We start from the raw sequence: 57,671 nt of genomic DNA on the forward strand, positions 1-57,671 counted from the left end.
CCGCACTCGACCTCGCCGCCAGCCTCTACCTACCTGACACCACCGATCACCGACGAACTAACGGCGACGACCACTAGCACCAGCCCGGCCCTCGGCTGGCGCGCCACTCGGTAGTGCAGGTAGACGAACCGGGAGCTGAAGGTGCGGGGCTCGACGAGTTCGAAAAACCTCCGCGGCGCGGTCTAGAAGAGGGTGGGTGGTGCGGGCGCGAGGGCACCTTCGATCACGAGCATGCGGCGTTTTGTTTCGATACCGCCGGGAGCCGAGAATCCGTGCATCGCGCCGCCGCTGGCCAGCACCCGATGGCACGGCACGACGATCGGCACCGGATTACGCCCAAGTGCCCGACCGACCGCCTGGGCGGCACCGGGCGCCCCGAGCCGCGCCGCGACCTCACCATAGGTAAGCGTCGCCCCCGGTGAAATCTCGCGGGTGACCTCGTACACCCGCCGATGGAACGCGGGCACTCCGCTCAGGTCGACGCGCACATCGGCCAGGTCGTCCCGCGCACCGTCCAACAACCTGGCCATCCGGGACGTCGCCCGCGCCACCTCCGCCGACAGGACCGCACCGGGCGCACTCGCACCGGCCACAAGCGCCTCACCGGGCGCGCGCCGGGCACGGTCACGGCGGGCATCCGGCGGGCGGGGATCGTCCCGGCGGTCGTGGAGGTGATGGTCGAGCAGGGCGAGAGTCGCCGCGTCGGTCCCGGCCGGCAGCGTGACGGCGATCAGACCCGCCTCGCCCCAGGCGACCCCGCAACGGCCAATGGCCGTGTCGAACAGCGCCACCCCGCGGACAGACTCACGGCTGCTCCCCAACCCGGCACCGCCATCAGGGCCGCCATCAGTACCGCCATCAGTACCGCGATCGGCATCCTTCGTCCCAGCGCGCATGGACTCATCGTGTCGCACCCGTCCGACAGAACTCAGCCGCCTGCACCGGGGCGGGCGGACGTCGTCCGGGTACGGTGCGACATCCAGGACTGCGAGACTCGGCAGCGAGACGGCACACCGACACGAAAACGAGGTGGGTGGCGTGGCCCGCACGATCGCGACGAACACCGAGGTCGATCTGTCCGCGGCGGTGGAGTTCGCACGCACGCGGCACCGGATGCTGCTCATCACCTACCGCGGCGACGGTTCGGCGCAGGCCTCGCCGGTCACCGGTGGGGTGGACGACGCGGGGCGCATCGTGATCTCGAGCTATCCCGAGCGAGCCAAGATCCTCAATGCCCGCCGCCGCGCGGACGTGAGCGTCGTCGTCCTGTCCGACGAGTGGAACGGACCATGGCTGCAGATCGACGGCCACGCCGAGGTGCTCGACACCCCGGACGCCGTCGAGGCGCTCGTCGACTACTACCGGGCGATCGCCGGCGAGCATCCCGACTGGGACGAGTACCGCCAGGCCATGATCGATCAGGGGAAGTCGCTGCTGCGGATCACGGTCACCCGCAGCGGCCCGATCGCGACCGGTGGCTTCCCCGCCCGGCTGGCATGATGTGGCGGTCGTCACCATAGCGCCCGAGAGGCGAGGGGCGTCCGGATAACGTTCGGTTCGACGGGAGGAGTCGCCTGTGGACGTGAGCGAGTTCCGGACGGGCCTGCGCGCCTGGCTGGAAGACAACGACCTGACCCCCGGCCCCGATGGGTCGCTGGCCGGGCAGGTCGAGCAGCTCGGGCGGGTGCGCCGGGCCCTGTTCGACGCCGGGTGGATGCGCTACGGCTGGCCGGAGCACGTCGGCGGCCTGGGTGGTCCGGCGGTGCTGCGGGCGGTGCTCGGGGAGGAGATCGCGTCCCGCGAACTCGCCCCGCCGAACTTCTACGCGCTCATCGAGGTGCTCGTCCCGACGATGATCGATTATGCTCGGCCCGAGCTCGCGGCCGAGATGGTGCCCCGGCTGCTCAACGGTGACGAGCAGTGGTGCCAGGGCTTCTCCGAGCCGGGTTCGGGTAGCGACCTCGCGTCACTGAGCACCCGGGCCGAGCAGCGCGGCGACACCTGGGTGGTCAACGGGCAGAAGGTGTGGACCAGCCTCGCGCAGTTCGCCCAGCGCTGCGTGCTGCTGGCCCGCACCGGCCCCGGGCACGGCGGCATCACCGCGTTCTTCCTCGACATGGACACCCCGGGCATCACGGTGCGCCCGATCCTCGCGATGCACGGCGAGGAGGAGTTCTGCGAGGTCTTCTTCGACGACGTCGTGATCCCGGCCGACCGGCTGCTCGGCAAGGTGGGGGACGGCTGGGCGGTGGCGGGCTCGGTGCTCCCGTTCGAGCGGTCCACGTCCTTCTGGCACCGGATCAACCACCTGTACGCCCGGTTCGACCACCTGCTCGCCGAGGCCGTCGACCCGGACGAAGGCGCCCTCGGCGCGACCTACCTGGGCCTGCACACCGCCCGCTGCCGCTCGCACGGCACCCAGCGGCGGCTGGCCGACGGCCTCCCGCTCGGCCCGGAGACCTCCGTCGACAAGGTGCTGCTGGGCACGTCCGAGCAGCACCTGTACGACACGGTCCGCGAGCTGCTGCCCGGCGCGGTCGAGCTGACCGACTCGCAGTGGCGCCCCGAATACCTGTACTCGCGGGCGGCCACCATCTACGGCGGCAGCAGCGAGATCCAGCGCAACATCATCGCCCGCCGGCTGCTCGGCCTCGGGAAGGAATAGCACATGGACGCCGCTGAGCGGGACCTGCTCGGGCAGAGCCTGCGCAAGATCATGACTTCTACCGCCGCGGGCCCCGCGCTGGACGGCGAGCTGACCGACCTGGGCTGGCCCGAGCTGCTCGCCGAGCTGCCCGAGGTGGCCGTTCCGCTGGTGTTCGGGTTGCTCGGGGAGACGGGCACCGTTGCCTCGGTGCTCAACGACGTGATCCTGGCCGCCGCCGGCCAGGACATCGGCGGCACCACGACGCTGCCCTATGCCGGTGGCAGCTGGCTGGTCTGGGACCGTGACGTCGAGCCGCCCGCCGAGGCCGGCGCCGAAAGCTCCGGCCCCACCGGCGCGTTCGCGGTGCTCGACCCCGCCCTGCCGCTGCGGCGGGTCGAGGCCGGCGAGCCGTTGGTGGAATCGGCCCTCGCCGCCGGCCGGCGGGCGCTGGGCTGGTGGCTGGTCGGTTCGGGACGCGCGATGCTCGCCCTGGCCCGGGAACACGCACTGGCCCGAGCCCAGTTCGGCCGGCCGATCGCCTCGTTCCAGGCCGTGCGGCACAAGCTCGCCGAGACCCTGGTCGCCCTTGAGGGCGCCGAGGCCACGCTGCTGCTCGCCAGCGACGACTTCAGCTCCCTGCTGGCCAAGGCTGCGGCCGGCCAGGCCGCGCTCACCGCGGCCAAGCACTGCCAGCAGGTCCTCGCCGGCATCGGCTACACCACCGAGCACGCCCTGCACCATCACATCGAGCGGGTCCTCGTCCTCGATGGTCTGCTCGGCTCGTCGAAGCAGCTCACCAAGCAGATCGGCGCCACCCTGCGCCGCGACCAGGTCGCCCCCCGCTACGCCCACCTCTGACCTGCGCGAACGACCATCCCACCCCTGGCACCGCCCCGCCCACCGCACATCCACGACGCGTGCTGGTGGGACGGGGTGCCGTCCCCCCGGACGGTTACCCAGGTGGACGGGTGGACGGGACCGGGGAGGACGCCCGGCGCGGCGTGGCGGCTGGACGACCGGGGTTAGACGGCGGTCGGGTGGACGGTCGGGGCACCAGCCGGCGCCGTAGGAGCAAGCGAGGCGCACGCGCTGCGGGCAGCCGCCCAGGTGGCGGCGTCCACCCCGGCTGGCGCCGCAGTCGACAGCGCACCGCGACCGCCAGGACCGCCACCTCGACCAATGCCACCACCTGCACCACCGCCACCACCTGCACCGTTCGGGGCGCCGCTGGGCGGAGCGCCGGTCGGGCGGGCACCCTGGCCTTGCGGAGCCGTCCCGTCATGCTGTGGCATGGTCGGCGGGGTGGGCAGCGTCACGCCGTTCTGCGCCAGGCAGTTCCGGTAGGCGGTCATCGCGGAGCGCGCGGCCGACCCGGGACCGGCGGACGCCGACGCGTCCGGGGCCGTGGTGGCCGTCGCGGCAGCGGTGCCCGCGGCTTGGGCACTGGTATCGCCGCTGCTCCCGCCGCAGGCCGCAAGCACCACGAACAGAACGGGGACGGCCAGCAGACGGCTTGCTCGCAGCCTCCCGCCGCGCTGGCGCCACCAGCGGACGGCGGTCCTCTGGACGGTCATGGTCCTCCTTGCCGAAACTCACTGGACGGGTTCGACGGATCACCAGACGTGTCCGTGTCGACCCACCCTGCCCATATCGGCTGTGTGCACGCTGTGCCGCGGCTGGGAATCGACCCTGACTCCGGATCGGAACGCGATCCGGGCGCGGTGGCCGTCGGGCCACCCGACCGGTACAGGTTCTGGGGGCGCCCCGCCGGGACGTTCTACACTGCGTAGACAAAAGGTCCGATGGCCGTATGGTCCCGGCCGGCACGTGCTGCTGGTCGGCGTGAACATCGATGCGCGTGAGGTGCTGGTAGCGATGAGGCTGGGCGGGGCCGTCGCACCGCGGCTGCCGCGTAGCCTCACCTTCTCGCTTGCCTGCACCGGGCTCGCCGCGGTGGCTCACACGCTTGCGCACGGCGGGGCGCCGTCCGGGCCCGTGCTGGCGGGGACGGCCGGGGGCGTCGCGCTGCTGGCCGCACCGTTCGCCGCCCAGGTGCGTCCACGTCCGCTGGTCATTGCGGCGATGGTGGCGCTGCAGGCCGGGCTGCACACCCTGTTCGCCCTGACGGCGAACTCCACCGGACGGATGTACTCGGCGATCGAGGCCGGGTTGTGCATCGCCGACCGCGGCGCACTGTCGGACACGACCGTCCGGCACATGGTGCGGGTGCAGGCCAGCCTGTTGCCCGCGCCGCATCAGATGCCGCTTGCGCCCTGGCAGGGTGCGCCGACGATGCTCGGCGCCCATCTCGCCGCCGCCGCCGCGACCGCGTTGCTGTTGCAGCGCTGCGACGAGGCGGCCAGCACCGCCGCCCGGCTGCTGGCCGCGCTCGCCACCGTGGTCGCCGCCGCCACCCAGCTACTCGGTCGGGCCGTCCAGCTCGGCCGGTGGCTGCGAACGGCAGCCGCTCTGACCGGCGGGCGACGACCGGCACGCCCGCCCCTGCCCGCTGCCGGCGGACGGCGTCCCGCCATCCGGCTGTTGCGCCACACGTGTGTCCGGCGCGGCCCGCCGCTCGCACGTCCCGTCATCGGCGCGCTCGCCGGCCGCAGCTGACCGGGCTCGGATCCCCCACCGACTTCGGGTGGCCACAAGGCGGAACGCTCGGCCGTGCCGCCGCGCCGATACCAGTCACCGACCTGTGCCCGTGCCGGCCCGACACCATGCCGGCCCGACACCATGCCGGCCCGACACCATGCCGGCCCGACACCATGCCGGCCCGAGCCTGCGTCGACGCCGAACCACGCCGACGGTCGCCGGCCTGCCGGCCGGGCAGCTGCCCACGGCCCCGCGATGCGGCGACCGGCGGACCCGTGTGCTCCACACCGTGCCCGCGGCACCGTCGACGCCCGAGCTCCCGGCCCTCCAGACTTTCTCGACGTGCGAAGGACATCCCCAGCGTGGACGCGACCCCGTCAGCCGAACACCTACCAGCCGAACGCCAAGGAGCCGCACACCAGGTAACCGGACCACGGGCAACCGATTCCCAGCCGGTTGGCCCCCAGCCGACCAGGCACCATCCGTCCGCAGGCCCTCGATCCACCGGCGGTCAGCGGTCCAGCCGTCCTGCGCGCGGCGGCGGCCGGCCGGCCGGGCACCGCGGCGGGCGTCGGCACCGAGCCCTCCCCCGGGCCGGGGCGGGCGTGCTGGCCCTCGGACTGGCTGTGGCCATGGCCCTGGCGGGATGCGGCAGCGGCGCGGCGACCTCGGCGGATGCCAACGGGGCGATCGTCCATCTTGATGACGCCACCGCCGCGCCCGGCCTGCGCGGGACGTCGCTGGCCACGCCGATGCCCAAGCCGGACGTGCGCCTGACCGACACGAGCGGTCACCCGTACGACCTGCGCGCCGCCACGACCGGGAAACTCACTCTGGTCTACTTCGGCTACTCGCACTGCCCGGACGTCTGCCCGACCACGATGGCCGACATCGCCGCCGGCCTGAACGAGACCAGCGCCGCCGTCCGGCAGAAGATCTCGGTGGTGTTCATCACGACCGACCCGGAGCGCGACACCCCGACCGTGCTCCATGACTGGCTGGCCCAGTTCGACCCGACGTTCGTCGGCCTCACCGGCACCTGGGAACAGATCTCCGGCTACGCCGACCAGTTCGGCATCCCGGTGGAGAAGCCGCGCCAGCAGGCCGACGGGAGCTGGGTGGTCGACCACGGCTCGCAGGTCACCGCGTTCGGCCCGGACGGGGTCGCCCGGGTCATCTACCTGGCCGGCATCACGCCCGCCGACTACGCCCACGACCTTCCCATGCTGGTCAAGGGCGCCTGATGGCGGCGGACTCCACCGCTGCCGGCCCGCTTGGCCCGCCCGGCCCATCCGCACCGATCACGGCTGCCCCGGCCAGCCCATCCGCCTCGGCCACGACGGCCGCTCCGTCCGACCCGGCCGTCGGGAAGCCGGACGGACGAGAGCAGTCGACGCGAGGGCGGGGGCTGGGCCGGCGGGCGTTCCTGGGACGGGTCGGGCTCGTCGGCGCGGGTGGGATCGCGGGCGGTGTCACCGGCGCGCTGGTCGAGCACGCCACGGGGTCGAACGGGCCGAGCCCGCGGGAGCGGGAGCGGGCCCGGGCGGTCGCCGCGGTCCGGCCCACGGGTCCTCACCAGCCAGGAATCGCCGATCCTCCCGCCGCGCATCTCGTGTTCACCGCCTACGACCTGACCGGTGACGCCGCCGCCTCCGCGGCCCAGGCCCACAGCGCACTACGGGAGCTGCTGACCGCGTGGACGCGTGCCGCCGCCACCCTGATGGCCGGCGAGCAGCCCGCGAGCGGCGGCCAGCGCACCCTCGGCCTCGCGCCGTCCGCGCTGACGGTCACCTTCGGGCTGGGCGCGTCGGCGCTGACCCGGGCCGGCCTGGCCACCCGGATTCCCCCGCAGCTCGCCCCGATCCCGGCGTTCCCGCATGACCAGCTCGACCCGGCCCGCCGTGACGGTGACCTGGCCGTGCAGATCTGCGCCGAGGATCCGATGGTGGCCGCCTCGGCGGCCCGCACCCTGGACGTGCTTGCCCGCCGGCACGCGTCCCCGCGTTGGCGGCAGCACGGTTTCCGGCGTAGCGCGGCGGCCTCGGACGACCCGACCGGCACCCCCCGCAATCTGATGGGCCAGCTCGACGGCACCAACAACCCGGCCGCCGGCACCGCCGTGTTCGACCTGGCGGTGTGGGCCGACGCAGGCGCACCGGCCTGGATGACCGGTGGCAGCTACCTGGTCGCCCGGCGGATCCGGATGGTGCTGGACCGCTGGGACCTGCTCACCGTCGACGCCCAGGCGAAGGTCATCGGCCGGCGCAAGGACAGCGGTGCCCCGCTCAGTGGCGGCAGCGAGCACACCGACCCCGACTTCCTCGCCCGTACCGCGGACGGCAGCCCGATCATCCCGGCGAACTCGCACGTACGGCTGTCCCATCCGCAGTTCAACAACGGCGTGCGGATGCTGCGCCGCGGCTACTCCTACCAGGACGGCCTGGATGCCGACGGCGACCCGGACGCCGGCCTTTTCTTCCTCGCCTACCAGGCCGACCCGCGGACCGCGTTCACCGCCGTCCAGCGCAAGCTCGACCGTCTCGACGCCCTGTCGGCCTTCGTCCGCCACACCGGCAGCGCTCTGTTCGCCATCCCGCCGGCCGCTCCCCCCGGGGGCCACGTCGGCCAGCAGCTTCTGGAGAGCTGACACCGTGACCAGGCGTTTCCCCCTCACCCGCCGTTTTCCTGAACCCGCGTCCCGGTGGCCGTCCGGTCATCCGTCCCGGCGCCGGTCCGGACGGCTGCTCGCCGCGACCGCGGCGGCCGCGGCGACGCTGCTCACCACCGTGGCCTGCGGCCCGGCCGGCTCGGCCAGCTCGGCCAGCTCGGCCGCCGGCTCGAGCACGTCGGCCGGTGCCGTTCCGACGGCGGCACCCGGCACCGCCAGCGCCGACCTCGGCGATCTGCACATCCGCGGCGCCTACATCCCGCAGCAGTCGTCCGACACGGAGGCCGCCGCGTATCTGACCGTCACCAACACCGGTGGCACGCCCGACGCCCTCACCTCGATCGCCACCCCGGCGGCGCCGAAGGTCGGCCTGCACACCACGGTGAGCCGCGGCGGCTCGGCGTCGATGCAGCAGATCACCGAGCTCGCCGTGCCCGCCCACGGCACGGCCGCGCTCGCCGTCGGACACAACCACGCCATGCTGGAGAACCCCGTCCACCGGCTGGTCAAGGGCGAGCACGTGCAGCTCACTCTCACCTTCGCCCACGCCGGCACGGTCACCCTCACGGTGCCCGTCGTCGGCTACACCGGCCCCAACAGCCACGACGTACCCGACACGGACATGTCCGGCATGGATATGTCCGGCATGGACATGTCCGGGACCTCAACGTCCGGCCGACGATGACAGCGACAGCGACCAACCGGCGACGGCCCCAGGCGGTTTTTCGTGGGTCAAGAGGCTGCCGCGGTCAGGCCGCGAAGCGCGGTCGCTGGGCACGGTGGTTTTCGGGCTGAGCGACCGCGGTTCGCGGAGTGGCCCGGGCGGCTGACAACGGCCAGGGCGGCGACGTCAACGTTGGCGCCCGTCAGCGTCGGTTCCTAGGGTGGGAGGTATGGGGTATCTGGACGACAAGGTGGTGCTTGTCACCGGTGCTGCAGCCGGATTCGGTGAGCTGATCGCAACCCAGGTGGCTGCGCGGGGGGCGATCGCCGTTGCGCTCGACGTCGACGCCGCCGGCGCCACCAGGGTGGCCGCCGCGATCGAGGCCGCCGGCGGTCGGGCGCTCGGCCTCGGCCTCGACGTGCGGGACCGGCCGGCCTTCGCCGCTGCTGCCGCCCAGGTGATCTCGACGTACGGTCGGCTCGACGTCCTGGTCAACAACGCCGGGGTGATGCCACTGGCGTTCCTCGCCGACCACGCCCGCGCCGCCGATGCCTGGGACCGGGCCATCGACGTCAACCTCAAGGGTGTCCTGCACGGCGTCTACGCGGTGTACGACCACATGGCCGCCCGCGGCGGGCACATCGTCAACATCTCCTCGGTGTACGGCAACGCCGGAGTGGCCGGAGCAGCGGTCTACAGCGCCACGAAGGCCGCGGTCGCGACCCTGTCGAACGCGCTGCGGGTCGAAAGCCAGGGAAAGATCAAGGTGACCGTGGTGCGGCCCAGCGGAGTGCTCGGCACGAACCTGGGCACCACGGTCGTCGATGCCACCGCGGCCGCGCCCCTGGCCGCCCACCGGATTCCGTCCTGGCGGGAGCACATCACCGCGCTCAGCGAGGGTCGGCTCACGGCAGAGCAGCGCGACCTCGACCATGCGCAGTACTGGACGCTCTCGCCCGGCGAGGTGGCCGACGCCGTCGTCCACGTCATTGATCAGCCACTCGGCGTGGCCATCACCGAACTGACCCTGCGCGCGACCGGCGAAGACTATGTCTTCTGAGGCTCCACCACCCAGGCCGACCGAGGCTCCACCAGTCAGGGCCGCCGAGGCGCCGCCGCCCAGGGCCGCCGCCGGCGGATCATCCGAGGCGGCGCCGGTGGCCGTGGCGGGGGCGCAGGCGCTGGGCCGGTCGGTCGCGGAGGCGGTCGAGGTGTTCGCCACCCTGCGCGACGACGAGTGGACGATCCCATCCGCGTGCCCCGGCTGGACCCTGCACACGGTGCTCGCCCATCTGACCTTGGGCATCGCGGGCATCAGCGGGCTACTGACCCCCGAACCGCCGCCGCCGGGCCTCGAGTTCGAAGCGGCAACCGACGTCCAAGCCCGTGCCCTGGCCGCCCGCCCGCCCGCCGAGCTACTCGGGCTGCTACGCAAGGCCGGCCCCGCCGCGGCCGCCCTGTTCGGCGCGCTGCCCCCCGCCCTGGCGGCTCGGCAGATCACCATGGGTACCGCCGGCACCTATCCCTTCGCGCACTTCGCCGATGCCCTCACCTTCGACGCCACCTGCCACCTGCGTTGGGACATCCTGGCCCCGCGCGGCCCCCTCCAGCGGTCCCTGCCGGACGTCGACGCCGGACGGCTGTCCGCCGCCGTGCGCTGGCTCGCCGGCGGCATCCCACAGATGACCACCCAGGCCTTCCGGGACCTGCTCACCGATCCACTCACCATCGTCATCACCGGCCCCGAGCCCATGACGATCCGGATCTCGCCGCACGCCCGGCTGGCCGAGGTGACCCCCGGTGCTGCCGAGCGCGGCCAGACACCGGTCGTCGACGATCTGGCCGCCGACGACCGGAGCCCGACGGCCGGCGACAGGAACCCGGCACGGGCAACGGTGCGCAGCTCGGCGGAGGCGTTCATCCTGTGGGCAACCGGCCGCGAACCACACCGGGACCGGACCGAACTTCTCGGTGATGCCACCTATGCGACCTGGGCGCTGGCGGAGTTCCGCGTCTACTAGAACCGCGCCCAGCGACCACGCATCGCACCCCGCCCATGGCAGCCACCGTGACGGAAGTTCTGTCCGTGTTCCAGCGTGCTTCCGGCCGTGTACGTCGACCGTGCACGTCGACCGTGCACGTCGGCCGTGGCGACGCCACGATCCGCGGGTCCGGCCTGACCCCCGACGGGTGGTCCTGGCCCGTCGAGACGCAGGCCTGCCATCACGTTCCGCGCAGACATGCCGGAGAGTGACCGTCCCAGGGGCCGGTGGACGTTCCACCAGCACACCCCCGCCCCCATCCACCCCCGACACCCACCAACCGGCACCCTCCGTGCCACCCACACCACTTCCTGCAACGAAACCGGCTCGGTCACGGATGACCGAAAGCCATGATCCGTTCCTGCCGAGGCTTGGTGAAGGATCTGCGGGCCGGAACCTTCACTCCGCCTCGGCAGGAATCCGTGACTTGGCGTACTGGTCGCCGGCCACGGCGGACACGGGCGCACGGGCGCGCGCTGTCGGATGACGAGCCGGGGCCGGCTGTCGGCGCGCGGCGATGATCGGCTGTAGTGCAAGAGGTGTCTCATGACGGGATGAATCGCGGCTCGGCGTCCTAACGTGGGGAAATGTGACCGCTGTCGACCCGCAGCCCACGCACCAACCGTGTTCGTCGGCACCTGAGGAACGGTTACTGCCGGGCACACCGACGTCCGGCGAGCGGTTGCCCCCGGGCTCGGCGACGTCCGAGGGGATGTTGTTGCCGGGCTCACCGGCGCTGCGCCGGCTGCAGACGGCGGTGGTGGCTGCGGGGCTCGCCGCGTTCGCGATGCTCTATTCGACGCAGGCCTCCCTGCCGCAGATCGCGGACACCTTCGGGGTGGATGCGACCTGGTCCAGCCTGACCGTGTCGGTAACGACCGGGGCGCTGGCGATCTCGGTGCTGCCGATGTCGGCGCTGGCCGATCGGTTCGGCCCGACCCGGGTCATGATCGTCGGGCTGATGGCGGGCTGTGTGTGTGTCGGGCTGGGTGCGACCGCGCCGAACCTACCGCTGTTCCTGCTCTCCCGGGGGGCGGCGGGGCTGTCGTTGTCGTCCGTGGTCGCGGTGGCGATGGGGCACATCGGTGATCGGGTGCATCCGCGGGCGGCCGCGGCGGCGGTCGGGATGTACGTGTCGGCGACCTCGCTGGGTGGTCTGCTCGGCCGTCTCGTACCGGCGGGGCTCGACAGCCACGGCGGCTGGCGGGTCGCGGTCGCCGCGGTGGCGGGAGTCGGAGCCGTGTGCACGGCAATCTTCGCGCTGACCGTCCCGGGTGGAGTCACCGCTCGCCGTCGCGGCGCCGGACGGCAGGCGGCCGGAACCGGCGGAATCGGCGGAGATGAGCGGACGGTCGGCGCTGTCGGCGCTGGCCGGACGGGCGGGACCGGCAGAGCTGGGGAGACCGGTGCGGTGATCCGTCGGCATCTGCGAGATCCCGGGATCCTGCGGCTGTGCGGGGTCGGGATGGTGCTGATGGGCGGCTTCGTGGCCACCTACAACTATCTGACCTACCGGCTCACCGAGGCGCCGTTCCGGCTCTCGAGCGCGACGATCGGCCTGGTGTTCTGCGCGTATCTCGCCGGCACGGTGACCTCGACGGCGGCCGGACGGCTCACGGTCCGGCTCGGGCGACGGCCCGTGCTGCTCGGGGCGATCGCGATCGCCCTGGCCGGGCTGGCACTCACCGTGCCGGACACTCTTGGCTGCGTGCTGGTCGGGCTGGTCGTCTACACCGCCGGGTTCTTCGCGGCGCATTCCGTGGCCAGCGGCTGGGTCGGCGCGCGGGCGGTGACCGGCCGCGCCGAGGCGTCCGCCCTCTACCTGCTCGGCTACTACCTGGGTTCGAGCGTCGGCGGCACCCTGATCGGCCTGGCCTGGACGGCCGCCGGCTGGCCGGCGACGGTCTGCTGTGTCGCCGCGACCCAACTCGCCGCCGCCCTGCTCGCGCCACGGGTCGAACCGATCCCGCCGGCGTCCTGAACGACGATTCCGGCACCGCGACGATTCCAGTGCCACGGCGATCTCGACACCACGATGATCTCCACACCACGATGATCTCGGTGCCACGACGATCTCGGTGCCGGATGCCGGGCCACGGGCCGCACCGGTGATTTCAGCCGGCAGCCACCCAGGATTCGATCATGTTGCGGGCGATGGAGACCCGGCCCGGCAGCAGCAGTGGTGGCGCGGCGTCGACATCGGCGTCCGCGCGCACGTCGGCGGCCATAGTGGCCCGGGTGAGGCTGCGGATACGCGGGGCGGCGCGCCACTCCCCACGGGCCAGCGCCTCGCGCAGCTCGTCGCGGTGCATCCAGCGGGCCTCACTGATCTCGGTCTCGTCCAGGCGCAGCGGCTGGCCCGGATCGGCCAGAGCGTGGAATCCGATCATCAGGGATCGCGGGAACGGCCAGGCCTGGCTGCCCAGGTAGCGGACGTCGGTGACGCCGACCCCGACCTCCTCGGCGATCTCCCGCACGACGCACGCCTCCAGTGACTCGCCGGCCTCGACGAACCCGGCAAGCACCGAGAACCGGCCGGGTGGCCAGGCCCGGTGCCGTCCGAGCAGCGCCCGGTCACCGCCATCGTGCACCAGGACGATCACCGCCGGGTCCGTCCGTGGGTACTCCTCGTGCCCCGCGGCTTCGCACGCCCGGGCCCAGCCGGCGTTGACCGGCATGGTCGGCGAGCCGTCCCGGGTGCAGAATCGGGCCCGATCATGCCAGTTGACCAGGCCGACGGCCGTGGCCAACAGAGCGCCGTCGAGGGAGCCCACCTCGCCGCCCACCACATGTCCGTTCAACCACTCGACCTCGGACCCGGCGCCGGCCAGCGACTGCGCACCACGAAGCACCCAGTAGGCGGTCCCGTCGGCCTCGCCGAGCAGCATCGCCTCCGGCGGCGGCGAGCCGGCGAACTCCGCACCCGCGCGGGTCCACAGCCGCGACTCGGACCGGGTCACCGGGAGCAGGCCGTCCTGATCGACGACGAGTACCCGCGCGCTGCCCCAGCCCTCCTTCTGCCGATCGGAATCGCGGCGCAGGTGCTCGTCCCGTTCGAGGGCTGTTCCGGCGAAGGTCGGCGTGCGCACCAGCTCGAAGTGGGTCGGCCGGCCATGCGCCGACTCGACGCGCGCGGACGGCTCGCCGTGGACTGACGGCTCGCCGTGGACTGACGCTGGGTGGGTGGGCTCAGGATGGGACACGGCACCATTCTCCCGCTCGGACCACACACAGGGCACAGTCGCGGGGCGCATCCGGGGTCACGTGACAACGCACGATCAGAATCAGCCTTCGACGAACCGGGAAGCCTGTCATACTGCTGCTGCGCGCGACTGTCTCGCTACTGGTCTGCCTCTGCGCGCCTGCACCCTGGAGGTTCCAGCGTGAGCAGCGACGGTCCCGGTAGCGGAATCAGCCTGGTCCTGCTTGCGGACCAGGCGAAGCCGGTAGCGGCGATCCCGCCGCACGATCTGCTGGTGTTTCTGCTCGGAGTGGCTTCGCTTTTGGCCGGGGCGCTGGTGCTGGGCCGGCTGGCCGAGCGGGTGGGACTGCCGGTGATCGTCGGTGAACTGACCACCGGTGTCCTGCTCGGGCCGTCGGTATTCGCCAGAGCCGCACCGGACACGGCGCACTGGTTGTTCCCCACCGATCCCAGCCGGTTCCATCTGCTCGAGGCGGTCGGGCAGATCGGTGTCATCCTGTTCGTCGGCATGACCGGCACCGAGATGGACGTCTCCGCCGTGCTGCGCCGAGGTCGTACCGCCGTGCAGGTCAGCCTCGGCGGCCTGCTCATCCCACTCGGCCTCGGCGTGGTGACGGGCCTGCTCCTGCCGTCCGGCCTGCTGTCCGGGAAGGTCCACACCGGGGTGTTCGCGCTGTTCCTCGGGGTGGCGATGGCGGTCAGCGCCATCCCGGTGATCGCCCGGATCCTCGTCGATCTGAACCTGCTGCATCATCGCATCGGCCAGCTCACCCTTGCCGCCGGCACCGTGGACGACGCCGTCGGCTGGCTGTTGCTGTCCGTGGTGTCGGCGCTTGCGACGACCGGGGTGCGCACCGGGGACGTGCTCACCTCGGTGGGCTGTGTGCTGGCGACCGTGGCCGTGGCGGTCGTGGTGGGGCGGCCCGTCGCCGAGGCCGCACTGTCGTGGAGTGTGCGTCGCCGCACGACGAGCGAGTCCCCGGCGGCAACGGCCAGCCTGGCCTGCACGGTGATGATCCTCGGTGCTGCGGCCGCGACCCAGGCGCTGAAACTCGAGGCGATCTTCGGGGCGTTCGTCATTGGCATGGTGATCGGGTCACGCCGGTCGTTCGATCCGCGGCTCGTGGCGCCGCTGCGCCTGGTCGTGACCGGGGTGCTCGCCCCGCTCTTCTTCGCCATGGCGGGGCTGCGGGTGGACCTGGGCGCCCTGGGCCGGCCGAAGGTCCTGGCCGCAGCCGCCGTCGTGCTCGCGGTGGCGGTGGCGGGCAAGTTCCTGGGCGCCTATCTCGGGGCGCGGCTGAGTCGTCTCAGTCACTGGGAGGCGCTGTCCCTCGGCGCCGGGATGAACGCCCGCGGGGTCGTGGAGATCGTGGTCGCCGGCACGGGTATGCGGCTCGGGGTGATCAGCCCCGCCGGCTACACGGTGGTGGTGCTGGTCGCGGTCGCCACCTCGGTGATGGCACCGCCGCTGCTGCGCTGGGCGGTCGCGCGGGGAGCACTCGCCCCCGCCGTCCCCGGCCCCGTTCCTGCGGTAGCCGATCTGGCGGGCGCGCCCCCCGCGCCCCGTGACGAGCTCCCGGTTCCGGCTCCCGGGCCGATCGGCTGAGCCCACCCGCCCCGGCCGGTCAGACGAACTTCGGCGCCCGCTTCTCGACGAACGCGGCCGCGCCCTCCCGGCCGTCACCGCCGGCACAGGCGGAGATGCCACGAGCCTCGAGCTCCAGCTGGCTCTCCAGGCCGTTGTCGTAGGTGGCGGCGAGCAGCCGACGGATCGTGCGGTGCGCATCCGCCGACCCGGACGCGATCCGTCGCGCGAGCGCCGTTGCTTCCGACTCAAGTTCTTCGGCCGGCACGACCCGGGTGACCAGCCCCCACTCCTGTGCCTCGGCTGCTGACAGCCGACGGTTGGTGAACATCAGTTCCTGGGCGCGGCGCAGGCCGATCAGCCGCGGCAGCGCATAGGAGGTGGCGCCGTCCGGGCTGAGCCCGACGTTCGAGTAGGCCAGGGTGAACGTCGCCGACTCCGCGGCAAGCACCAGATCGCCGAGGACGGCAAGCCCGATGCCGGCACCCGCCGTGACCCCGTTCACCGCCACGACCAGCGGCACGTCCATGCGGGCGAAGGTGGTGACGGCCCGGTGCAGGAGATCGGCGAGTTTCTTCATCTCCGCCTCGCTCCGATCGCCGTAGCCGACCATCTCCTTCACGTCGCCGCCGGCGCAGAAGAAGCGCCCGGCGCCGGTCAGCAGCACCGCCCGTACGGACGGGTCGCCTGCCACGTCATAGGCGGCCTGGGCCAGCTCCGCGGCCAGTTCCTGGGTGATGCCGTTCGCCGCGTCCGGACGGTTCAGCGTGATCCGCGCCACGGCGTTGTCGTGCTCGACCGTCAGAGTGCGGAACTGCGAGCTCATCGGGGGACTCCGTTCGGGGATCTCGGGCCGGCTGACTTCCGGTTCACCACCCACATCTACCAGTACTGGCGCCGTGCCGCACAGACAAGGCACAGCAACACCCAGGCCATCCACAGGTAATCAAGCGATATCGCGACTAACGTGGCGTCACTCCGGTAACACCGCCGGATATCGAGAAAGGGCGTCGATAATGCCGCTGAAGAAGATTCTTCCGCCACCGCCGAAGCCGAAGCCGAAGCCGAAGAAAGCCAAGAAGCCACTGCCCCATTCCTTCCCCGAAAAGCGCTCCTGGTAGGAGACCGGAAAACCCGGGGCCGGTCCGGAGCGCACCAGCGACGCAGTCCCCACTCCGGGCCGGCCAGCCGGCGATGACGCGGAACTTCGGGGTGGCAGAAAAGCCGGGCAGCGGCTGGAGGGTCGGGGTATGGGTGGACGACGCGCGGAGCGCTCCAGAACGCACCGCTCGGGGACGACCGCCCGGGTGCTGCGGCGGCTGTGGCCGTTCGCCCGTCCGCACCGGGGCGTGTTCGCCGCCGCCGCGCTGCTGCTGCTGGTCAGCACCGCGGCGCAGACCACCACCGGGTGGCTGTTCGGCCGGCTCACCGACAGGGCACTGGTGCACGGCACGACCCGCGGCTTCCTCGGGCCGGCGGCGGCCTGGCTGGTCGTCGCCGTCGTCGGCGGCGCGGCCAGCTATGCGGGTCATCTGCTGCAGGCCCGGGCGTCCGGACGGCTGTTGGCCGGCCTGCGGGAGGCCATGATGCAGCGCCTGCACGTCCTGTCCCCGGCGTTCTTCGCCGACAAGCCCACCGGGGACCTGCTGACCAGGTTCGATTCGGACCTCGACGCCGTCGACGAACTCGTGGGCAGCGGCCTGGTGGAGGCCTCCACCGCCGTGGCCGGCGTGGCCTGCTTCACCGGGGCGGCGTTCCTGCTGCGATGGGATCTCGCACTGGTGGCCTGCGCCGCCGCGCCGCTGTACTGGCTGCTGACCCGCCAGCTCTCCCGCCGGGTGCAGTCCGCCGCCGAACAACAGCGAGTCGCCGAGGGGCGTATCGCCGCCGTCATCGAGGAGAACATCACCGCATCCGCTCTGGTGCAGACGCATGGGATGGCCGCCTGTGAGCGCCGCCGGCTGGGCCGCCACGGCGCGGCCTGGTTCGACGCGCGGCTGGTTGCCTACCGGGTGGCCACGGCGAACGCGGTGCTGGCCACGTTGCTCGAGACGGTGTTCGTGCTGGCCGTCTTCGGCCTCGGTAGCTGGGAGATCTCCACCGGACGACTCACCCTCGGCGGCCTGCTGTCGTTCGCCGCCTTCCTCGGCTATCTGTACGGTCCGATCCAGGAACTCGGTGCTCTGGTCGTGTCACTCGGCGCCGCGGTGGCCTCCGGGGAACGGATCGGTGAACTGCTCGACCATCCGGTGGAGGTCCGCGAGGCCCCCGACGCGGGCGAACCGCGCCACGTCCACGGACACATCCGGTTCGACCGGGTCAGCGTCCGCTTTCCCGGGACGTCCACCCCGGTGCTCGACGAAATCTCGTTCACCCTGTGCCCCGGCCGGCTGGCGGTGCTCACCGGTGGCAGCGGCGCGGGCAAGTCGACGATCACGACCCTGCTGGTCCGCCTGCGTGACCCGAGCGGCGGGCACGTCCTGCTCGACGGCTACGATCTTCGCTCGCTCACCCTGGCGTCGCTGCGCCGTGCGGTCACCGTCGTGGCCCAGGACAGCCCGCTGCTCGACGGATCCCTGTGGGAGAACCTCACCTGGGGTGTCCCGTCGGCCCAGCCCTCCCAGGTGTTCGCGGTCGCCCGGGCCGCCGGCGTCGACGCGTTCGCGGGGGACCTGCCGGACGGCTACGACAGCCCCGTCGGCCAGGCCGGACGGCGCCTGTCCGGGGGCCAGCGCCGCCGCGTCGCGATCGCCCGCGCCCTGCTGCGGGACTCCCCCGTCCTTGTCCTGGACGAGCCCACCGCCGGTCTCGACGACCTCACCGCCGAGCGGCTGGTCCACACCATCCGCCGGCTCGCCGTCGACCGGACCGTTCTCGTCGTCACCCACGACCTGCGCCTGGCCGCCAGCGCCGACACCCTGCTCGTGCTGGGCGGCGGACGGATCACCCAGCCCCGCCCGTTCCCGCCAGCCCGCCCGTTCCCGCCAGCCCGCCCGTTCCCGCCAGCCCAGCACGTCGAGTCGACCCAGCCGCTCCGATCGGCCCAGCACCTCCAGTCGGCCCAGCACCTCCAGTCGGCCCAGCACCTCCAGTCGGCCCAGCACCTCCGGCACGGTCCGCCCGACAACGACGAGTGGGGACGGCTGAGCTCGGCCGGCTCCCGCCTCGGTAACGCATAACCTCAGTCCCCGTGACCACCGACGCACCACGGAGCGGACCTCGGCCCGAACGTCGGGATGGCCCGGTCGACCTGCGCAGCGACACCGTGACCCGACCGACGGCGGCGATGCGCCAGGCCATGGTGACCGCCCCGGTCGGTGACGACCACTACGGCGAGGATCCATCGGTGCGTGCGCTGGAGGAGTACGCCGCGGATCTGCTCGGCCATGAGGCGGCCGTGTTCGTCCCGAGCGGGACCATGGGCAACTTCGTCGCGCTGCGCGCCAGCGCCACCGTGGGAACCGAGATCATCGCGGACGCCGAGGCGCACGTCGTCACCTACGAGATGGGCGGGCTCGCCGCGCTCGGCGGGGTGCAGACCCGCACCCTGCCCGGCCTTGCCGACACCGCCGACCTCGCGGAGATCGCCCGCGCGATCCGGGCCCCCGCACGCGGCGCCTCGGCCAGCGCGAGCCGCACCTACGGGATGGTGCGCACCGCCGCGCTGGCGGTGGAGAACACCCATGCCCGCGGCGGTGGACGGGTCGTGCCGCCGGCCCGGCTGGACCAGCTCGGTGAGCTCGCCGCCCGCACCGGAATCGCGCTGCACTGCGACGGCGCACGGTTGTGGAACGCGGCGGTGGCCGGCTCGGTCGAACCACGCCGGCTCGCCGCGCCGTTCACGACGCTGTCGGTGTGCCTGTCCAAGGGGCTTGGCGCACCGGTCGGCTCGCTGGTGATCTGCCCGGCGGGCCTCGCCGACGACGTCCGCGAGTGGCGTCGTCGGCTCGGCGGCGCGATGCGCCAGGCCGGGGTGCTGGCCGCCGCCGGCCTGTACGCGCTGCGCCACCATGTGCCCCGTCTCGCCGACGACCATCGGCGCGCGGCGGAACTCGCCGCTGTACTTGCCGACGCCGCACCCGGCCGGGTCGATCCCGCCCGGGTCGAGACGAACATGGTCCTGGTCGAGGTCGGCGATACCGCCCGGACCATCGGTCAGGCCGCCGAGGCCGGGGTGCTGATCGGCGCGACCGGCCCGACCACCCTGCGCCTCGTCACCCACCTCGACCTCGACGACACGGCCGTCCACCGCGCCGGCTCTGTGCTCGCCACCCTCCTGCGCGCCGAGCCCCCCGTCTCCTGACACCATCCCCACCGGCGAGCAACGCTGACCCCGGCCGGCACAGAACGTCCATCCGCAGCCACGGCGCAGCTGGCCGATGGGGCCGGGTCAGCCGGCCTGCGGCGCCTCTGCCTTGTTCGGGCCGACCAGCTTGAACACGGCGCCGGTGAGATCCGCGGCGATGCCGATGCGGCCGTAGGGGGTATCCTCCCCCGGCTGGAGCACGGTGCCACCGAGCTCAGCGGCCCGGGCGAGCGTCGCGTCGGTGTCGGCGGCACCGAAGTACACCGACCAGTGCGCCGGGACACCCTCGGGCAGAAAGGCCGAGGCATCCATGATGCCGGCGCGAACGGACTCGCCCTCGCCATAGGTCGCATAGCGGAACTCGGGGGTGTCGCTCACGATGTGAACGTCCCAGTCGAACACCTCCCGGTAGAAGTCGACCGCCGCGGTGAAGTCGCGGGTGAACAGTTCGAACCAGCCGGGCGCGCCGGGCTCGGCGAGCACACCGAAGCCCGCGTGGGTGCCGGGCTGCCACATGCCGATCGCGGCGCCGGTCGGGTCGGTCACCACGGCCATCACGCCGAGCTCGTCGACTGCCATCGGCGGCACGATGACTCCGCCGCCGTGCTCGGCCGCCGCGGCCACGGTCTTGTCCGCATCGGCCGTGGCCAGATAGATCGACCAGCCATCCGGCACCGGCCCCGACTCCGGCTGCTTCGGCATCAGCCCGCCGACCAGGGCACCGCCGAGCTCGAGGTTGGTGTAGCCGCCGAACTTCTCCACAGCGCCCTGTGCGGACCAGCCGAACAGATCACGGTAGAACGCCTTGGCGCCCTCGGCACCGGACGTCATGAGATCGGCCCAGCAGGGGGCACCGGACGGGATGTTCTCGGCCTTGACCATGGTGGCTCCTTCATAGCGCGGTGGGTTCGAGCCCCGGGGTCTCGAACAGCTGGGTCTCGAACAGCTGGGTCTCGAACAGCTGGCTGGGTCTCGAACTGCGGAGGCTGTCACTACCTTGGACCCCGCCACCGACAAAAATTCATCGCTCCCGTGGCACCGACGTTTCCAACCCACCCGGACCACGTACCCGCCCCCGCGCCGACCAGCGCGAACGCACCTCCCGAAGCACGGCCGCGTGCGGACACGAGCGGATCCGGAGCACCCGAAGCCTCCCCATCCGACGCGGAACGCGAGAGGATGGCGACCATGGTCACCGACCAGCAGCGCACCGGCGCCGACCAGCACGACACCGACCAGCACGACACCGACCAGCACGACACCGACCGGCGGAACACCGGTCAGCGCGGTGCCTACCGGCAGGAGTGGGAGCGGGCCGCGAGCCGTCCGGCGCAGTTCTGGGCGGACGCGGCGCGGGCGGTCACCTGGACCAGACCGCCGCAGCGCATCCTCGACGACGACCGTCCGCCGTTCTACCGCTGGTTTCCCGACGCCGAGCTCAACACCTGCGCGAACGCGCTGGACCGACAGGTCGAGGCCGGCCGGGGCGGCGACGTCGCGCTGGTGTACGACTCACCGGTCACCGGGACCATCCGCCGGTACACCTTCGCCGAGCTGACCGACGAGGTGGCCCGGGCCGCGGGCGCACTCGCGGCGCTCGGCGTCGGCCGAGGCGACCGAGTGATCATCTACCTGCCGATGATCCCGGCCGCGGTGATCAGCATGCTCGCGTGCGCCCGGCTCGGCGCTGTGCACTCGGTGGTGTTCGGTGGATTCGCCGCCACCGAACTCGCCGCCCGGATGGACGACGCCCGCGCCACGGTCGTCGTCAGTGCCTCATGCGGCATCGAACCGTCCCGGATCGTGGCGTACAAGCCGATGCTCGACGAGGCGATCGCGCTCGCCGCCCATCCGCCCAGGCACACCCTGATCGTCCAGCGTGACCAGCAGCCCGCGACGCTGACTCCCGGCCGCGACCACGACTGGGACGCGGCCCTCGCCGCCGCCACCCCACATCCACCGGTACCGGTCGCCGCCACCGATCCGCTGTACATCCTGTACACGTCCGGCACGACCGGACGGCCCAAGGGCATCGTCCGCGACAACGGTGGCCATGCCGTCGCGATGACCTGGTCGATGGGCAACGTCTACGGCATCCGCGCCGGGGACGTCATGTGGGCGGCCTCCGACGTCGGCTGGGCCGTCGGCCACTCCTACACCGTCTACGCTCCGCTGCTCGCCGGGGCGGCGACGGTGCTGTACGAGGGCAAGCCGGTGGGCACGCCGGACGCCGGCGCGTTCTGGCGGGTCGTGGCCGATCACGGGGTGAACGTGCTGTTCACCGCGCCGACCGCGATCCGCGCCATCCGCCGCGAGGACCCCGCCGGTGATCTACCGGGCCGGTACGACCTGTCGTCGCTGCGCGCCCTGTTCCTCGCCGGCGAACGCCTCGACCCGGCCACCTACGACTGGGCGTCCACCACCCTCGGCATCCCGGTCATCGACAACTACTGGCAGACCGAGACCGGCTGGCCCATCGCCTCGTCACCGCTCGGCCTGGAGCCGCTGCCCGTGCGGGCGGGCTCGCCGTCGGTGCCGATGCCCGGCTATGACGTGCAGGTGCTCGACGCCGCCGGCCAGCCCGTCCCCGCCGGTGTGGAGGGGGCCCTCTGCCTGCGCCTGCCGCTACCACCCGGCACCCTGCCGACCCTCTGGGGCGACGACGAGCGGTATGTCGCGTCCTACCTGAGCGCCCATGACGGCTTCTACCTCACCGGCGACGGGGGCTACCGCGACGACGACGGCTACCTGTTCGTCCTCGGTCGCACCGATGACGTGATCAACGTGGCCGGGCATCGACTCTCCACCGGTTCGATGGAGGCGGTGCTCGCCGAGCATCCCGCCGTGGCCGAATGCGCCGTCGTCGGCGTCGCCGACCCGCTCAAGGGCCAGGTGCCGCGCGGACTGGTCGTCGTCAAGTCCGGCGTGGAGATCACTCCCGACGTTCTTGCCGCCGAGCTCGTGGCCCGGGTGCGCGAGAGGATCGGCCCGGTCGCCGTGTTCCGGCGGGTCGACGTGGTCGCGGCGCTGCCCAAGACCCGTTCCGGCAAGATCCTGCGCCGCACGATGCGCGAGATCGCCGATGGCCGCACCCCCGCCGTCCCACCGACCATCGAGGACCCTACCGTCCTGGATGCCCTTCGCCCCGTTCTCCGCTGCGACTGACACCCGTTCCTGCGCTACTGGTGGCTGGTGCTGGTGGGTCGCACCAGGTAGACGACCCGGTGTTCGGCATCGGCCGGTGGTCCGTCCAGCGTCAGGGCATAACGGTCGGCCAGGGTCAGGAAGAACGCGCCGGTCGGGTCCGGATCGATCCGTTCCACCACCCCACGGACCTCGAGATACCGGTAGGGCTGGTCCGGGTCGTTGATCGAGACGGCGACCTGGGGATTCGTCGTGACGTTGCGGTACTTGTGCCGGACGGTGGTGTTCGTGAAGTACAGGAACTCGCCGTCCCAGGAGAACCACATGGGGTTCACCTGGGGCAGCCCGTCCGGCCGGATCGTCGCCAGATGCGCGAACAAGGGCCGTTCCAGCAGATCACGGTGACTTTCGGGAACCACACTCATGCGCCACGTCAACACCACCGGCCGCGATCGTCTTCCCCGCCCCCGTCCCGGCATGCCGCGCCATGGCTGCGGGGCCGGCGGGCACGCGGCGGCGAGGGCCGGACCCTGGATCAGTGACGGGCCGGACCAGTGGCGGAGCCGGCCAGTTGCCGGCCGGATCAGTGGTGGAACGAGGCGGCGTCCGCGGGTGTGGCGGGGGGAAGGCGGCGGCCACCGGCGCCGGCGGAGCCGAGCCGGTCGATGGTTCGGCGAAGGTCGGTGAGGAGCAGTTCGGCGAGGTCATGGCTGAATTCGTGGCGCACGACGATGCGCAGCACGGCGAGGTCGGTCAGCTCCGGCGGGAAGTGGTAGGCGGGTACCAGCCAGCCGCGGGTGCGCAGCAGCTCGGAGACGTCGAAGACGGTGTAGTCGGTGATGTCGTCACGCAGCCGGAAGGCGAAGGCCGGGATGCCGCTGCCGTCGGAGACCAGTTCGAACGGACCGAGTTCGGCGATCTGGTCGGCGAGCCAGCGGGCGGTGTCCCGGCAGCCCTGCGCCACCCGCCGGTACCCGGCGAAGCCAAGTTGGAGCAGCGTGTAGTACTGCGCGATGACCTGCGCGCCGGGCCGGGAGAAGTTGAGCGCGAACGTCGGCATCGACCCGCCGAGGTAGTCGACCTCGAAGACGAGCTCGTCCGGCAGGTGCGCCCGGTCGCGCCACAGCACCCAGCCGACGCCGGGGTAGACCAGCCCGTACTTGTGTCCCGAGGTGTTGATCGACACCACCCGGTCGAGGCGGAAGTCCCAGCGCAGGTCGGGGTCGCAGAACGGGGCGATGAACCCGCCGGATGCGGCATCCACGTGCACGGGGATGTCCGGGCCGCCGTCGGCCGCGGCCAGCCGGTCGAGTGCGGCGGCGATCTCGGCGACCGGCTCGTAGCTGCCGTCGAACGTCGACCCGAGGATCGCGACCACGCCGATCGTGTTCTCGTCGCAGCGCTTCACCGCCTCGTCGGCGGTCAGATGGGTGCGGCCCGGGCCCACCGGCACCAGCCGCGGCTCGACGTCCCAGTACCGGGCGAACTTCTCCCAGCACACCTGGACGTTCGCCCCCATCACGATGTTCGGCCGGTCAGCCGCGGCGCCGGCGCCGTTGCGGGCCGCCCGCCAGCGGCGCAGCATCGCCAGGCCGGCGAGCATGCACGCCTCGGACGACCCGGTCGTCGAGCAGCCGACGGCGTGTGCGGCATCCGGGGCATGCCACAGATCGGCGAGGATGTTCACGCAGCGCCCCTCGAGCTCGGCGGTCTGCGGATACTCGTCCTTGTCGATCATGTTCTTCGGCGCGCACTCGGCCATCAGCCGGTCGGCCAGCGGATCCATCCAGGTGGTGACGAACGTGGCCATGTTCAGGCGCGCGTTGCCATCGAGCATCAGCTCGTCGTGCACCAGCTGGTAGGCCGTCTCCGGCGCCATCGACTCGGCCGGCAGCCGAAACCGCGGCACACTCGTGTCACCCCCCGGCCGGACCAGCCGCGGTCGCACCTCGACCGACTCTTTCGCCCGCTCCCCGTCCGCCTGCCGATGTAGCGCCATGTCCGGTTACCCCTTTGCACTCGTTACTGAAGGTCAAGGTCAGACGGCAGACGATCGGTGCTTCAGGCCATGGCTCCCGGACGTCGCAGCGTCTGCTCAACCCGCTCCTGCTGATGTGGCAGCAGAGCGGGTTCCCGGGCGTCGAGCGAGCGCCGTAGCAGCGCGTCGGCCTGCGAATCCCGGCCGTGGGCCCGCTCCACCCCACTCGCGCGCCAGAGCACCTCCCCGCTGTTCGGCTCCGCGTCCAGCGCAGCGGCTGCCTCCCGGCCGGCTTCCTCCAAGCGGCCCAGTCGAGCCAGGACGAGAGCACGGGCCGCCCGCAGCAGCGCGGTACGGGCCAGGTCTGGAGACAGCCGGGCCAATCGTTCGAGATCCTCCAAAGCGGCGGCGTCGTCACCGAGCTCCGCGCGCAGCCGGCCCCGTCCGGCCAGCGCCGCGACCGCCCCGGGCGCTATTCCGAGAGCGGTCGAGTAGATCGCGGTGGCCGCCCACGGTTGTCCGCTGTACCACAGGGCCCGAGCGAGATCGGCCTGGACGTTCACGTCGCCGGGGAGCCGCAGGGAAGCGGCCTGGAGATCCTCGATCGCCCGTCCATACCAGCCGGCCTGCAGCAGCAGCCGCCCGACGGCAGCCAGCGTCCGACCCGAGGCCTCGGCATCGGGCAGGGCTTCGTAGAGACCGGCCGCTTCACGATAGCCCCCGCGGGCCGCCTCCAGCTGTTCATGAGCCTCGTCGATCTGCGCCCGCAGTTCGACCGTCCGGGCGAGCGTACGGACCCGTCGAAACGCCTCAGCGAACTCTGACGTGCCAACAGCACCGGTCTGAATGACGACCGGATCGCCGAGACCGGGATCCGCCGACCCCTGGCGCAACGCCTCCGCGGCAAGCTCACCTGCTGCGGTCAGGTCGCCGTCGGCGAAATGGAGCAGCGCCGCGTTCAGCAGGTCATCGGCATCGGTCTCGGGGGCCGAGCCGCCCGCGCGAAGGCACTGCGGGAACGCCGCCTGAAGTGCCGGGACAAGGCGATCGTCAAACAGTTCGAAGCGGCGGGCACCGGAACGCTGTTCGCTGGCCAGGACGTACCGACCGGTGAGATCGTCGAGCACCGCGTTCGGCATACCGGCGGTGGACGCGATGCCCTCGTCGACGCTGCCCCGCCGGCCCCGCTCGGTGATGAAGGTACGAGTCAGCCAGGTGCGCACGAATGCGTCGTCGAGATTGTGCGCCTGGGCGACCGCCAGCAGCGCCGAGGTCAGGTAGCCACCCAGAGCTGCGTCCACGCCACCCGACGAGCCCAGGTCCGCAAGCGTGACCGAACCGTCCTCCACATCTGCGGGCACAGGTACGTCCCTCGACGCATCCGCGGACGCAAGACCGCGAATCGCCGCGGCCAACAGGACCAGAAAGACCGGCTGTACCCGGTCGGCCACCAGAATCGATTCGGCCCCGGTGGCATCGATGACCCGACTGGTGCGTAGATCCTCGACACACGCCTCGACGACGCCCGGGCCCAGCCGGCGACCGCGGGCCCGCAGTGACTCGGCCAGAGCCATGCCCGCCGTTGGCAGGTCGAACGGCTCCACGGGCACCCGGGTTACCGGCAAACCGTTCGTGATGCGGCGCTCGAACCGGGCGAGCGCACCCAGCGCGTCGCTGCGCACCACCAGAAGCAGATTGAGCTGGGGTAGACCGGCCATGACCGCCGCTAGTACCTGTATGCATTGTTCGCGGTTCGCCTCCAGCCGCGGCGTGTCCGCCCGGAACAGATCGTCGAAATCGTCGATCGCGGCCAGAATCGGTCGACTCGCCCTGCGATGGTCCCCAGCTGTGCCGATCGTGGCGCCTCGCCCGCCACCGGTTTCCGACTCGGTGACACGGCGTAGCACGTCCAGCAGTGGGGACGATGGCTCGTCCGCCGACCAGGAGCGCAGCAGTGCGACCAGGAAGGGATTCGCGACATCAATCGAACCGTGCGCCGCGGCGGGGCTCGTGCCATCCGGTCCGGAATCAGCGGGCGGGGCCGTGCTTCCCGCGGATTCGCCCGGCTGGTCGAAATATCCGACGGGAAGAACGTTGGCTTCGACGGAGGCGAGGTTCGGCAGGATACCGGCCCGTAGCAGGGAGGACTTGCCAACCCCGGCCGATCCGTGCAGGACCACAAGCCGGCAGCGCAGCCAGAGTGCCAGCACCTCATGGGTGGCCGCATCCCGACCGAAGAACACGCCGGCATCCCGTTCGAGGAGCGGGCCCAGTCCCGTACCGGGACCGGTATCCGCGCGGACCGACCGCAGGGAAACCATCACGCGCACACCTGATCACCACGTTCGCGTGGCCGGTATCCAGCAGGGAAGGGCGCATCCGCACCCAACTGGAAGGCTCTGTTCACGATGATCGACATCAACCCGAATTTCGCCATGACAGCCACCCAAAATTCTCCGGAAATGGCCAGCGTGCGACCGCCCAGGCGGGACGAGCTACACACCAGTAAACAACGTGACGCAAATCCCCCTTGATATTTCTCGACCAACGCCCCACGCAGGATATCGGACGTGCACCGCAACAGGCCAGGAGCAGCCGAAGGAGCAGGAGCAGCCGATGCACCGACGGGCGGCCAGCGGCAGCGACGACAAGGATGGGACAACCTCGTTGCCCTGCACGCGACCGGGGAAGCTTGTACGGTTTTCGGTACACCCGGACGGACATCGTCCACACACGCGGACGATGTCCACAAGATGTCGGCGAGGACGGATGAGGCCCTGGTCCGAGGCACAGCCAGAGCAGCTGTACCCGATGCCCGCTTGACCTACAGGAGCGGAGTCGGTGAGGTAGCTCAAAAGCAAACAGCCGGGACGACGTCCTGGCAGGTTGAGGACACGAGGGAAGCAGCGAAGCTTCCCTCCACCCACAATGGGGTGTAGTATAATGCACACCCCGCAGGCGGCAACGTTGATGACCGACGGCGCACCGCGAGGCAGCACGCTGCCGTGGTGGGTCGAGATTGCGGGGGTATAGAGTGGCCTCGGAGTTGGAGCCGGATCCGGTCCAGGAGAAGAGTTCCGACATTTCACTTTCCTGGGGCCGCAATGTTCCGGTCATCTGGGGGAATGTTCCGCCGCGGAACAAGAATTTCACCGGGCGAGCTGATCTGCTCGTCGAGCTGCGGCGTCGGCTCGGCTCGGGCGATCTCGACGTAACCGCGGTACTACCGCACGCGCTCCAGGGTATGGGTGGGGTGGGCAAGACCCATCTCGCCATCGAATATGCCTACCAGTATCAGAACGAATACGATCTGGTCTGGTGGATCCCGGCGGACCAGCATCTGCTGGTCCGATCCCATCTCGCGGCGTTGGCTGGCCGACTCGGTCTCATGCAGCCAAGCCCGCTGCGGGTGGAGGATGCCGCGGCCGCAGTGCTGGATGCGCTGCGCCGGGGCGAACCGTACCGGCGTTGGCTGCTCATCTTTGACAATGCCGACCAGCCCGAGACCGTTCGAAGCCTCATGCCACACGGGCCCGGCCATGTTCTCGTCACCTCGCGTAACCGGCAGTGGCAGGGCCTCGTCGATGCGCTGGAGGTCGACGTGTTCGCCCGGCAGGAGAGCCTGGAGTTTCTCCGCCGTCGGGTGCCGGGAATCAGCACTGTCGATGCGGACCAGCTCGCCGAGGAGCTCGGAGATCTTCCCCTGGCGCTGGAGCAGGCCGGCGCGCTGCAGTTCGAGGCAGGAATGGAGGTCAGCGAATATCTCGACCTGCTGCGCACCGAATCCGGAAAGGTGCTGGCCGAGAACCGACCGATGGACTATCCGGCCCCGGTCGCCGCGGCTTGGAGTCTCTCGGTCAGTCGACTCAAGGAGCAGGCTCCCTTCGCCCTCGAACTGCTCCGCCGATGTGCCTTTCTCGGTCCCGAACCGATCTCGCTGGAGATCCTGGACCGCGGCAAGTACATTCTTGACTCCGAGTTCGGCACCGCCATGCGGGACCGTCTCCTGGTCAGCCGCGCCATGCGAGAGCTCGGCCGGTACGCCCTCGCCCGTATCGACCCAAGCCGCAAGACCGTCCAGGTCCACCGGCTCGTCCAGAAAATGATCGGCAATGACCTTTCGGACGAGGAGCGGCGCCGGCTGCGCGCGGAGGTCCATCAACTGCTGATTGCGGCCGACCCGGATGACCCCGGCGACCCGGAGAAATGGCCACACTTCGCCAAACTGCTGCCACACATCGTGCCGTCCGAGGTCTACACCGCCCATTCTGTGCCAGGACGCCAGCTGCTCGAGCACATTGTCGGCTATCTCTTCGCCGTGGGCGACTTCACCACCGGCCTGGCCGAGGCGGACCGCGCCCTCGCCCGCTGGATGGCCGACTCCGGCAGCCACAATCCTGATGTGCTCGTCCTGCAGGGCATCAAGGCCGACATTCTCTGGGCGCTCGGCCGATACGAGGAAGCCTACGAGCTGCGCCGGCCGACGCTGGATGCCATCACCGACGTCCTCGACGCGGACCACGAGGAAACCCTCGTCATCCTGAACGGCCACAGTGCGGACCTGCGCGCACGAGGCGATTTCCAGGGGGCACGCGATCTGGACGAGGATTCCCTGGATCGACACCGTCGCGTGTTCGGCGACGACAACCGCACCTTCAATGCGGCCAACAACCTGGCCATCGACTACAGCATGACCAGCGCTTACGAAGCCGCACTGGAACTGTGCCAGCAGACCCTGACCGAACGGCGGAACCTGTTCGGCCGTGACGACCACTGGTGGGTCGCGTTCCAGGTGGCGGCGCTCGCCCGCTGCGAGCGGCAGGCGGGCCAGTACCTGAAAGCCGTGAGCACCGCGGAACAGGCCTATCTGATCTACCTCGACCTGGTCGGTCGTCAGGTCCTGCCGCAGGACCACGTCCATGTACTTCTCCAGGCGAAAGATCTTTCGGTGGCCCGCCGGAAGGCCGGACGTTTCACCGAGGCCCTCGACCTCGCCGAGGTGGTGTACGCCCGGTACACGGACAGCCGGCAGTTCGGAGCTGGGCACCCGGACACTCTGGCCGCCGGAATCAACCTGGGTAACGCACAACGAGTCGCTGGCGATGCACAGGAGGCAGCCGACCGGATCGAAAAGACCGTGCAGCGTTACCGGGAGGTTCTTGGTCCAGATCATCCCTTCACCTATGGCTGCGATCTGAACCTCGCGCTGATTCACCGCCAGCTCGGGCGGGTCGAAGAGGCCCAACAGCTCCTGAAGCACGCTCTTTCCGGACTGGAGCGGCGCCTCGGCAGCGGCCATCACTACACCCTCACCTGTGTCACTAACCTGGCAACGGTGCGGGCGAGTCTCGGCGCTACCGACGAGGCACTGGTCATGGGTGAAGGAGCATTGCAGAGTTTTCGGGATCTGCTGGGGCCGGATCACCCGCACACCCTGGTCTGTGCGACCAACCTTGCGCTCGACATGGCAGCGACGGGCCACGATGAGAAGGCCCAGGTTCTGACCGACGAGACGATGCGGCGATACCGTCGGGTCCTCGGTGAATCCCATCCGGACGTTCTGGCCGGGTTGCGCGGCGAACGCCTTGATTTCGATTTCGAGCCGCCCCCGCTCTGAGCTCCTCCCGCGTGGAGCTCGCTCGCGACTCAGGGAACCCGGCCCACGGATCCGCGTGGGACCGGCAGCCAGGCAGCGAGGGCCTCGGGGTCGACCCGGGTCCCGGTGAGGTTCTCAATGCCGTGATACACCGCGCGGACCAGTTCTGGTCGTTCCAGTAGCCGGCGGCCTGCGGCCGACGGGACGTCCCGCAGGCACAGGACGAGCCCGGCCCACGCGTCGAGATGGTCCGGATTCTGGGCTATTTCCTTTTTATATGCATGGGCGGCCACATCCAGTTGGTCGAAGCCGAAGGCCAGATCGGCCGGGGAAACCGCGGGGTCGACGTGCCGGTCGTCGAGGCTCCCACCCATCTCAGCTGCACCGCTTTCCACCCCGTTCATCCCGGTAGCCTTGAACCCGGTCGGGTCGGCCAGCCGCCGGTGGATCAGGGCCAGGCGGGTGTTATGCACGAGGCCGCGGGCCGCCGGCACCGTCGTCGTACGGATCATCAGATCGGGCACGGCGGTTCCGTCCACCCATGCCTGAGCCAGACGGTCAACCTGTTCGGGCGCCGGTTCCAGATTGCGCAGTCGCCACAGCAGACGGGTGTCGGCGATCACCTGGTGAGCAAGCCGCAGCGGCACAGCCGGCACCGTCGTCCGTCGGTAGGCGGCAGCCGCGCTCTGCATACCTGCCACGAACCGCCGACCCAGCGGGGTCAGCTCGCCCGATGCCCGGACCTCGACGACAACCCGCCAGACTTCCTCTCGCCAGCGGGCGAACTCGAAGTGAGCGTGATTCGATCCCGCGTCAAGACGGCGGCAGGAGTCCCACAGGCCAACGAGACCGAGGAATGCATATGCTCCCTGCAACAATCCGGACAGCGGCCGAGGATCGCTGCGCCACGGCGCATAGAACAACCGGCTGCTCCCACTGTCGAAAAGATCCACGAGATCCAGTAGGGCAGAGAGCTTGCTGTGCTGGAACTCATGAACCAGGGCGGCCGCGAAGGAGAAACCGTCCTTGGGGAGAGTCATCGCCGGCCCGCCAAAGGCCTCGCCCGACGACGCGCTCAGCTCCGCTTCCCGATCCGTCGGCCGCAACGGAAAGATTGCGGCCATGCCGCTGCCAATCGCCATGGCGCGCTGCGGGTCTGCCTCGGACAGCAGCCGCCATCCTTCGGTGAGCCGCTGTTGCCAGAGCTCGGCTGGTTCGCCGGCACCGCTGGATGCCACAGGAAGATCAAGCATCAACCGCGCCGGGTCAAGATCGTCTAAGACGATGGCGAGCTGGGCGGTGCCTGCCCCTGCGACGAGTCGGCGGACCGGGATAAAGCCGACCCGCGGCCCGTCCGGGATCCCCGTGGTCACCAACCCGCTGCCGGCCGGCCCCGCACCATCCGCTCCCACGTCGTCCGGCCCGGTGGCGTCTGGCGCTGTGCCGTCGGGCACCATCACGACCGAAGCGATCGCGGCAGGCAGCGGCGTGACACCCGGCGCCGGTTCGCTGCCGGGCCGGCCCGCAGGAAGCGGGACGGTGCTCGAGGCATCCGTCTGAATGATCGCCACACCCGGCGCCGCCGACAGCCGCATGACCCCGTCAGTCATGCTGGCCCTCGCCCAACCAGAGAAAGTTGCTGTTATCAGCCCACAGCCCGGCAGATACAGGCCGCCGTCCCGCAGCACAACCGTGACCTCCGCGGTGACACCGCTGCGCAGGGCTGCGACGGCGGCGAGCGCGCCCAGTCCCGCAAGGTCCTCCTCCAAGGGCACCGAGGCGGACACCGAACCACGCAACCGCCGCAGGCAGTGCATCGACCACAACCCGACGCCCGGTGACAGCAGGAGTGCGTCGACCACTGCCTGCGACCGCTGCTGTGCCTGTGCGAGTACGGCATAACTATGCGCCACATCGCTTCGTGCCAGCAGGGCCGGGGCGCGCTGGGCCGTATCGTCCATGAGTGCACGCAGCACCAGTAGGCGACGGCTGAGCTGCGTCGCCCACAGCATCCGGACAATCTCCGGTCCGCCGCCGCCGTGGGCGAGCTCGTCGAAGGCCGCGCCCGGCAGCCGATGCCATCGCATGTTCACCGGGCATGGACCCGCGCGCGTTCAAGGTCATGACGGACGCGTGCATCGATGTGCGTGATCAGGGCGAGCAGATCGGGACAGTAGACCGATCTGTTGCGAAACCCGTCGCCGCGACGGTACCGATGCGGATAGAAGCCACCGCCACAGACGTTGCGCACTCTACACTCGCCGCACTGCTCCCCCAGCGCCGCGCGGCCGATCTGGCGGGCAATCACGCCGGGATGGCGCAGTGCCTGGTCGAACCCGTCATTCAGCACGTTCAGGCCGGTGGAAGCCGCACCGTGATAGGCCGACTTGAGCGCATCCACCTGTTCGATGGAGCCATCCGATTCGACCACGATCACCGTGGACGGAGAGAGACCCACCGTCTCGAGCCGGCTGTGCCCACCGAGCAGCAGCACCATGATCTCCTGAAAGATCCGAATTTCGACCTCCTCGCCCGCCGCGTCATACCACCGGTCGAACAACGGGACCAGCCAGTCCGCATAGGGGGTGAGCTGCTCGTCCGCGGGGCGCCCGGGCGGGCGGACCGTCCAGTTTCCGTGCGGCAGGAGGAAGTCGACGGCCGGTGGCTCCCACGTGAGCAGGCTTTCGTAGACCTCGAGCGGATCCGACAACGGATCGATGACACCAAGCAGCCCGGCGAAGACGGGCCGAAACCGGGCCGAGGTCAGCCGATGCAGACCTGCGGTCGTCTCCCGTAGACTGTCCGCACCATCGTGACGCGGTCGCCGCCGGTTGTGGTGTGTCAGGGCACCGTCCAGACTCACCCCGACCTGGATGTTCTCGGCCAGGCAGGCCTCGAGAATCCGATCGCTCATCAGCGTGCCGTTGGTCTGGACGCTGAACTGAACGGAAACGAAAGGCTCAACGACATCGCGGAAAGTCCGGGCGACCGCGCGAAGAGAGTCTGCGCCGGCCAGCAGCGGCTCACCGCCGTGCAGGACGATCTCGACCGACTCGAGGCCGTGTCGTTGAGCATGATCTAGAATCTTGCCGGCCGTTACCGTGACGATTTCCTCGCTCATCGCCACAGGCTGGTCACGCCAGCTCTCGTCGACCTGACTGTAAACATAGCAATAGGTACACGACAGATTGCAGCGGCTTCGGACCTTGAGGACGAACTGCCGGAATGGCGTCGGCACCCACCCGGCCGACCGGGGTGCGAGGTGACCGGGCACACCGTATGGCCAGCCGACCGCGGCGCCAGTGTCCATGTGTGGTGTCACAGAGGTGTTTCGAACTGCCGTCAACCGCCAAGGTGAATGCGGGAGCTGAACCCGCTGGACGGAGCCTCCCGCTGCATCGCCTCACGGCAGACACGCAGCTGGGCGGAACGCAATCGTGGGTTACGCGCTTCTTCCTCCGAGGGGAGCCTGGTCACCCAGGGCTGGTACGTATCGATGTCGGACGACTCGTTCACCCGTGGACCTCCTCCGCCGTCCAGGTCCTCCAATCTATCCCGGCCGACGGTGTGGCGCGCGCATTCCGATCGACCGGGTCCGGCGGGCGCAACGGCGATGCCCGTCCGTGGACCGGTGGTCGACCGGGCGTGGGAACCCGTCGTTCGCCGGTTTCGCCTGCCCGCACCGGGCCGGGTGGCGATGCTCGTGGGCCGCTCGGAGTGCCGGAGCGCAACGGTTGCAGGATCCCCGACGGCCGTCCAACCGGCTCGCCGCCGCCCGATCGATGCAATCATCGGGAGGACAACGAACGCGGACGAGAGGCCGGGACGTAGACTCTCTTCGCACTTAGTAGTGAGAGTAAGGGGCCGAGCGCACGGTACTCCGGGATGACTCGATCCACCGCACCGGGAAGACAGGGGGTACCGGGTGGCAAACAAGATCGACAGAATCCTCCGGCAGGATTCACCGTCGCGGTCGGGAAAGAACGGCGGCGGCGAATCCACGGCCCGTGACCGCCGCTGAGCCCGTGGCGGCGGGCGAGCCACCGCTCTACTTCTTTATCAGCTACGCTCGGCCGGACAGCAACGACGGCACCTTCCTCCTGCGCTTCTTCCGAGACCTACGTCACGAGGTCAGGGTGCGCTGTGGCCACGCCCGGGCCGAGGAGGTCGGTTTTCTCGACCGGTCGAGCCTGCGGCCGGGGGACGACTGGTCGGCGGAGCTCGTCGCCGCGCTGGCTCGGGCGCGGACCTTTGTCGCGATCTGCTCGCCCACCTTCTTCGCCAGTGAGAACTGCGGACGCGAGTGGGAGTTCTTCGACGACCGGCTTCGGCAGCTCGAAGAGAAAGGAAGCAGTCGCGCTCCGCTCATCCTGCCGATTATGTGGATCCCGATGCACCCGCCGCCCATCCTCGCCGAGCTGCAGTACAGCCACGAGGACCTGGGCGCGGACTACGCCCGCTACGGCCTGCGGTACCTGCTGCAGCTGAAGCGCAACCGGGACCAGTACCAGCACTTTCTCGTGATGTTGGCGGACCGCATAGTCGAGCTCGCCCTGGCCATAGAGCTTCCGCCGTTGACGGATCTTCCGCACTTTCCGGAGATCGGCAACGCATTCGAACGGCGGGACCGGCGCTCCGGCCGCCCCGGCTCCGCAGAGCCTTCCGGACCGAGGCCTGCGGAACTGATGCCTTCGGGCTCGACAGCCGCGGAGCCGATGCTTCCGGGGTTGACCCGGCGGCCCCGCGCGGAGGCGGGTGGAGAAGCCGCGGCGCAGGAGGCCCGGCCGGACCCGGAGGACGCAGCGGCACCGGGCTCGATCGGCGGCGCTCGCGGCGAGATGACAGCCACGGCCGACCAGGTTGGCGGCGCGCAGTCCACCAGCCAGGACCAGGAAACGGACACCGAGCAGGAGCACGCCGTCGGGGACCCGGCTACCGAAAAACCCACCGGTGGACCAGTGGAGGGGTATTCTGACAACCATGGTCGGCAGTTGCCACCCGTCGACACCAAAGACCGGCTCGCGAGTCTCGGCATGGTAAGTGGAGTCAGCGGGCCGAAGCGCGTCACTTTCGTGCTGGTGGTCACTTCCAGCAGCCAGCTCGCCAACGTGCGACAGCACCTTGTCTACTATGGGCACGACTTCGCCGACTGGAAGCCCTACCACCCGCACCCCGATCGGCGGGTCTGCGTTGCGGCGCAATTTGTCGCTGCCCGCCAGGAGATGGAATCCCGGATCGAGATGCTCACCCCGAGCGTTGTCGGCCTGCTCGAACAGTCACGGAATAACAACGAGGTTGTCGTCTTCATCATCGATGTGTGGACGGCGACGATGGAACCTTTTCGCTCCGAGCTGCGCGCGTACGACCGGAGAAACGAGCCGACCACCGGTGTCATGGTGCCGTGGAATCCGGACGACGAAGAGACGCGGGAGCATCACGATCGGTTGCGGGCCGAGCTCGCCGAGACCCTGTCGAACAACATGATCCGGTTGGACGGTCTTTTTCAGGACGAGGTCACCGCGCACCAGTTCGAAGAGGCGCTGGCGAAGATTATCGCCGGCATACAGGCGCGTATCTTCGCCCGGAAGAGAGCCTTTCGCCGTCCGGCGGGCTCTCGTCCCCGCCCGCGCCCGTCGATCGAAGGGCCGCGGTGACGCCTCTCATGAATGATCACGCCGCAGGCAGGATCATCACGTTCTATTCCTACAAGGGTGGCACGGGCCGGTCGATGGCACTGGCGAATGTGGCCTGGTTGCTTGCCATGGCCCGCCAGCGGGTCCTGGCCGTCGACTGGGACCTGGAGGCACCGGGCCTGCATCGGTACTTCCATCCGTTCCATCACGACCCGGAGCTGCGGTCGACGCGTGGCATCATGGACATGATCTGGGATTTCACCGCCATGGTGATGTCGCCGGAGTCCGACGGGGACACCGACTGGTTCGACCGGATGACTTCGATCGCACCGTACGCCGTTTCGCTGGACTGGCCCTTTCCCGGAGATGGCACCATCGACCTGGTCTGCTCCGGCCGCCATGATGCCACCTACTCCCGCAAACTGAGTTCCTTCGACTGGGACAACTTCTATGAGTCACACAACGGTGCCGACTTTATCGACGCCCTGGGCGAGAACATGCGGTCGTCCTACGACTGGATCCTCATCGACAGCCGGACGGGGCTGAGCGACACAGCCGGAATCTGTACGGTCGGGCTGCCGGACACGGTGGTCAACTGTTTCACCCTCAACACCCAGAGCATCGAGGGAGCAGCTGCCGTCGCGCGATCGATCGAGGCGCAGAAAAAGATTCGCCGGATCGCCCTGCTACCCGTCCCCATGCGTGTGGAGGACGGGGAACAGAAGAAGCTCGAGCTCGGTCGAGACCTGGCACGTGCAACATTCGACCAGTATCTTCACGATCTCAGCGGTGCGGAGAAGGATCGCTACTGGGGAGATGTCGAGGTTCCCTACAAACCGTTTTACGCCTACGAGGAGATACTGGCGGTCTTCGGTGACCGACCGTTCCAGGAAGGCACCCTGCTGGCCGCCTACGAGCGGCTCACCACCTACCTCACCGACCGGGAGATCCACACGTTCCGCCCGATGGAGGAACGGGTGCGCCGGCGCGCGCTCGCCGTCTTCGAGCGCACGGTGGCTCCGATCCCAACCGAGATCGTGGTCAGCCACGTTGCGAGCGACCGGAGCTGGGCGGACTGGATCTCGGTTGAGCTGACCGGCGTTGGCTTCGCCGTCAGTCTGGAGCAGGTCAGCGACCTCGGTCAGTCCCTGGATCCGGCGCTGGTTTATCTCCCCGATCGGGGATTCGACCTCCTCGGCGACGGCGACGATGCTGGCACGCCCGCGCCCACCGGCCCCATCCGGATGTTTCGCACAGTGGCGCTGGTCTCGTCCGCCTACCTGGCCACCGAGGCCGCGCGGAAGCGGTGGCGTGCGGCCGTCTCCGATGACCCGGACGGGCTGGGGGGCCCGCTGCTGCCGGTGCGCATTGAGGATTTCCAGCTTCCGGCCGAGTTCGCCGGCCGTGCCTACACCGACCTCGTGGGCCTCGATGAGGGGCCGGCCCGCCAGACGCTACTGGCCCGCGCAGGCCGGCCGCTGCGGCCCGCAGCCCGACTTTCCCCGCGCGCCACCGACGCGGGTGCCGTTCGCTTTCCTGGCTCGCCGCCCCAGGTCTGGCGCGGGGTGCCGGAACGTAATCCCAGCTTCATCGGCCGGGAGGCCCTGTTGCTGCGGCTGCGGGACCGTTACCTCGGCGCCGATGGCCGGCCGGCCAACGTCCAGGTGCTGCAGGGGCTCGCGGGCGTCGGGAAGACCCAGCTCGCGGTGGAGTACGTCTTCCGGTTCGGCGCATCCTACGATCTGGTGTGCTGGATCGGCTGCGACCAGGTCGACCTGGTCCGCAGCAGCCTCACCCGGCTGGCCACTGACCTGCGCCTGCCCGAGCAGGCGGACCGGGAGATGTCGGACGAGGTGATCAACGCCCTGCGTCGCGGCGAGCCGTTCCGGCGCTGGCTGCTTATCTTCGACAACGCCGACGCCCCGGACGACGTGACCGCCCTGATTCCGCCTGGCCCGGGACATGTTCTGGTCACCTCGCGCAACCAGCGCTGGCGAGGCCGCTACGAGCAGGTCGAGGTCGGGATGTTCAGCCGCGAGGAGAGCATCACGCTGCTGCAACGTCGGGCGCCGGCCCTTACGTCGGAGGTGGCGACGCAGCTCGCGGAGGCGTTGGGTGACCTGCCGCTGGCCCTCGAACACGCAGGTGCCTGGCATGCGGAAACGGGTATGGCGCCGGAGCGCTATCTGGAACTGCTGCACGACAGCCCCCGCCCGCTGTTGCTCGAAGGCGAGATCCCGACCTACTCCGGCCCTGTGGCCACCACCTGGCTGCTGTCCATGGACCGACTGCGCAGCCAGCTCCCGATGGCGGCCCGCCTGGCCGAGCTGTGCGCTTTCTTCGGGCCGGATCCAATCAGCCTCGAGCTTTTCAACGGAGAGGGCCTGGAGCTGCTGGCCGACCCCGTCGATGAGGAGTTCCGTGATCCTCTGGTGCTGAGCGCCGCGGTCCGTCAGATCAGCGAGCACGCGCTGGTGCACATCGATCACCGTAACCAGCGCCTGGCCATGCACCGGCTGGTCCAAGCGGTGATCCGAGATAGTCTACCGCTCGACCGGCGGGAGCAGGTCCGCCATCGGGTCCACGCACTGCTGGCCGCGGCCGATCCCGGCGAGTCCCGACTGCCGGAGAACTGGCCGCGCCATGCCATGATCAGGCCGCATCTGGTGCCTTCCGGCGCCGTCCGATGCACGCATCGACGGGTGGCCACCCTGGTCATTCACCAGGTCCAGTGGCTCTACGAGCAGCGTGACCACACCGGTTGCCAGAGCCTCGCGAGCACCACTCTCGACATCTGGCAAGGTCTGTTCGGGGACAATGACGAGCGGACTCTGACCCTCGCTCTCGATCTCGCCGACAGCCTCCGTGCCCAGGGTTTCGCGGAGCGCGCCCGGGGGCTTGACCAACCCGCGTTCGACCGGCTCTCCCGGATCTTCGGCAGCAATCACCAGCTGACCCTGCGTGCGGGCCGGGCCCTGGGCGGAGATCTCAGGGGTCTCGGCGAATATCAGGAGGCACTGCGGCAGGACGAGAACACATATGCCCGATACCGGGATGTCGGCAGCCTCGACGACCAGGGCGCCATCATGCTCGCCAACAACATCGCGGTGTCCCTGCGGCTGACCGGCGAGTTCCGCCTCGCGCTGGAGATTGGAGAGGATGTTTACACCAGGCAACGACGGACGGTGGGCGAAAACGCGATCTACGCACTCCAGAGCGCCGACAGCCACGCCCGAGATCTGCGAGAGTGCGGTCGCTACCGAGAATCGGTGGATTTGCTGCTGGACACCCTCACCCGTTGCCGACGTGTGCTCGGCGATAATCATCCTGACACTCTTCGTTCACTGCGGAACTACGCCACCTCGCTGCGCCGGGCCGGCCAGCTACGCGCCGCCTGGCACACTTCCCAGGAAGCACTGCAAAAGTTCCAGGCTCTGGTCGGCGAGAACAGCTCGGAGAGCATCGCCGCCGCCATCGGTCTCGTCAACGACCTGTGCCTCACCGGTGATCCGGTCGGTGCCCGCCGGTTGGCGGAAAAAACCCACCGACGAGCCAAGCGACGCCTGGGCGCGGACAGCCTCTACACCCACGCCGCCGCGAACGCGTTGATGGTGGCCACCCGAGGCTCGGGCGAGCCGACCGCGGCCGCCGCCGTGGGCGAGCCGACTGTTGCCCGGCTGCGCGCGCTACTACCGGACGGACACCCCTTTTCGTCCTATTGTGCAGCGAACCTGGCGAACTGCCGCTACGACGCGGACGAGGCCGCCGTTGCCCGTACGCTGGACGAAGAGGCTGCGGCACGGCTGCGGGACCGGCTGGGCGATGATCACCCCAATACACTGCTGGTCAACGCCAATCTGGCAGTGGATCTGGCTGCCACAGGTGAGCCCGGCACGGCCGAGACTCTGCGTACCAGCGTGCTGGCTTCGCTCGCCGAGTCGATCGGCGCCGACCATCCGCTTGTGGGAGCCGTCGGCCGCGGCGAACGCGTAGATCTGGAAATCGACCCGCCGCCGCCCTGATCCGCCCAGCCAGCCGACGTCTCACCGCCGACGGCATCTCGGTCGGCGACGCGTCAGGACAGCTCGGGGGCGATGCGGGACATGAATCCCGCAGCGGGCGTGGCCGGATTTTCCGCGTCTCTCTCCACTCGCAGGACGGCTCGGGCCAGCGCCGCGTTCGACAACGTGTCGAGGGTGGCGAGACCGACGTTGGATAGATCGGGCAACCCCGTCTCGATCTCGTCCGGCCAGCCGACCATGCGTCCGCCCGCCCCCGTTCCTACCTGTTCTGACCGCACACTGACATATGCAGCGTACGGCCACTGCTCGCACCCATCTGGAGGTGGCCCGACCGCCAGCCCAAATTTCTGCGGCACGACGTCACCGAACCAGTGGCCGGTCACTGTTCGAAGCCGCATAGCAGGCCGGTGTAGGCCTTGACCGGAGGTGGAGCGTACTCCCCGCGACGACTTGTGTGCAGACCGAGAGCGGCGAGTCCGGTGACCATCGCGGTGGCGGTCGAGACGCCATCGATCACGGGGAGACCAAGGTCTGCGGACAACAGGGTGCATAGATTAGCCATACCGGCACAGCCCAGGACAATGACATCGGCGCCGTCGTCGTCACGGGCCGCGCGGCACTCGGCGAGGATGCGGTCCGGCGCGCACGGCTTTGCCTCCAAGTCAAGGACTGGGATTTCGCAGGCTCGCACGCTGACGCAGGTGGATCGCAGGCCGTAACGATCGACGAGCTCGCGTGCGCGTCCGCGGGTGCGGTCCAGCGTGGTGACGACGCTGAATGCCCGGCCGAGGATGGACGCGGCCCGCATCGCCGCCTCGGCGATGCCGAGCACCGGGCCGGTGGCGAGTTCACGGGCGGCGTCGACACCCGGATCACCGAAGCAGGCAATCACGTAGCCGGCGGCGCCAGCGGCCTCCCCCGCGGCGATCTCGCTGAGGATGCCCGGGACGCTGAGGGCCTCGTCATAATGGCTCTCAATGGAGGCCGGGCCCATCGCCGGGGTGACGGCCTCGACCTGCACGCCTGGTCCGGCGGCGAGGCAGGCCGATTCGCCGATCAGCTTGGTCATGGCCTGAGTGGTGTTCGGATTGATGACCCGGATGAGCATGACGCGACGACCGTCCAGGAGAAGTCCGAAAGAAAGCAGAAGGTGGTCCAGAGAACGGGTCCGGCGCCATGGGCCACAGCCGCATGACGCCGGACGGGGCGGAGGAACACAGCCAGCGTGTTGTCTGCCGTCAACGGGTCGCGGTCTGCGGGGGGGACTGTGGGGCGCGGGGGCTGGGCACCGGGGTGGGCAGGGAGCGGGCGGTGATCGGGGAGCGGCGGGCGAGCAGGAAGTAGACGCCGAGGCCGAGACCCATGCCGATGAACCAGCTGTACTGGGCGGCGGTGTTGATCCAGGAGATGGCCGACCCGGGGATCACGACGGTGAGCATCGCGATGACCGCGCCGACGACCGTGGCGATGACCGCCGGCGGGTTGACACCCTTGTGGTACCAGTAGGTGCCGCGTTCGGACATGGTGAACAGGTCGTCCACGACGAGGGTCTGGCGGCGGATCAGGTAGAAGTCGGCGATCAGCACGCCGAACAGCGGGCCGATGAACGCGCCCAGCGTTTCCAGGGTGTAGCGGATGACGTCCGGGTTGTTGTAGAGGTTCCACGGAGTGATGAGCACGGAGCAGACCGCGGCGATCATTCCACCGGCCCGCCAGCTGATGCGCTGCGGGCTGACGTTGGAGAAGTCGAACGCCGGGGAGATGAAGTTCGCGACGATGTTGATGCCGATGGTGGCGGTGGTGAAGGTGAGGGCGCCGAGGACGATGGCGAACGTGCTGTCGATCCGGGCGACGGTCTGGACCGGATCGGTGATGAGCTCACCGAAGACCGGAATCGTCAGCGAGGAGGTGAGCACGACCAGCAGCGAGAACACCAGGAAGTTCACCGGAAGGCCGAGCAGGTTGCCGCGCCGGACGGCGCCGAAGTCCTTTCCGTACCGGGCGAAGTCGCCGAAGTTGAGCATCGGCCCGGAAAAATAGGAGACGACGAGCGCGATCGCGCCGAGCATGATCGAGATGGTGGAGCCGCCGTGGTGCTCGCCACCGAGGTTGAGGCTCATCGCGCCCCAGCCGGCCTTGTAGATGAGGTAGCCGGTGAGCGCGAACATGACGACGTAGACGGCCGGGCCGCAGAAGTCGATGAAACGGCGGATCGTCTCCATACCCGTCCAGAACACCGCGGCCTGCAGGATCCACAGGGCGGTGAAGCTGCACCAGCCGAGCAGCGGCAGGCCCAGGAAGCCGTACTGGTGGACGTCGGCGTAGGGGGTGAGGCCGTGGAACAGCTTGAGCAGGACGACGTCCAGCGCCGCCGAGGCCAGATAGGTCTGGATGCCGTACCAGGCCACCGCGATCAGACCACGGATGATCGCCGGTACGTTGGCGCCGAGCACACCGAAGGACGCGCGGCAGACCACGGGATAGGGCACCGCGCCCTGCTGGCTCGGCCGGGCCACGAGATTGCAGAAGAAATAGACGATGGTGATGCCGACGAGCAGCGCGACCAGCACCTGCCAACTGGTCAGCCCGAGTGCGAACAGGCTGCCGGCGGTGACGTATCCGCCGACGCTGTGTACATCGGACATCCAGAAGGCGAAGATGTTGTAGGAGGACCAGGTCTGCCTGGGCAGCGGGGCGAGGTCCTCATTGGCGAGACGAGGGTCGTAACCTGGCTTCACCGCACTTGACCCGATCTGCTGATCAGTGGTCCCGACCAGGTTGTCACGGCCCGTCGGCAAAGCCCCTGGCGGGGCCGTGGTCGTATTGGTCTCGTTCATTGTTTCTCCCTCGGACGGCTGCTCGGTCCACGCGGGTGATCGGGCGTATGTTGACGCGCGACGGGTCGCCGGAAGCGCGGCCCGCTTCGGCGTCAGACCGCTCCGGTCACGGCGAGGTGAATCCACCGGCCGGCCTCTGTTGAGAGACAGTAGGGTGGCGATGTTTCTGTCGAATGACACGACAGATATATCCGTGGGCTACCGACCGAAGCACCGTTGCTCCGTGCTGTGCTGATCGGTGCTCCGTCTGATCGGCGCTCCGTCCGGTCAGGACAGCAGCCGGTCAGGACAGCAGCCGGTCAGGGGGTGGGTCCACCGGGAAGGGAGGCCTGCAGACGGGCGTGGTGCAGGCGGGAGATCTCCAGCAGGGCGTGTGCATCGCGGGCCTGGAAGGCGGCGAGCATCCGCTCGTGGTCGTCGTTGAGCGCGGTGACGACCTCCCGCGGCGCGTGGTCCATCGGCCGCGCGGGCTCTGTCATGTTCCAGGCCGATTCGTACATGCGCGCCAGGCGTGGCATGCCGCCGGCGTTGACGAGCGCTAGGTGAAACCGTCGACTCTGGCGATGGTGCCCGCGGGAGTCGCCGGCCTCGATCGCCGCCGCGGTGGCGACGTGCGCTGCCAGCACCCGTTCGTCGTCCGCGGTCGTGGCCCGGAGTACGGCCGCCGCCAGGGCCGAGGCCTCCAGCGCCTCCCGCACCAGGTAGAACTCGCGCAGCTCGGCGGGGGTCGGCGCCGCCACCGTGTAGCCGGCGCGAGCCCGGTGCTCGACGAGCCCCTCACCGACCAGGCTCATCAGCGCCTCCCGGACCGGAATCCGGCTGACCTGGTAGTGCGCGGCGACCTCGTCGACCGGGATGGGCAGGCCCGGACCGGCCGCGCCGTCGAGGATGACCCGCTTGAGCTCGCCGAGGATGGCCTCGCGCGCCGATCCGTCCCAGCTGGTGGACAGGGTTGCGACCCAGGTCGCCGGTGGCCGGGGGACTCGCATCGCACCCTCCGTGGACGGGTCCGGCGAGGCGGGCTGCGGGCCGGATCTGCAGCGGACGTCCGGGACTGTAGCCCTGCACTGTTTCGTCCGATCCGCCGCCAGATCACGTTTGCGGACCAGGCCGCCCACGCCCCGCACGGGCCATACCGGACCAGATGCGCGGTCATGACTGTGAGCCGGACACAATGGTCGTCAACGGCAGCCCACCGTCGCAGCGCCAAACCACCGACCCGCCGTCCCTCGGAACTTCCGAACCACCGAACTCCTGAACCACAGAACTTCCGAACCGCCGGAGAGAGGAGATGGCCGCCTGTGCCGGTCTCACCCCTGCGGCCCACCGATCCGGCGCAGATCGGTGGTTATCCGGTCGCCGCCCGGCTCGGCTCGGGCGGAATGGGCGTGGTCTACCTGGCCACCGATCCTGCCGGCCGGCCCCTTGCCATCAAACAGATCGCCACCCGGCTGGCCGCTGACCCGGACTTCCGGCTGCGTTTCCGCCGTGAGGTGAGGGCCGCCCGAGCGGTCGGCGGGACGTGCGCGGTGCGGGTCGTGGCCGCGGATCCGGACGCCGAGCGCCCATGGCTGGCCACCGAGTACGTCGCCGGCTCCAGCCTGACCGAGGTGGTGGAGGCGGAGGGTGCCCTGGTCGGGGACGTCCTGGACAGCCTCGCGGTGGGTCTCGCGGAAGCGCTGTATGCCATGCACGGCGTCGGGGTGGTGCACCGGGATCTCAAACCGTCGAACGTCATTCTGACCGCAGACGGACCCAGGGTGATTGATTTCGGGGTGTCCTGGTATGCCGAGTCGACGCCGCTGACCGGCCCGGGCTCGTTGTTGGGAAGTCCGGGTTATATGGCGCCCGAACAGGTCGCCGCCGGCGAGACCGGGCCGTACACCGATGTGTACTCGTGGGCGCTGACCCTCGCCTTCGCCGCGACCGGGCGCCCCCCGTACGGCCTGGGTCGGCCGGAGGTACTGCTCTACCGGGTGATCGGGGAACGCCCCGACCTGACCGGCGTGCCCGACCGTCTGCTGCCCGTCCTGCAGGCCGCCCTGCGCCCCGACCCGGGCAGCCGGCCGAGCACAACGGACCTGCTGCATCAGCTCCTGCCCGGCGAGGCGGCCGACCCGGCCGAGGCCACGCAACGCCTGTTGGACGAGCGGTGGCAGCTGCCCGGCCTCCCCCGCACCGTCACCGACCTCGGCTCCCTGCCCGTGGTTGCGCCTTCGACGTCCGCCGTGGCGCCTGTTTCCGCGCCGGCCGCGGCATCACCCGCTCCGGCCGCGCCCAGCCGCGCCACAGCACCTGGACGTGGCGCCGCACCGGCAGCGCCGGGGCATGGTGGCGCGTCGACGTCCACGTCGGCAGGAAAGCCGGGGGCGACACAGCGGCGGCGGCCGGGTTGGCTGTCGGGCCCGTGGATCCCGGCCGCCGTCGCGATCGCGGGCGCGCTCACCATCGCGATCGTCGCGACCCTGCTCACGCGCGGCGGATCGGTGAAGTCGACCGGCCTGGCTCCCGCCGGTACCGGCGGCGCACTGACCGGCTCCACACCGATACCGGTGTCGACAGCGCCGCTACCCACCAGCACTGCCTTTCCCGTTCCGGTGCCGTCTGCGCCGTCAACCGCTGGCGGTGCCACACCGGTGGCTCCGAATCCCGCGGCCACGCCGCCGATCGCACTGCCCGGCCTGTGGCGGGGTGGATACGTCTGTTCGCAGGGCCCGACCGGGCTATTGCTCAGTATTGTTCTGACCCCGAGCCAGGATCTGTGGGCACGGTTCGACTTCTACCCGCTACCGTCGAACCCCGGGGTGCCGCGCGGTTCTTATCTGATGCGGATCATCTACGCCGACGGGGTGCTGAACTTCACCGGCGTGCGCTGGATCGAGCAGCCACCCGGCTACAACATGGCCAACCTCACCGCACGTCCCCTGGCCGGCACACCGGATGAGCTGACCGGCCGGGTCCGCCTGAACGGCTGCACGACCTTCGCCGTCCACCGGCAGTAGTCAGCCACGCGCCGCCGGGAGAACCCGCCACATCGGCCGGAGCATATCCACGCGAACCAGATCACGCCGACGAAAGCCGGCAGATGATCTAGGCCGGGCATATGGTCGCAGGTGGGGCACGGGGATCGACGAGGCAACCCGGCGACGCACGGCGATCCGGTGGACGGTGAACCCGCGCGACGCGGGGCGGGTCGCGCCGCGACCCGGACGCCCAGGCACAGCGGTCGACGGGCAGGAACGGACAGGTGCGGACACGGCAGGCGTCCCCAGCGGACTGGGATGCGATCTGGCCTGTCTGGCATGCCGTCGTCGTCGAGGGTGAGACCTGTGCGTGGCCGCCGGACACCGACGAGCAGACCGCCCGCGGAGCGTGGATGCTGCCGCCGCCGGCCGACGTCCTGGTGATGGAGCAGGAGGACGCCGACGGCCGGGTCGCCGTGGTGGCCACCGCCCTGCTCATGCCCAGCCTGCCCGGGCTCGGTGACCATGTCGCCCAGGCCACCCTGCTGGTCGACCCGAAGTGGATCGACCACGGCGGTCCGCCGCAGCGCGCCCGGGTGCTCGGCACCGGTCGCGGTCGCCCCAACGTGGGTGGCGGGACCGGCGGAGTCGGCGGCAACGGCGGGCACTGGGAGAGCGCGAGCCGCCTGGCCGCCGAGCAGATGATCGAGTACGCAACCGACCGTGGTTACCGGGCAATGCAGCTCAACGCCGTCATCTCGGTGAATCCCAAGCTTGTCGCCCTGTGGCGTTCGCTCGCATTTCGCCTGGTCGGCACCCTGCCTGCCGCCTACCGTCACCCCTGGCTCGGCGACGTCGACCTCTACGTCATGTACCGTTTCCTGCCCACCGGGGAACACTGAGCAGCTATCCCGGCAGAACAGCGATCGAAGCTGCGACAGCGGTTTGGGCAGTGGGCGGTGGGCAGTAGGCAGATTTTTGCTCCCGGAAAGAGGCGTCAGTTCGTCGCACGCCGAACACAATCAATGCACAATGAGACGGTGAGATCTCTCTCCCGGCCGTTGCCCGGTCTATGCCGCGATCCTGTCCAGCCGGGTTGCCGAGGTAACTCCTGGCTGGTGTCCGTCGGTCGGGAAATCAGGCCACGCCATCCCACCGGTCGGTCCGACATGAACACGAGGATGCGCACCGGGGCGCACCGCTCCGAGCCCAACCGTGGCCTGCTCGGTCACGAATGGCCGCCCGGGGGCGGAACCGCTGGCGCCCGGACCGGGCCGGGACGGGCGGCTGGCCGTCCCGGGTGTGCACCCACCGGCAGCCGAATCCCGTACGGCCAGCGCATTCAGGGGCAGAGCGACGATGGCGAAGGGGGTCGCGGTGGAGTCGCGGATGGAAGTACGCAGGGTCTTGGCACAGGATCTCGGGTCGTTGCACGACCTCGACCGAGAGGTCTTCGGAACGCTGGCATATCCATATTTTGCGCTTCGTCAGATCTTCGACGTGCATGCCGACGAGATCCTGGTTGCGCAGATCAACGGCCGGATGTGCGGGTACTCCCTGACCATGACCGCCAGATCGTCGGACGCGAGCTGGTTCCAGGGCCTGGGTGTTGTCACGCCGATGCGGGGTCGGGGTATCGGCCGGCGGCTCGCCCGGGCCGCACTCGTCCTGCTGCACCAGCGTGGCAGCACCCAGGTGCGGCTCGCCGTGCGTTCGGACGACGTAGTCGCGAAAGCACTCTACGAGAGTCTTGGTTTTCAACCCGAAGCGGAGGAGGCGGACTACTACGGGGTGGGCGAGAACAGAACACTCATGTTCTGTACGCTGACTTCGGCACTGGTCGACCCATGGTCGACCGGGGGACTCCCCGCCTCCACCAGGCTCGTACGCCACAGCTCCGAGCCGGAGCGGGCATCAGGGTCCTCGCTACGGGGCTGAGGTCAATGCCGTCGGCAGCATTGACGTTTCCTCCCGTCCCGACCCTCGGCAGCCGGCCTCGGAGGTACGCCGCATGACCGTGCACAGCAATCCGTCACACGCGACCACGCAAGACTCCGAGCTGACAGCCAACTCCGACGCACCGTGGGACGAGTTCGACCCCACCGCCTACTTCGCCCACAACTATCTGCATCTGCGTGCCGATGACACGGAAATTCTGCGCCTCACCCGGGACCACTTCGTGCGGGCGGAACTGCCTGGTGGCCTGCACGGGGTCGACGTCGGCACCGGATCCAACCTGTATCCGGCACTGGCCATCCTGCCGTGGTGCAGAAAGATCACAATGGTGGAACGCGCGACACACAACGTCGCCTGGCTGGAGCGGGAGTTGGCCCACGGTTATTCCACCGACTGGGATCAGTTCTGGTCGGTTCTAGCCCAACGGGACTGCTACCGCGACGTCGCCGACCCGCGTGCGCAGCTCTCCGCGGCGGCGCACGTCCAGCAGGGCAGCGTCTTCGACCTGCCTCGCCAGGAGTGGGACATCGGGACGATGTTCTTCGTTGCCTGCTCCATATCCAATGTGATCGACGAGTTCGAGCAGGCGGTGGACAGCTTCCTGCAGGCGTTGCGGCCGGGCGCGCCGTTCGCCATGGCCTACATGGAGAACTCGAAGGGCTACGAGGTGAGTAGCCAGGAGTTCCCTGCCGTCGAGGTCGGCGTCCAGGATGTGCGCAGGTGTGTGGAGGCCGCGGCATCGGACGTGCAGATCCACCGGATTCCCAGCGACTCGCTACGAGTGGGGTATACCGGGATGCTGGTCGCCCTCGGCCGCGCCCGACCGACACATACCTGATCGGCGCACATCACCCCGAGAATCGGAGAACCGGGTTGAGAATGAATGTTCTACCGTCGGCGCCCGATGCCGGCGGCCGCGGTCCGGCGGTAGCGGTGACGCCGGTTACAGTGGCGAGGGCGACCGCGACGAAAACAGCGGAAAAGGCGGCCGGGCGATGAGGATCCAGCCGCGACAGTTGATGCTCGAGCTTTGGCAGGCCGCGTCCGCGTACTCCCATCAGAAGGGCGAGTGGCAGTTCGGCGGTCGCGCCCAACCCAACTCGACCGCCGACGCCGAGCAGCTGCTCTGCCTGATGTATCCAGCGACCGCCGAGGCATCTTATTTTCGGCTGGAGCAGCCCGACCGGACCGGGAAGGACGTTGCCCAGGCCCTCCAGGCGCTGGGCGAGCCCATCGAGATACCACAGGTCCTGCTGCGGGCGGTGAGCACCTTCATGCGGCGTTACAGCGACGAGGACGGCCTCCCCGTCTTTCACGGTGGCGCATACCTGCAAGCCACCCAGGCCGGCCACATACTCAGCCCGGAAGACCGCAGGATCGACATCGTCGACTCGATGTCGATGTCGATTACGCTCTGCCTGGCGACGTTGGGCTTCTTCAAGGAGTACCGGCGGACCGGGATCCGCCGGGCACAGCTGCTCAGGGACGTGGAGTGGCTGGAGAACGCGGCCAGCACCCGGCTGACTGCGGCAATGGTCGGCCTGCTCCGTAGTTTCACCGTTCACACGTTCTCGCCGACCTCTACCGCCGGCGCGGCGCTGCTGCGCACCGTCGATCAGGATGGATATTCCGAGGAGCAGCTCCTGGCCCGGCTACGCGCATCACTCAACAGCATTCGAGCCGACCTCCCGGAAGCCACCGACGGAACCACGGGCCTGGATGGCCTGGAGAACGAGAACCACCTGTTCGAATGCGGCTGGTCGTGGGGCGTGGTACACGGCGCGCCCGCGGTCGAGGCGGACCTGCCGGAGTCCGCCCAGAAGCCGGGGCGCGCCGTCGCCCGCCCGAACCTCTATTTCACGTTGTCGGCTCTGGACGGCATAGCCGACCTCTCCTCGGAACGCACCCGGCGGCTGAACCTGCTGACGTCGACGCAGCAGTCGCTGTCCCGACGCCTGCAGCTGCGTTGGGAGCTGGCGCAGCGGTACTGGTCGGCCATCGCCGACTTCGGTGATCGGCGCACGGCACTGGCCGACATTCCGTGGCAGCCGACGGACCGGGCTGGCGGCGAGAGCCCCGTGACCGATCACTACTACTCGCTTCAGGTGGCGGGCATGGTGATCGAGAACCTGCACCAACGGCGGCCCGCGGAGAACGAGCTGGCCAGCATTGCCCAGATCCTGGCGGAGCTGGCGATCCGGGCACGTGTCACCCGGCGGGCCAGCCAGCAGGAGACCGCCGTGGAGATGCACGTCCCAGGTCTGGAGATCCCCCTGGCCGAGGCCGACGGCAAGCCGGTCGTGCTGGCCTGGCGGGTCACCGACTTCGCCACGGCCCTGCTCAAACGGACCATGCGCCTTGTCCTGCTGGCTCGCAGTGCCGAACTGCGCCAGCAGCTGCTGGACCTGGCCGACGAGATCTGGGGGCATGTCGAACAGCGCATGATCCTCGATGGCCCGGGCGCCGGGCTGTGGGACGACCCACGGCGGCCTTTCCCAGGACTACCGGACGAGGCCGGCGAGCCATCCTGGTACTTCACTGAACGTGTGGTGGAATGCCTTGTGGCCGCGGTCAGCGTCATCGACATGTCACCGGTCACAAACGTCGCCGGAATCTCCGCGGCCCGCACGATGCTCAGCGAGGCTGACCATCTTTACCATCGCGAGCTTCTCAACGGTGCGCTGAACGCAGGGGGCGCGATGCGGGCCGAACTTGAGGATGTCGCCATCCAGATCGACCGCGCCCGTGCCGCTGTGGAGCGGCGGCCGGGGACCGCCCAGGCGATCCTGCTGGAGGTACTGCGCAGGCTCAACAGCCTGGAGGCCGCCCGGCCGTCGATTGTTCTGGAGGGCAGGTTGTGATCGTGCTGGCCACCTCCGACAAGGGTGGCACCGGGCGGTCGGTGACCACCACCAACGTGGCCTACCGGCGGGCGTTGCAGGGGGATGACGTCTGTTTCCTCGACTTCGATTTCGGATCTCCGACAGCCGGCGCCATCCTGGACGTGGAGTCGGTGAGCCGTGGAATCAAGATGGGTACCGGCCTGCACTCCTATCTGCATGGTGAGACAGCGGAACCAGCCAGGATCGACGTGTGGCGGCACGCGGGCTGGTCGGGGCGGCGACGCCCGCTCGGCGCGGGCCGACTGGTGCTCCTGCCCGGCGACGAGGGCGGTGGTGAGTTCCCGGTCGACGCGGCGATGATCGAGCGGTGCCGGCAGCTTTTCCTGGGCCTGGCAGAGGAGTTCAGCATCATTCTCGTTGATCTGAGCGCCGGCCGCTCCTACGCGGCCGAGCTCGTACAGGAGGCCACCAGCAACCTCGGTTCCGGCGGCGAGGCCGTCCGCTGGCTGGTCTTCCATCGCTGGACCCGTCAGCACATCCTGGCCGCGCACGGACTCGTGTTCGGTGAGCGCGGCATCGTGAACAACGGCGTACAACTCGGTATCGACCGAGAGGTAATGGAGGATTCCATCCGTTTTGTCCGGACGGCGGTTCAGGAACCGGATTCCGCACAGCTCAGCCTGCTTCGGCCGGCACAGGCGTCCTGGTTGCAGCGGTGCCACGAGGAGCTGCTTGAGCTCGCGGCCCGCCGGCGTCTCGGCCGGAGCATGATGATCGGCGCGATCCCGCTGGATCCCGTCCTGCAGTGGCGTGAGCAGATCATCCGGGACCTGGATGTCAGAAGCACTCAGATCGCGAACCCGGAAACCGTCGCCGCCTTCGAAGATCTTGCTAGCAAGCTCACGCAGCAAAACTACTGGGCGGCAGTCTGAAGAATCCGGCAGAAATATGGCAACAGCAGGCCGCGGAACGGTCACTATTACAGTGAAACCGTAGTCCGTGGGGAGATGCCAATGCAACCCTTACTACCTCGTGTTGCCGTTGCCCTGCTCACCGGCACGATCAGTTTCGGCCTGACCACCCTGGCCCATGGTTCGGTCGCCTCCACCCTGACCCTTGGCGTGTTCGTTGCCGGCGCGGTGCTGGTCGTGGAGTTCCTACGGGACGTGGAGCGTTCCATGTCAGACATCGAGCGGACCATCTCCCAGGTGAACGACGCCGCGCGGCTGCGTGCGGCCATGGAGAAGTCGCCGTTGGACGCCCAGCCCAGCGCCGCCCATCCGCTGCGTAGCCTCCTCGACACCGTGGTGACATTCGCTCCGCCGTCCTCGGTACTCGGTCGTCTCGTCACCGAGGAGATCCGGTCGCTGACCGCTCTGTTGCACGGCCTGACCGCCGAGGGGCCGGCGGCGTTCGCGGCAGGCTGCGAGGGCGAGGACCGCGACTGGCTGCTCGCGCTGACCCGGGCGGCCAGCAGACAGATTTTCGCGATCAGTACAACGGCCGCCGACGGTGGCCGGGGAAATTTCGAGGACGGGTTCTGGAAGACCGAACTCGGCCGGGATTACCTCAATGCCCAGCGCGCGGCGGTCGAACGCGGGGTCGCCGTCCGACGGATCTTCATCCTGACCAATCCGGACGTGCTCACCAGCCCTGATTTCGTCCGGACCTGCGAGAAGCAGGCGAGTGCCGGTGTGGAGGTGCGCACGAACGAGGTGTACAACCTGTCCCCGTCCTCCCGGTACGACGACTGGACGGCCCTGTTCAAGGACTTCATCCTTTTCGACGACGATGTGAGCTACGAGGTGGAGCTGGAGGGGGTTCCCCCCACAGTGAGCATCGCGCGGACGAACCTTCGATATCATCGGGACACGCTCCGGGATCGTCGGGACAGGTTCGACGCGATCTGGGAGGCCAGCACGCCGTTCCCGGCCCCGCCCGCGCCTCCGCCCGATGCGGAGTGACGGTCCCGGCGGCCGGGGCGCACGACGAAACGGGTTAAACCGGTGGACGCGGTCTATGTGGAGTCCTCGGCGCTCGCACGGACCAGCGAGGTGCCCCTGGCCCAGGTATCGGTCGAGCTCGGCCATCTGTACCTGGAGGATCTTCATACCGTCGATCTTGATCGGTTTTTTGCCCGAATCGCTCCCTGGGTCGACGAAGCCCGAGTCCAGGCCGTAGCCTGCCTGCCCGCCGGCCGCCGGCCGCGGGTAAGCACCTGTCTGCTGCTGGACGACTACTCCAGTCCCACCGATCCCCAGGCCCGCCCGACCCCGTCACCGACCACGGCCATCCCCCGCCTGCTGGCCGCCGCCGAGCGGGCAGGTACCCGGCTGGACTACCTGGCGCGCGAGTCGGCCTTGGCACAGGGCCCAGCCGCCTCCTCACTCGCTGACCTCGTCGAGGGCCTGCTGGTGGCGGACCCGCCGTTCGGCGCCAACGGTTCGCGGCCTCCGGTCACCCAGACCGGCTGGCTGACCAATGGCCAGCGTTCACCGTCGACCGAGGCACGCCAGGCGATGGGGCAGCGGGCACGCTGGGCTCCACCGACCGAGAACGGTCGCCACCTGCACTCGATCTTCCATGACGTGGAGCTGTGGAGCAGCCCGGCCGGTGACGGCACCCGGAACTGGTCCTGCGCCTACCTGGCCGCCGTGTGGCAGCTTGTCCGCCTTGGCGTGCTGCGCCGTGACGGCGGGAGTGCCGTCGCGGCCGAGCTCGTCGACCCGGCCGAGCTGCCCGACAGCTGGTCCGCACTGCCCGCCGTCACACAGGTCACCCGCACTCCGGCGCCATTGTGCGCCTACCGCACCCTTTCGGTACTGGACAGCCGGTTTCTGCCGGTCGAGGCCGCGGTGCGCACGATCCTCTGCCAGGTCGCGGCTGATCCCGTCACCGCCCGGCAGGCGGTGCGGCGAGCCACCGCCGAAGGGATCGACGTGCCGCTGGAGCTCATCAACCGGATTTCCTATGTTCTGCTCGGCCCTTGACCGGCGACAGCGCACCCGGCCCCCGACCCACGCTGCTGCTCGTGGAAGCCCGCACCACGCTGCTGCGCCACTCGCACGCGGTCAACCCGGACATGGCCCGGGAGATTCTCGCGTTCACACCGGCCGCCAGTGTACGGACGACATCCCGGCCGCTGGCTCGCGCGGTGTCCCCGGACACCGTCGAAGGGGTGTATTGCAGGCTGCCTTCCGCCGCCGGGCGGCGCACGGATGGTATTGGCACCGTGGCAAGCCGTGGAGTACTCATCGGCGGACGTATCGCGCTGGCCTCAAGTCGCACGCTGATCGCCGCCGGTCGGCCCGGCGTCCCGGCCCGGCGGCGTGGATGGTTCACTCACCTGGCCAACCCCGGCGTCCTGGAGCAGATCGGCCGGGCGGACGATGACGACCTCGCCCGCGGGTTCACTGGTCCCTCGCGTCCAGGCGTGCTGGACCTGGCGGCAATCGCGAGCCGACTGCTGGATCGGGTGCAGGCTGCGACCATGCTCGACGGCACCATCCCCCTGCGCACGGCGCGCACCCGGTTTCGCTTCGCCGTTCATGACGTCGGCCCGCACGGCTCCGCGCCGTCCCCTTCCTTCACCATCGACGACGCCGGGGTGCGGACGTTGGTCGTGCACGCCGCGCTGGACGCACCCGAGCAGCTGGCAACTCTCTGTGAGGAGATCGCCGCGCACGACTGGTTACTGACCACCATGCAACGGCTTGTGGACGGACTGGACGAACCACCGGCGCGGGCCGGTCGCATCGAACGGATCGCGCCGGCCGTTGAGCAGCTTCTGCATCTGTGGATGCCGGGGGCGCACTCGGAACCGGAGCTTTCGTGGGTGTGGTCGGCGTTGGAACGGCGTCCGGGGTTCTCCCGCCAGTGGGCCAGCATCGTCGCCCGCATCCGCAACGAGCTGGACCTTTCCATCCTGCGCGCCCTGTCGGACGGTGCCGAGCCAACGCACCAGGCCCGGCTACGCCGGGAACTATGACGCGGATCACTCCATCGACTCGCCTGTTCACGGGCAGGGCTACCGGGAACTGTCCCTGACGGACGAGGAGCCTGCCTGTGCGTGTGAGCGCCGCGCCCGATGTGTCCTTTTCGAACATGCAGTCGACTGTTGCCGTGCTGACCGTGGTGGCCGGGGCGGTGATCGTCGCTCTGGCCGCCTCGCTGCTGCTACACCGGGGAGCGCGACGGATCGGCCACCACTCGGGGATCGTCGCCGATCTGGCCCATCGCGGGCGCCGACCGGTCCGCTTCGCCCTGGTGCTGATCGCCGTCCAGATCAGTCTGGGCACCACGCCCGAACAGGACTGGACCACCTCGGCCTCCCGCGTCTGCGGGGTTCTGCTGATCGCCGCCCTCGCCTGGTGTGTGACGGTCCTGGCGTTCGTGTTCGAGGAACTGGCGCTGCTGCGCTATCGGGTCGACGTGGTCGACAACCGGCATGCCCGAAGGGTCCGCACCCAGGTCAGCCTGCTGCGGCGCATCACGGTCGCGGTCATCTCGGTCATCGCCGCCGCGTCGATTCTCATGACGATTCCGAGCGTGCGGGTCGCCGGGGCGAGCATTTTCGCCAGCGCCGGCGTGGTCGGCATCGTCGCGGGCCTGGCCGCCCAGACGTCCCTGGCCAACGTGTTCGCCGGACTGCAGATCGCCTTCACCGACGCGATGCGCGTGGACGACGTGGTGGTCGTCGAGGAGGAGTGGGGCCGGATCGAGGAGATCACCCTGACCTACGTGGTCGTCCACATCTGGGACGACCGGCGGATGATCCTTCCGTCCACCTACTTCACCACCACCCCGTTCCAGAACTGGACCCGCAAGGAGTCCGCGGTCCTCGGCGCCGTCGAGCTCGACCTGGACTGGGAGGTCCCGATCGAGGAAATGCGCGCGGAGATGCACCGGGTCCTCGAGGCCAACGAGCTGTGGGACCGGCGGGTGTCCGTGCTGCAGGTGACCGACGCCGTCGGCGACCACATCCGGATCCGCGTCCTGGTCAGCGGCAAGGACGGCCCGACCACCTTCGACCTGCGCTGCCACGTGCGGGAGGCGCTCGTGCTGTGGCTGCAGCGCAACCATCCCGGCGCCCTGCCGCGCACCCGCGTCGAGTTCGAGGCCGCCGCCCACCTGTTCGCACCCGCCACGGCCGGCTCCGCACCGGACCGGACCGGAACCGACGGATTCGCCACCGCGATGTTCGCCGCGGCCGCCGACCCTCGCTCCGAAGCCCCCGGGACGCGCCGCCGTACGGCCAACAGCCACGCCACCACCGGAGACGACCGCAACGGTGTGGACGGTCACCATCGCGGCGGCATCGGAACGCTCGTGCGCGGACCGGAGGACGGCAGCGCCGCCCGCGCGCCCGGCGACCGACTCCGCAAGCGTGACCCCGACGGCCAGCGCGGCCACGGCGACAATCCCCGCCACAGCGACAATCCCCGCCACAGCAACGATCCCAGCGACGGCAACGATCCCCGCGACGAGGGCGGGGGGAACGGCAACGGACACGTCGGCTGGGAACCGATTGCCACAGTCGCCCTGTCACGGGACGCCGGCGGCGACCGGGACGGTGCTCACACCGGCGCCCCCGCACCAGCCCAGCGGGCATCCGGCGACCAGACCCGTACTGATCACAGAGCTGATCGCAGAGTCGATCACAGAGCCGATCGCCCCGGCGATTCGACCGGCTCGACCGGTGGCCCCGGCCAGCGCCGCAACGCCCAGCAGCCGGCATCCACCTCGTCGTCACCGCCCACCCAGAGCGAGGTGTCCCCCGATGCCTCACTGTTCTCCGGCGACAGCCCCGACGCCGCCCAGCGGGCCCGCGACTTCAGCGAAACCCCTGCCGACCCGGACGACGACCCGTCCGCCGAGGACGGCCGTACCGGCTGACCGACTCCGGAACCGTTGCCCGCAGACGATTACGCAGGGTCGCTCCCCGCGGATCTCCGAGTGCGCCCGTCAGCCACAAAAAGTCACCATTCGATCATCATGAGTGCACGTTCCGGCCCTGTCGCCGTCCTACCCGAAGCCACCCCACGAACCGTGGTCGCTCAGCCCGACTCTGACCGTGCCCAGCGACCACGCTTCGCGCCCTGACCGCGGCAGCCCCTGATCCACAGGAGACTGCCCCACGGAACCCACCGGACCGGGTCGAGGGTGTCTGCCGCCGGCGGGAACAGCCGCGAAAGCGCCGTAACCGGCACGCTGCTGAATGCGGCGAACAGCAGGGATGACGGCCGCTGGCCCAGCCGAACCACCGGCGGTCGTCATCCTCGGCAGAGAACAAGACCCCGGTAACGACCTGCCGCCAGAGCGGCGGACGATCGCAGCAGAGCGGAGGCCGAAAAGCCGGATCGGCCACACAAACCAGATCGGCCACACAAATCGGATCGGCCATACAAACTGGATCGGTCGCATCGGGTGATGACGGTCGTCGACTTCGACAGCGCTGTCCAGCCATGGAAAGAACTCGGTCGTTGTGTTTGGAACGGGACGAAGGATTCCCGGACATGACTGACGGCGGCCACGGGAGCCGCCGGTGAGAACCATGTCTGGTTCCTACCGGAGACCTCCCGTGACCGCCGTCAGAGGTGCTCGGCAGTCCCGGAGATCACCTGTCGGTGCCGCCGTGACCAGTGCCGGTTCGATTACCGGCGGGCGTAGCGCCGGCTACGACCGTGCGAGCGGCCGTGGCTGTGACCGGTGCCCACGTTCCGCCAGATCAGCAGCACGAGGATGGCACCGATGATCGAACCGACGATGCCGGACGGCTGCAGGGCGCCTTCGCCCAGGTCCTTACCGAACAGGACGTAGCCGAGGAAACCACCGACGAAAGAGCCGATGATGCCGACGACGATGGTGCCGACGATACCAATGGGATCGGGCCCGGGAAGCACCACTCGCGCGACCGCGCCAGCGACCAGTCCGAGCAGAATCATGACGACAACGAATGTGACCATTTTATTCTCCCTGCCGAGGTGA

Annotated in this window: 43 protein-coding genes; 27 read left to right on the forward strand and 16 right to left on the reverse strand. The window is 69.7% G+C overall.

Annotation, left to right across the window (positions count from 1 at the left end; genetic code table 11):
- Positions 1–182: 182 nt before the first annotated feature.
- Positions 183–821, reverse strand: a complete 639-nt coding sequence (locus ND747_RS00005; protein WP_251730798.1) for a methylated-DNA--[protein]-cysteine S-methyltransferase — start codon at positions 819–821, stop codon at positions 183–185.
- Between the two features lie 217 nt (positions 822–1,038).
- Here ND747_RS00005 and ND747_RS00010 point away from each other — a divergent pair, with 217 nt between their 5' ends.
- The 3 genes from ND747_RS00010 (at position 1,039) to ND747_RS00020 (ending at position 3,505) form a co-directional block, all read left to right on the forward strand.
- Entirely contained in the window at positions 1,039–1,500 is a 462-nt protein-coding gene (locus ND747_RS00010) for a PPOX class F420-dependent oxidoreductase (RefSeq protein ID WP_251730799.1), read from the forward strand.
- 76 nt (positions 1,501–1,576) lie between these two features.
- Positions 1,577–2,665, forward strand: a complete 1,089-nt coding sequence (locus ND747_RS00015) for an acyl-CoA dehydrogenase family protein (RefSeq protein ID WP_251730800.1) — start codon at positions 1,577–1,579, stop codon at positions 2,663–2,665.
- Between the two features lie 3 nt (positions 2,666–2,668).
- Entirely contained in the window at positions 2,669–3,505 is an 837-nt protein-coding gene (locus ND747_RS00020) for an acyl-CoA dehydrogenase family protein (RefSeq protein WP_251730801.1), read from the forward strand.
- 164 nt (positions 3,506–3,669) lie between these two features.
- Here ND747_RS00020 and ND747_RS00025 read toward each other — a convergent pair whose 3' ends face one another.
- Entirely contained in the window at positions 3,670–4,221 is a 552-nt protein-coding gene (locus ND747_RS00025; protein ID WP_251730802.1) for a hypothetical protein, read from the reverse strand.
- A gap of 253 nt (positions 4,222–4,474) precedes the next feature.
- On the opposite strand from ND747_RS00025, the gene ND747_RS00030 reads away from it, so the two are divergent.
- The 7 genes from ND747_RS00030 to ND747_RS00060 all read left to right on the forward strand — a co-directional run bounded on the left by ND747_RS00030 (position 4,475) and on the right by ND747_RS00060 (position 12,600).
- Positions 4,475–5,263 (forward strand): hypothetical protein, encoded by a 789-nt coding sequence (locus ND747_RS00030; RefSeq protein ID WP_251730803.1) that lies wholly within the window; start codon positions 4,475–4,477, stop codon positions 5,261–5,263.
- A 614-nt stretch (positions 5,264–5,877) separates the two neighbouring features.
- The gene (locus ND747_RS00035) at positions 5,878–6,489 is read left to right on the forward strand and encodes an SCO family protein (RefSeq protein WP_251730804.1); all 612 of its coding nucleotides are present in this window, start codon (positions 5,878–5,880) and stop codon (positions 6,487–6,489) included.
- Positions 6,489–7,892, forward strand: a complete 1,404-nt coding sequence (locus ND747_RS00040) for a Dyp-type peroxidase (protein WP_251730805.1) — start codon at positions 6,489–6,491, stop codon at positions 7,890–7,892. Before ND747_RS00035 ends, ND747_RS00040 begins: the two co-directional genes overlap by 1 nt.
- A gap of 4 nt (positions 7,893–7,896) precedes the next feature.
- Positions 7,897–8,598, forward strand: a complete 702-nt coding sequence (locus ND747_RS29600; RefSeq protein ID WP_251730806.1) for a copper chaperone PCu(A)C — start codon at positions 7,897–7,899, stop codon at positions 8,596–8,598.
- A gap of 208 nt (positions 8,599–8,806) precedes the next feature.
- Positions 8,807–9,637 (forward strand): SDR family oxidoreductase, encoded by an 831-nt coding sequence (locus tag ND747_RS00050; protein ID WP_251730807.1) that lies wholly within the window; start codon positions 8,807–8,809, stop codon positions 9,635–9,637.
- 97 nt (positions 9,638–9,734) lie between these two features.
- Positions 9,735–10,598, forward strand: a complete 864-nt coding sequence (locus tag ND747_RS00055) for a maleylpyruvate isomerase N-terminal domain-containing protein (protein WP_251730808.1) — start codon at positions 9,735–9,737, stop codon at positions 10,596–10,598.
- A gap of 610 nt (positions 10,599–11,208) precedes the next feature.
- A complete protein-coding gene (locus tag ND747_RS00060; RefSeq protein ID WP_251730809.1) occupies positions 11,209–12,600 on the forward strand; it encodes an MFS transporter in 1,392 nt (463 codons plus the stop codon).
- A gap of 133 nt (positions 12,601–12,733) precedes the next feature.
- On the opposite strand, the gene nudC is transcribed toward ND747_RS00060, so the two are convergent.
- Positions 12,734–13,711: an NAD(+) diphosphatase gene (gene nudC / locus ND747_RS00065; RefSeq protein ID WP_285899752.1), complete on the reverse strand. Its 978-nt coding sequence runs from the start codon at positions 13,709–13,711 to the stop codon at positions 12,734–12,736.
- Between the two features lie 291 nt (positions 13,712–14,002).
- Between nudC and ND747_RS00070 the strand changes: the two genes are divergently transcribed.
- Entirely contained in the window at positions 14,003–15,427 is a 1,425-nt protein-coding gene (locus ND747_RS00070) for a cation:proton antiporter (protein WP_251730811.1), read from the forward strand.
- Positions 15,428–15,446: 19 nt separating this feature from the next.
- On the opposite strand, the gene ND747_RS00075 is transcribed toward ND747_RS00070, so the two are convergent.
- A complete protein-coding gene (locus ND747_RS00075) occupies positions 15,447–16,232 on the reverse strand; it encodes an enoyl-CoA hydratase/isomerase family protein (RefSeq protein WP_251730812.1) in 786 nt (261 codons plus the stop codon).
- 147 nt (positions 16,233–16,379) lie between these two features.
- The gene (locus ND747_RS00080) at positions 16,380–16,562 is read right to left on the reverse strand and encodes a hypothetical protein (RefSeq protein WP_251730813.1); all 183 of its coding nucleotides are present in this window, start codon (positions 16,560–16,562) and stop codon (positions 16,380–16,382) included.
- Between the two features lie 94 nt (positions 16,563–16,656).
- On the opposite strand from ND747_RS00080, the gene ND747_RS00085 reads away from it, so the two are divergent.
- Both ND747_RS00085 and ND747_RS00090 read left to right on the forward strand, forming a co-directional pair.
- Positions 16,657–18,585, forward strand: coding sequence for an ABC transporter ATP-binding protein (locus tag ND747_RS00085; RefSeq protein WP_251730814.1), 1,929 nt, complete (start codon positions 16,657–16,659; stop codon positions 18,583–18,585).
- A gap of 71 nt (positions 18,586–18,656) precedes the next feature.
- On the forward strand, positions 18,657–19,709 hold the full coding sequence (locus tag ND747_RS00090) for a GntG family PLP-dependent aldolase (RefSeq protein ID WP_285899754.1): 1,053 nt from the start codon (positions 18,657–18,659) through the stop codon (positions 19,707–19,709).
- 87 nt (positions 19,710–19,796) lie between these two features.
- On the opposite strand, the gene ND747_RS00095 is transcribed toward ND747_RS00090, so the two are convergent.
- Positions 19,797–20,594 carry a VOC family protein gene (locus tag ND747_RS00095; protein WP_251730816.1) on the reverse strand — a complete coding sequence of 266 codons (798 nt, stop codon included), beginning with the start codon at positions 20,592–20,594 and terminating at the stop codon, positions 19,797–19,799.
- A gap of 306 nt (positions 20,595–20,900) precedes the next feature.
- Between ND747_RS00095 and ND747_RS00100 the strand changes: the two genes are divergently transcribed.
- Positions 20,901–22,877, forward strand: coding sequence for an AMP-binding protein (locus tag ND747_RS00100; RefSeq protein WP_251730817.1), 1,977 nt, complete (start codon positions 20,901–20,903; stop codon positions 22,875–22,877).
- Positions 22,878–22,891: 14 nt separating this feature from the next.
- On the opposite strand, the gene ND747_RS00105 is transcribed toward ND747_RS00100, so the two are convergent.
- From ND747_RS00105 to ND747_RS00115, 3 genes are all read right to left on the reverse strand, one after another.
- Positions 22,892–23,281, reverse strand: a complete 390-nt coding sequence (locus tag ND747_RS00105; RefSeq protein WP_251730818.1) for a PPOX class F420-dependent oxidoreductase — start codon at positions 23,279–23,281, stop codon at positions 22,892–22,894.
- A 158-nt stretch (positions 23,282–23,439) separates the two neighbouring features.
- Positions 23,440–24,855, reverse strand: coding sequence for a glutamate decarboxylase (locus ND747_RS00110; protein ID WP_251730819.1), 1,416 nt, complete (start codon positions 24,853–24,855; stop codon positions 23,440–23,442).
- Positions 24,856–24,917: 62 nt separating this feature from the next.
- Complete coding sequence (locus ND747_RS00115) at positions 24,918–27,155, reverse strand: tetratricopeptide repeat protein (RefSeq protein ID WP_251730947.1); 2,238 nt, start codon at positions 27,153–27,155, stop codon at positions 24,918–24,920.
- Between the two features lie 713 nt (positions 27,156–27,868).
- On the opposite strand from ND747_RS00115, the gene fxsT (ND747_RS00120) reads away from it, so the two are divergent.
- A complete protein-coding gene (fxsT, locus tag ND747_RS00120) occupies positions 27,869–30,451 on the forward strand; it encodes an FxSxx-COOH system tetratricopeptide repeat protein (protein ID WP_251730820.1) in 2,583 nt (860 codons plus the stop codon).
- 29 nt (positions 30,452–30,480) lie between these two features.
- Here the strand turns inward: fxsT (ND747_RS00120) and ND747_RS00125 are convergent, their stop codons facing one another.
- Both ND747_RS00125 and ND747_RS00130 read right to left on the reverse strand, forming a co-directional pair.
- Entirely contained in the window at positions 30,481–32,517 is a 2,037-nt protein-coding gene (locus tag ND747_RS00125; protein WP_251730821.1) for an HEXXH motif domain-containing protein, read from the reverse strand.
- A 2-nt stretch (positions 32,518–32,519) separates the two neighbouring features.
- Complete coding sequence (locus ND747_RS00130; protein WP_251730822.1) at positions 32,520–33,740, reverse strand: FxsB family cyclophane-forming radical SAM/SPASM peptide maturase; 1,221 nt, start codon at positions 33,738–33,740, stop codon at positions 32,520–32,522.
- Positions 33,741–34,437: 697 nt separating this feature from the next.
- Between ND747_RS00130 and ND747_RS29605 the strand changes: the two genes are divergently transcribed.
- Both ND747_RS29605 and fxsT (ND747_RS00140) read left to right on the forward strand, forming a co-directional pair.
- Positions 34,438–36,084 (forward strand): TIR-like protein FxsC, encoded by a 1,647-nt coding sequence (locus ND747_RS29605; RefSeq protein ID WP_251730823.1) that lies wholly within the window; start codon positions 34,438–34,440, stop codon positions 36,082–36,084.
- Positions 36,085–36,092: 8 nt separating this feature from the next.
- On the forward strand, positions 36,093–40,085 hold the full coding sequence (fxsT, locus tag ND747_RS00140) for an FxSxx-COOH system tetratricopeptide repeat protein (RefSeq protein WP_251730824.1): 3,993 nt from the start codon (positions 36,093–36,095) through the stop codon (positions 40,083–40,085).
- Between the two features lie 53 nt (positions 40,086–40,138).
- On the opposite strand, the gene ND747_RS00145 is transcribed toward fxsT (ND747_RS00140), so the two are convergent.
- The 4 genes from ND747_RS00145 to ND747_RS00160 all read right to left on the reverse strand — a co-directional run bounded on the left by ND747_RS00145 (position 40,139) and on the right by ND747_RS00160 (position 43,911).
- Complete coding sequence (locus tag ND747_RS00145) at positions 40,139–40,324, reverse strand: hypothetical protein (RefSeq protein WP_251730825.1); 186 nt, start codon at positions 40,322–40,324, stop codon at positions 40,139–40,141.
- Positions 40,325–40,464: 140 nt separating this feature from the next.
- Positions 40,465–41,193 (reverse strand): aspartate/glutamate racemase family protein, encoded by a 729-nt coding sequence (locus ND747_RS00150; protein WP_251730826.1) that lies wholly within the window; start codon positions 41,191–41,193, stop codon positions 40,465–40,467.
- 130 nt (positions 41,194–41,323) lie between these two features.
- Positions 41,324–42,922 carry an NCS1 family nucleobase:cation symporter-1 gene (locus tag ND747_RS00155; RefSeq protein WP_374216109.1) on the reverse strand — a complete coding sequence of 533 codons (1,599 nt, stop codon included), beginning with the start codon at positions 42,920–42,922 and terminating at the stop codon, positions 41,324–41,326.
- 299 nt (positions 42,923–43,221) lie between these two features.
- Positions 43,222–43,911, reverse strand: a complete 690-nt coding sequence (locus tag ND747_RS00160; RefSeq protein ID WP_251730828.1) for a GntR family transcriptional regulator — start codon at positions 43,909–43,911, stop codon at positions 43,222–43,224.
- 312 nt (positions 43,912–44,223) lie between these two features.
- Here ND747_RS00160 and ND747_RS00165 point away from each other — a divergent pair, with 312 nt between their 5' ends.
- The 10 genes from ND747_RS00165 (at position 44,224) to ND747_RS00210 (ending at position 56,579) form a co-directional block, all read left to right on the forward strand.
- Positions 44,224–45,924: a serine/threonine-protein kinase gene (locus ND747_RS00165; protein WP_251730829.1), complete on the forward strand. Its 1,701-nt coding sequence runs from the start codon at positions 44,224–44,226 to the stop codon at positions 45,922–45,924.
- A gap of 245 nt (positions 45,925–46,169) precedes the next feature.
- Positions 46,170–46,787 (forward strand): acetyltransferase, encoded by a 618-nt coding sequence (locus ND747_RS00170; protein ID WP_251730830.1) that lies wholly within the window; start codon positions 46,170–46,172, stop codon positions 46,785–46,787.
- Between the two features lie 457 nt (positions 46,788–47,244).
- On the forward strand, positions 47,245–47,823 hold the full coding sequence (locus ND747_RS00175) for a GNAT family N-acetyltransferase (protein WP_251730831.1): 579 nt from the start codon (positions 47,245–47,247) through the stop codon (positions 47,821–47,823).
- 73 nt (positions 47,824–47,896) lie between these two features.
- On the forward strand, positions 47,897–48,679 hold the full coding sequence (locus tag ND747_RS00180) for an SCO2525 family SAM-dependent methyltransferase (RefSeq protein ID WP_251730832.1): 783 nt from the start codon (positions 47,897–47,899) through the stop codon (positions 48,677–48,679).
- Positions 48,680–48,836: 157 nt separating this feature from the next.
- Positions 48,837–50,702, forward strand: coding sequence for an SCO2524 family protein (locus tag ND747_RS00185; RefSeq protein WP_285899739.1), 1,866 nt, complete (start codon positions 48,837–48,839; stop codon positions 50,700–50,702).
- A complete protein-coding gene (locus ND747_RS00190) occupies positions 50,699–51,616 on the forward strand; it encodes an SCO2523 family variant P-loop protein (protein ID WP_251730834.1) in 918 nt (305 codons plus the stop codon). Before ND747_RS00185 ends, ND747_RS00190 begins: the two co-directional genes overlap by 4 nt.
- An 81-nt stretch (positions 51,617–51,697) precedes the next feature.
- A complete protein-coding gene (locus tag ND747_RS00195; protein ID WP_251730835.1) occupies positions 51,698–52,648 on the forward strand; it encodes a hypothetical protein in 951 nt (316 codons plus the stop codon).
- Between the two features lie 42 nt (positions 52,649–52,690).
- Entirely contained in the window at positions 52,691–53,674 is a 984-nt protein-coding gene (locus tag ND747_RS00200; RefSeq protein ID WP_251730836.1) for an SCO2522 family protein, read from the forward strand.
- On the forward strand, positions 53,671–54,672 hold the full coding sequence (locus ND747_RS00205; protein WP_251730837.1) for an SCO2521 family protein: 1,002 nt from the start codon (positions 53,671–53,673) through the stop codon (positions 54,670–54,672). The genes ND747_RS00200 and ND747_RS00205 overlap by 4 nt, the downstream gene beginning before the upstream one ends.
- Before the next feature lie 116 nt (positions 54,673–54,788).
- Positions 54,789–56,579 (forward strand): mechanosensitive ion channel domain-containing protein, encoded by a 1,791-nt coding sequence (locus ND747_RS00210; RefSeq protein ID WP_251730838.1) that lies wholly within the window; start codon positions 54,789–54,791, stop codon positions 56,577–56,579.
- Between the two features lie 758 nt (positions 56,580–57,337).
- Here the strand turns inward: ND747_RS00210 and ND747_RS00215 are convergent.
- On the reverse strand, positions 57,338–57,649 hold the full coding sequence (locus ND747_RS00215; protein ID WP_251730839.1) for a GlsB/YeaQ/YmgE family stress response membrane protein: 312 nt from the start codon (positions 57,647–57,649) through the stop codon (positions 57,338–57,340).
- Positions 57,650–57,671 lie beyond the last annotated feature (22 nt).

Source organism: Frankia sp. R82 (assembly GCF_023716925.1).
GTDB lineage: Bacteria > Actinomycetota > Actinomycetes > Frankiales > Frankiaceae > Frankia.

What these genes read in the sequence shown, in the direction of transcription:
- ND747_RS00020 (WP_251730801.1), top strand. Translation starts at nt 2,669, where the DNA reads ATGGACGCCGCTGAGCGGGACCTGCTCGGGCAGAGCCTGCGCAAGATC.
- ND747_RS00025 (WP_251730802.1), bottom strand. Translation starts at nt 4,221, where the DNA reads ATGACCGTCCAGAGGACCGCCGTCCGCTGGTGGCGCCAGCGCGGCGGG.
- ND747_RS00035 (WP_251730804.1), top strand. Translation starts at nt 5,878, where the DNA reads ATGGCCCTGGCGGGATGCGGCAGCGGCGCGGCGACCTCGGCGGATGCC.
- ND747_RS00040 (WP_251730805.1), top strand. Translation starts at nt 6,489, where the DNA reads ATGGCGGCGGACTCCACCGCTGCCGGCCCGCTTGGCCCGCCCGGCCCA.
- ND747_RS00050 (WP_251730807.1), top strand. Translation starts at nt 8,807, where the DNA reads ATGGGGTATCTGGACGACAAGGTGGTGCTTGTCACCGGTGCTGCAGCC.
- ND747_RS00075 (WP_251730812.1), bottom strand. Translation starts at nt 16,232, where the DNA reads ATGAGCTCGCAGTTCCGCACTCTGACGGTCGAGCACGACAACGCCGTG.
- ND747_RS00085 (WP_251730814.1), top strand. Translation starts at nt 16,657, where the DNA reads ATGGGTGGACGACGCGCGGAGCGCTCCAGAACGCACCGCTCGGGGACG.
- ND747_RS00095 (WP_251730816.1), bottom strand. Translation starts at nt 20,594, where the DNA reads ATGGTCAAGGCCGAGAACATCCCGTCCGGTGCCCCCTGCTGGGCCGAT.
- ND747_RS00100 (WP_251730817.1), top strand. Translation starts at nt 20,901, where the DNA reads ATGGTCACCGACCAGCAGCGCACCGGCGCCGACCAGCACGACACCGAC.
- ND747_RS00105 (WP_251730818.1), bottom strand. Translation starts at nt 23,281, where the DNA reads ATGAGTGTGGTTCCCGAAAGTCACCGTGATCTGCTGGAACGGCCCTTG.
- ND747_RS00110 (WP_251730819.1), bottom strand. Translation starts at nt 24,855, where the DNA reads ATGGCGCTACATCGGCAGGCGGACGGGGAGCGGGCGAAAGAGTCGGTC.
- ND747_RS00115 (WP_251730947.1), bottom strand. Translation starts at nt 27,155, where the DNA reads ATGGTTTCCCTGCGGTCGGTCCGCGCGGATACCGGTCCCGGTACGGGA.
- ND747_RS00125 (WP_251730821.1), bottom strand. Translation starts at nt 32,517, where the DNA reads ATGCGATGGCATCGGCTGCCGGGCGCGGCCTTCGACGAGCTCGCCCAC.
- ND747_RS00130 (WP_251730822.1), bottom strand. Translation starts at nt 33,740, where the DNA reads ATGGACACTGGCGCCGCGGTCGGCTGGCCATACGGTGTGCCCGGTCAC.
- fxsT (WP_251730824.1), top strand. Translation starts at nt 36,093, where the DNA reads ATGAATGATCACGCCGCAGGCAGGATCATCACGTTCTATTCCTACAAG.
- ND747_RS00145 (WP_251730825.1), bottom strand. Translation starts at nt 40,324, where the DNA reads ATGGTCGGCTGGCCGGACGAGATCGAGACGGGGTTGCCCGATCTATCC.
- ND747_RS00150 (WP_251730826.1), bottom strand. Translation starts at nt 41,193, where the DNA reads ATGCTCATCCGGGTCATCAATCCGAACACCACTCAGGCCATGACCAAG.
- ND747_RS00155 (WP_374216109.1), bottom strand. Translation starts at nt 42,922, where the DNA reads ATGAACGAGACCAATACGACCACGGCCCCGCCAGGGGCTTTGCCGACG.
- ND747_RS00160 (WP_251730828.1), bottom strand. Translation starts at nt 43,911, where the DNA reads ATGCGAGTCCCCCGGCCACCGGCGACCTGGGTCGCAACCCTGTCCACC.
- ND747_RS00175 (WP_251730831.1), top strand. Translation starts at nt 47,245, where the DNA reads ATGGCGAAGGGGGTCGCGGTGGAGTCGCGGATGGAAGTACGCAGGGTC.
- ND747_RS00180 (WP_251730832.1), top strand. Translation starts at nt 47,897, where the DNA reads ATGACCGTGCACAGCAATCCGTCACACGCGACCACGCAAGACTCCGAG.
- ND747_RS00185 (WP_285899739.1), top strand. Translation starts at nt 48,837, where the DNA reads ATGAGGATCCAGCCGCGACAGTTGATGCTCGAGCTTTGGCAGGCCGCG.
- ND747_RS00195 (WP_251730835.1), top strand. Translation starts at nt 51,698, where the DNA reads ATGCAACCCTTACTACCTCGTGTTGCCGTTGCCCTGCTCACCGGCACG.
- ND747_RS00210 (WP_251730838.1), top strand. Translation starts at nt 54,789, where the DNA reads ATGCAGTCGACTGTTGCCGTGCTGACCGTGGTGGCCGGGGCGGTGATC.
- ND747_RS00215 (WP_251730839.1), bottom strand. Translation starts at nt 57,649, where the DNA reads ATGGTCACATTCGTTGTCGTCATGATTCTGCTCGGACTGGTCGCTGGC.